50 protein-coding genes (2 of these 50 only partly in view) are annotated in these 57,671 nt (G+C 63.9%); 31 read left to right on the plus strand and 19 right to left on the minus strand.

Annotated features, from left to right (window positions below; all coding sequences use genetic code 11):
• Positions 1–1,117, minus strand: partial view of an ATP-binding protein gene (locus MesoLj_RS08195; protein ID WP_202325671.1) — the 5' portion only. The gene continues 971 nt to the left of window position 1, outside the view; only the first 1,117 of its 2,088 coding nucleotides appear in the window; the start codon lies at positions 1,115–1,117; its stop codon lies beyond the left edge, outside the window.
• Between the two features lie 94 nt (positions 1,118–1,211).
• The gene (locus tag MesoLj_RS08200; protein WP_181179873.1) at positions 1,212–1,985 is read right to left on the minus strand and encodes a response regulator; all 774 of its coding nucleotides are present in this window, start codon (positions 1,983–1,985) and stop codon (positions 1,212–1,214) included.
• 45 nt (positions 1,986–2,030) lie between these two features.
• Between MesoLj_RS08200 and MesoLj_RS08205 the strand changes: the two genes are divergently transcribed.
• The gene (locus tag MesoLj_RS08205; protein WP_140772642.1) at positions 2,031–2,732 is read left to right on the plus strand and encodes a response regulator transcription factor; all 702 of its coding nucleotides are present in this window, start codon (positions 2,031–2,033) and stop codon (positions 2,730–2,732) included.
• Positions 2,733–2,802: 70 nt separating this feature from the next.
• Here the strand turns inward: MesoLj_RS08205 and MesoLj_RS08210 are convergent, their stop codons facing one another.
• On the minus strand, positions 2,803–2,970 hold the full coding sequence (locus tag MesoLj_RS08210) for a hypothetical protein (protein WP_140772640.1): 168 nt from the start codon (positions 2,968–2,970) through the stop codon (positions 2,803–2,805).
• A gap of 188 nt (positions 2,971–3,158) precedes the next feature.
• On the opposite strand from MesoLj_RS08210, the gene MesoLj_RS08215 reads away from it, so the two are divergent.
• Together MesoLj_RS08215 and MesoLj_RS08220 are read left to right on the plus strand one after the other, a co-directional pair.
• Complete coding sequence (locus MesoLj_RS08215; protein ID WP_202325672.1) at positions 3,159–3,479, plus strand: hypothetical protein; 321 nt, start codon at positions 3,159–3,161, stop codon at positions 3,477–3,479.
• A gap of 218 nt (positions 3,480–3,697) precedes the next feature.
• On the plus strand, positions 3,698–4,153 hold the full coding sequence (locus MesoLj_RS08220) for a L,D-transpeptidase (protein WP_202325673.1): 456 nt from the start codon (positions 3,698–3,700) through the stop codon (positions 4,151–4,153).
• A gap of 129 nt (positions 4,154–4,282) precedes the next feature.
• On the opposite strand, the gene MesoLj_RS08225 is transcribed toward MesoLj_RS08220, so the two are convergent.
• Together MesoLj_RS08225 and MesoLj_RS08230 are read right to left on the minus strand one after the other, a co-directional pair.
• Positions 4,283–7,366, minus strand: coding sequence for an efflux RND transporter permease subunit (locus tag MesoLj_RS08225; RefSeq protein WP_202325674.1), 3,084 nt, complete (start codon positions 7,364–7,366; stop codon positions 4,283–4,285).
• Positions 7,363–8,712: an efflux RND transporter periplasmic adaptor subunit gene (locus tag MesoLj_RS08230; protein WP_202325675.1), complete on the minus strand. Its 1,350-nt coding sequence runs from the start codon at positions 8,710–8,712 to the stop codon at positions 7,363–7,365. The genes MesoLj_RS08225 and MesoLj_RS08230 overlap by 4 nt, the downstream gene beginning before the upstream one ends.
• 145 nt (positions 8,713–8,857) lie before the next feature.
• Between MesoLj_RS08230 and MesoLj_RS08235 the strand changes: the two genes are divergently transcribed.
• A complete protein-coding gene (locus MesoLj_RS08235) occupies positions 8,858–9,391 on the plus strand; it encodes a TetR/AcrR family transcriptional regulator (RefSeq protein WP_140772630.1) in 534 nt (177 codons plus the stop codon).
• Positions 9,392–9,444: 53 nt separating this feature from the next.
• Here MesoLj_RS08235 and MesoLj_RS08240 read toward each other — a convergent pair whose 3' ends face one another.
• Positions 9,445–9,885, minus strand: coding sequence for an Lrp/AsnC family transcriptional regulator (locus MesoLj_RS08240; RefSeq protein ID WP_202325676.1), 441 nt, complete (start codon positions 9,883–9,885; stop codon positions 9,445–9,447).
• A gap of 133 nt (positions 9,886–10,018) precedes the next feature.
• Between MesoLj_RS08240 and MesoLj_RS08245 the strand changes: the two genes are divergently transcribed.
• Together MesoLj_RS08245 and MesoLj_RS08250 are read left to right on the plus strand one after the other, a co-directional pair.
• A complete protein-coding gene (locus tag MesoLj_RS08245) occupies positions 10,019–13,075 on the plus strand; it encodes an aminotransferase class III-fold pyridoxal phosphate-dependent enzyme (protein ID WP_202325677.1) in 3,057 nt (1,018 codons plus the stop codon).
• Between the two features lie 121 nt (positions 13,076–13,196).
• On the plus strand, positions 13,197–14,210 hold the full coding sequence (locus tag MesoLj_RS08250) for an amino acid ABC transporter substrate-binding protein (protein WP_202325678.1): 1,014 nt from the start codon (positions 13,197–13,199) through the stop codon (positions 14,208–14,210).
• A 102-nt stretch (positions 14,211–14,312) separates the two neighbouring features.
• Here the strand turns inward: MesoLj_RS08250 and MesoLj_RS08255 are convergent, their stop codons facing one another.
• The 6 genes from MesoLj_RS08255 to MesoLj_RS08280 form a co-directional block, all read right to left on the minus strand.
• A complete protein-coding gene (locus tag MesoLj_RS08255) occupies positions 14,313–15,395 on the minus strand; it encodes an ABC transporter ATP-binding protein (RefSeq protein ID WP_202325679.1) in 1,083 nt (360 codons plus the stop codon).
• On the minus strand, positions 15,382–16,320 hold the full coding sequence (locus tag MesoLj_RS08260; protein ID WP_202325680.1) for a PfkB family carbohydrate kinase: 939 nt from the start codon (positions 16,318–16,320) through the stop codon (positions 15,382–15,384). The genes MesoLj_RS08255 and MesoLj_RS08260 overlap by 14 nt, the downstream gene beginning before the upstream one ends.
• Positions 16,320–17,342: an SIS domain-containing protein gene (locus MesoLj_RS08265; protein ID WP_202325681.1), complete on the minus strand. Its 1,023-nt coding sequence runs from the start codon at positions 17,340–17,342 to the stop codon at positions 16,320–16,322. The genes MesoLj_RS08260 and MesoLj_RS08265 overlap by 1 nt, the downstream gene beginning before the upstream one ends.
• A complete protein-coding gene (locus tag MesoLj_RS08270; protein WP_140772618.1) occupies positions 17,339–18,184 on the minus strand; it encodes a carbohydrate ABC transporter permease in 846 nt (281 codons plus the stop codon). Before MesoLj_RS08270 ends, MesoLj_RS08265 begins: the two co-directional genes overlap by 4 nt.
• Positions 18,184–19,068, minus strand: coding sequence for a carbohydrate ABC transporter permease (locus tag MesoLj_RS08275; protein WP_202325682.1), 885 nt, complete (start codon positions 19,066–19,068; stop codon positions 18,184–18,186). Before MesoLj_RS08275 ends, MesoLj_RS08270 begins: the two co-directional genes overlap by 1 nt.
• Positions 19,069–19,250: 182 nt before the next feature.
• Positions 19,251–20,489 carry an extracellular solute-binding protein gene (locus MesoLj_RS08280; RefSeq protein WP_202325683.1) on the minus strand — a complete coding sequence of 413 codons (1,239 nt, stop codon included), beginning with the start codon at positions 20,487–20,489 and terminating at the stop codon, positions 19,251–19,253.
• Positions 20,490–20,708: 219 nt separating this feature from the next.
• Between MesoLj_RS08280 and MesoLj_RS08285 the strand changes: the two genes are divergently transcribed.
• On the plus strand, positions 20,709–21,923 hold the full coding sequence (locus tag MesoLj_RS08285; protein WP_202325684.1) for an ROK family transcriptional regulator: 1,215 nt from the start codon (positions 20,709–20,711) through the stop codon (positions 21,921–21,923).
• Positions 21,924–22,029: 106 nt separating this feature from the next.
• Positions 22,030–23,631 (plus strand): inorganic phosphate transporter, encoded by a 1,602-nt coding sequence (locus tag MesoLj_RS08290; RefSeq protein WP_202325685.1) that lies wholly within the window; start codon positions 22,030–22,032, stop codon positions 23,629–23,631.
• A gap of 439 nt (positions 23,632–24,070) precedes the next feature.
• On the opposite strand, the gene MesoLj_RS08295 is transcribed toward MesoLj_RS08290, so the two are convergent.
• The gene (locus tag MesoLj_RS08295) at positions 24,071–25,231 is read right to left on the minus strand and encodes a patatin-like phospholipase family protein (RefSeq protein WP_202325686.1); all 1,161 of its coding nucleotides are present in this window, start codon (positions 25,229–25,231) and stop codon (positions 24,071–24,073) included.
• A complete protein-coding gene (locus MesoLj_RS08300; RefSeq protein WP_202325687.1) occupies positions 25,224–26,012 on the minus strand; it encodes an acetoacetate decarboxylase in 789 nt (262 codons plus the stop codon). The genes MesoLj_RS08295 and MesoLj_RS08300 overlap by 8 nt, the downstream gene beginning before the upstream one ends.
• Positions 26,013–26,255: 243 nt before the next feature.
• Between MesoLj_RS08300 and MesoLj_RS08305 the strand changes: the two genes are divergently transcribed.
• From MesoLj_RS08305 to MesoLj_RS08345, 9 genes are all read left to right on the plus strand, one after another.
• The gene (locus MesoLj_RS08305; RefSeq protein ID WP_202325688.1) at positions 26,256–27,044 is read left to right on the plus strand and encodes a 3-hydroxybutyrate dehydrogenase; all 789 of its coding nucleotides are present in this window, start codon (positions 26,256–26,258) and stop codon (positions 27,042–27,044) included.
• A 268-nt stretch (positions 27,045–27,312) separates the two neighbouring features.
• The gene (locus MesoLj_RS08310; protein ID WP_202325689.1) at positions 27,313–28,470 is read left to right on the plus strand and encodes an ABC transporter ATP-binding protein; all 1,158 of its coding nucleotides are present in this window, start codon (positions 27,313–27,315) and stop codon (positions 28,468–28,470) included.
• A 28-nt stretch (positions 28,471–28,498) separates the two neighbouring features.
• Entirely contained in the window at positions 28,499–29,635 is a 1,137-nt protein-coding gene (locus MesoLj_RS08315) for an ABC transporter substrate-binding protein (protein ID WP_202325690.1), read from the plus strand.
• Between the two features lie 84 nt (positions 29,636–29,719).
• A complete protein-coding gene (locus MesoLj_RS08320) occupies positions 29,720–30,541 on the plus strand; it encodes an ABC transporter permease (RefSeq protein ID WP_202325691.1) in 822 nt (273 codons plus the stop codon).
• Positions 30,542–30,561: 20 nt separating this feature from the next.
• Positions 30,562–31,380: an ABC transporter permease gene (locus tag MesoLj_RS08325; protein WP_202327212.1), complete on the plus strand. Its 819-nt coding sequence runs from the start codon at positions 30,562–30,564 to the stop codon at positions 31,378–31,380.
• Between the two features lie 19 nt (positions 31,381–31,399).
• Positions 31,400–32,470: a LacI family DNA-binding transcriptional regulator gene (locus tag MesoLj_RS08330; RefSeq protein WP_202325692.1), complete on the plus strand. Its 1,071-nt coding sequence runs from the start codon at positions 31,400–31,402 to the stop codon at positions 32,468–32,470.
• 24 nt (positions 32,471–32,494) lie between these two features.
• On the plus strand, positions 32,495–33,253 hold the full coding sequence (locus tag MesoLj_RS08335) for a phosphodiesterase (protein ID WP_202325693.1): 759 nt from the start codon (positions 32,495–32,497) through the stop codon (positions 33,251–33,253).
• A gap of 224 nt (positions 33,254–33,477) precedes the next feature.
• The gene (locus tag MesoLj_RS08340; protein WP_244735321.1) at positions 33,478–34,407 is read left to right on the plus strand and encodes a Bug family tripartite tricarboxylate transporter substrate binding protein; all 930 of its coding nucleotides are present in this window, start codon (positions 33,478–33,480) and stop codon (positions 34,405–34,407) included.
• A gap of 20 nt (positions 34,408–34,427) precedes the next feature.
• A complete protein-coding gene (locus tag MesoLj_RS08345) occupies positions 34,428–36,401 on the plus strand; it encodes a tripartite tricarboxylate transporter permease (protein ID WP_202325695.1) in 1,974 nt (657 codons plus the stop codon).
• Between the two features lies 1 nt (position 36,402).
• Here MesoLj_RS08345 and MesoLj_RS08350 read toward each other — a convergent pair whose 3' ends face one another.
• The 3 genes from MesoLj_RS08350 to MesoLj_RS08360 form a co-directional block, all read right to left on the minus strand.
• A complete protein-coding gene (locus tag MesoLj_RS08350) occupies positions 36,403–37,866 on the minus strand; it encodes a class I adenylate-forming enzyme family protein (protein WP_202325696.1) in 1,464 nt (487 codons plus the stop codon).
• A complete protein-coding gene (locus tag MesoLj_RS08355) occupies positions 37,863–38,912 on the minus strand; it encodes a thioesterase domain-containing protein (protein ID WP_202325697.1) in 1,050 nt (349 codons plus the stop codon). Before MesoLj_RS08355 ends, MesoLj_RS08350 begins: the two co-directional genes overlap by 4 nt.
• A 102-nt stretch (positions 38,913–39,014) precedes the next feature.
• Positions 39,015–40,010, minus strand: a complete 996-nt coding sequence (locus MesoLj_RS08360) for a sugar-binding transcriptional regulator (protein ID WP_140772585.1) — start codon at positions 40,008–40,010, stop codon at positions 39,015–39,017.
• A 204-nt stretch (positions 40,011–40,214) separates the two neighbouring features.
• On the opposite strand from MesoLj_RS08360, the gene MesoLj_RS08365 reads away from it, so the two are divergent.
• Positions 40,215–40,982: a 5'/3'-nucleotidase SurE gene (locus tag MesoLj_RS08365; protein WP_202325698.1), complete on the plus strand. Its 768-nt coding sequence runs from the start codon at positions 40,215–40,217 to the stop codon at positions 40,980–40,982.
• A gap of 98 nt (positions 40,983–41,080) precedes the next feature.
• Here the strand turns inward: MesoLj_RS08365 and MesoLj_RS08370 are convergent, their stop codons facing one another.
• Positions 41,081–41,926, minus strand: coding sequence for a metallophosphoesterase family protein (locus MesoLj_RS08370; protein WP_140772581.1), 846 nt, complete (start codon positions 41,924–41,926; stop codon positions 41,081–41,083).
• Between the two features lie 185 nt (positions 41,927–42,111).
• Between MesoLj_RS08370 and MesoLj_RS08375 the strand changes: the two genes are divergently transcribed.
• From MesoLj_RS08375 to MesoLj_RS08415, 9 genes are all read left to right on the plus strand, one after another.
• Entirely contained in the window at positions 42,112–43,212 is a 1,101-nt protein-coding gene (locus tag MesoLj_RS08375; protein WP_202325699.1) for an ABC transporter ATP-binding protein, read from the plus strand.
• A 79-nt stretch (positions 43,213–43,291) separates the two neighbouring features.
• Positions 43,292–44,581, plus strand: a complete 1,290-nt coding sequence (locus MesoLj_RS08380) for an ABC transporter substrate-binding protein (RefSeq protein ID WP_202325700.1) — start codon at positions 43,292–43,294, stop codon at positions 44,579–44,581.
• 71 nt (positions 44,582–44,652) lie between these two features.
• Positions 44,653–45,528 (plus strand): carbohydrate ABC transporter permease, encoded by an 876-nt coding sequence (locus tag MesoLj_RS08385; RefSeq protein WP_202325701.1) that lies wholly within the window; start codon positions 44,653–44,655, stop codon positions 45,526–45,528.
• Positions 45,525–46,373 (plus strand): carbohydrate ABC transporter permease, encoded by an 849-nt coding sequence (locus MesoLj_RS08390; RefSeq protein WP_140772574.1) that lies wholly within the window; start codon positions 45,525–45,527, stop codon positions 46,371–46,373. The genes MesoLj_RS08385 and MesoLj_RS08390 overlap by 4 nt, the downstream gene beginning before the upstream one ends.
• A 247-nt stretch (positions 46,374–46,620) precedes the next feature.
• Complete coding sequence (locus MesoLj_RS08395; protein ID WP_202325702.1) at positions 46,621–47,949, plus strand: NAD(P)H-dependent oxidoreductase; 1,329 nt, start codon at positions 46,621–46,623, stop codon at positions 47,947–47,949.
• Positions 47,950–47,951: 2 nt separating this feature from the next.
• Positions 47,952–48,980: a thiamine pyrophosphate-dependent dehydrogenase E1 component subunit alpha gene (locus tag MesoLj_RS08400; RefSeq protein ID WP_202325703.1), complete on the plus strand. Its 1,029-nt coding sequence runs from the start codon at positions 47,952–47,954 to the stop codon at positions 48,978–48,980.
• Positions 48,980–49,978, plus strand: coding sequence for an alpha-ketoacid dehydrogenase subunit beta (locus MesoLj_RS08405; RefSeq protein WP_140772568.1), 999 nt, complete (start codon positions 48,980–48,982; stop codon positions 49,976–49,978). The genes MesoLj_RS08400 and MesoLj_RS08405 overlap by 1 nt, the downstream gene beginning before the upstream one ends.
• 3 nt (positions 49,979–49,981) lie before the next feature.
• A complete protein-coding gene (locus MesoLj_RS08410; RefSeq protein WP_202325704.1) occupies positions 49,982–51,319 on the plus strand; it encodes a pyruvate dehydrogenase complex dihydrolipoamide acetyltransferase in 1,338 nt (445 codons plus the stop codon).
• A gap of 118 nt (positions 51,320–51,437) precedes the next feature.
• Entirely contained in the window at positions 51,438–51,806 is a 369-nt protein-coding gene (locus tag MesoLj_RS08415; RefSeq protein ID WP_140772564.1) for a hypothetical protein, read from the plus strand.
• 30 nt (positions 51,807–51,836) lie between these two features.
• Here MesoLj_RS08415 and MesoLj_RS08420 read toward each other — a convergent pair whose 3' ends face one another.
• Positions 51,837–52,808 carry a sugar-binding transcriptional regulator gene (locus MesoLj_RS08420; protein ID WP_202325705.1) on the minus strand — a complete coding sequence of 324 codons (972 nt, stop codon included), beginning with the start codon at positions 52,806–52,808 and terminating at the stop codon, positions 51,837–51,839.
• A gap of 263 nt (positions 52,809–53,071) precedes the next feature.
• Between MesoLj_RS08420 and MesoLj_RS08425 the strand changes: the two genes are divergently transcribed.
• The 4 genes from MesoLj_RS08425 to MesoLj_RS08440 form a co-directional block, all read left to right on the plus strand.
• Positions 53,072–54,058 (plus strand): ABC transporter substrate-binding protein, encoded by a 987-nt coding sequence (locus MesoLj_RS08425; protein WP_202325706.1) that lies wholly within the window; start codon positions 53,072–53,074, stop codon positions 54,056–54,058.
• A gap of 71 nt (positions 54,059–54,129) precedes the next feature.
• A complete protein-coding gene (locus MesoLj_RS08430; protein ID WP_202325707.1) occupies positions 54,130–55,833 on the plus strand; it encodes an ABC transporter permease in 1,704 nt (567 codons plus the stop codon).
• Positions 55,821–56,897, plus strand: a complete 1,077-nt coding sequence (locus MesoLj_RS08435) for an ABC transporter ATP-binding protein (protein WP_202325708.1) — start codon at positions 55,821–55,823, stop codon at positions 56,895–56,897. The genes MesoLj_RS08430 and MesoLj_RS08435 overlap by 13 nt, the downstream gene beginning before the upstream one ends.
• Positions 56,897–57,671, plus strand: the 5' portion of a protein-coding gene (locus tag MesoLj_RS08440) for an MBL fold metallo-hydrolase (protein WP_202327213.1). It continues 392 nt past the right edge of the window; 775 of the gene's 1,167 nt are visible here — the first part of the coding sequence; it begins with the start codon at positions 56,897–56,899; its stop codon lies beyond the right edge, outside the window. Before MesoLj_RS08435 ends, MesoLj_RS08440 begins: the two co-directional genes overlap by 1 nt.

The following is a 57,671-nucleotide window of genomic DNA, read 5'->3' on the forward strand; positions in this document are numbered from 1 at the left end:
TCTCGGCACGGACCTTGGTCTGCGGATCGGTGGCGAATTCATGCAGCAGCGTCGATTGCGCGACCACCACCGCCAACGGGTTGTTGAGCTCGTGCGAAACACCCGCGAGCAGCGAGCCCATCGCCGCCATCTTCTCGTTCTGATGCAGTTTCTCGCGCTGCCGGTTGATCTCTTCCTCGGCGCGTAGCCTGTCGCGCAAATCGCGGATCGAGCCGAAAATCAGGCGGCGGTCGGCCACCCGCATCTCGGTCGCCGTCAGTTCGATCGGAAAAACTTCGCCAGCGGCATTCTGCGTCACGGTCTCGAGCCGCTGGCCGACCATGGGCGCGCCGCGGCCCGACATGTAGTCGGCGCCCGAGGAATACCCCTTGCGGTAGTATACGGGCACGACGGTGTCGAGCAGGTCCTTGCCGAGGATGTCGCTGCGCCGGAAGCCGAACATCTTTTCGGCCGCAGGATTGAATTCGATGATCGATCCGGCCTCGTCGATGACGATGATGGCGTCGAGCGAGGCCTGCAGCATGGTTCGCCGGATGACTTCGCTGGCATGGGCGTCGGAGGGCGAGTGTTCGATGGCGTCGCCGATGGCGAGCGCGATGATGTGCAGCGTCGCCTCTTCCTCATCGGTCCACTCGCGCTCGCCGACGCAGTCATTGACGGCCAGCGTGCCCCACAGATGGCCATGCGCGAAGACCGACACCGACAGGAACGACTTGATGCTCTGCTTCTCGAAATCGGTTCTCAGGAAGCCTTCGAGATTGCGCGTGTGCCCGGCGAAGATCTTGCCTTGCCGTTCGTCCTCGGCCACGCGCTCCAACAGCGGATCGGAGTTGACGATCGACTGCATGATGACGGTCGGCGAGGCCAGTTCTCCACCGAAGTCGGGGTCGATCCAGTAGGCGGACACCGACTGGGCAAAGCCCTGGCCAGGCAGCTCACGCAAGCGGAACAGGATGCCGCGCTGGCACTCGATGGCCCGGCACAGCGTCTCCAATATCCCGTCCATTTCGCGCTGCCAGTCGCCGGCCTCGCGCAGCCGCCGAACGACGCGCACGGCCGCCATCGCCGCGCCCTGCCTGAAACCCTGCATATCCGTGCTTGTTGCTTCGCCCGTCATTGTCAGCCGTTATTCCAAGGTCATTGCCAATTCGATCGGCCCAAATTCGATCGGCGAGCAACGGCTGCGAACCTGAACCCTGTGGGCCTGGCGCTCAGTTGCCGTCGCCGGTCGGCAGCGAGAAGATATAGCCTTCGCCGCGCACCGTGCGGAGGAATTTCGGGTTGGCCGGGTCCATCTCGATCTTCTTCCTCAGGCGCATGATGCGGATGTCGACGGCGCGCGACGATTCCGGATCCTCGGTGAAGCCGATGGCCTCCGAGATCGCGGCTCGTGTCAGCAGCCGGTTGGCGCGGGTCAGGAAGACCTCCAGCACGTCGAATTCGCTCTTGGCCATGTCGATCACGGCGCCATTGGCACCGGTGACCAGCCTGCCGTCGAGATCGGCCTGGAACGGGCCGAAGGCGACCGAGCGGCGATCTGCCTTGGCTTTCCTGTCGAGCAGCTCCGTCGGCTGCGGAACGCGGCGCAGCACGCTGCGGACCCTCGCCAGCACTTCGCGCAATTCGTATGGCTTGACGATGTAGTCGTCGGCGCCGAGTTCCAGCCCGACGATGCGGTCGAGCGCGGTGCCGGCGGCGGTCGCGTAGATGATGCCGATCGGCATTTTCGAGCGCAGCCAGCGGCCAAGCGACAGCCCGTCCTCGCCCGGCATGGCAATGTCGAGGATGGCCAGATGGAAGGGTTGCGTCTCGATCAGGCTGCGTGCGGCGGCCGCGGTTTCCGCGGTCGCCACGTCATAGCCGGCAGCGCCGAGATATTCGGCAACCGCGTCCCTCAGGTCGGGCTCGTCCTCGACGATAACAATTCTTGCCCGCACGATGCACTCGCTCCCACTTTCAGTGGAAAGTAGATTGGGTATAAACATCATGTCCAGCACTCATATCCGGTTGCAAGGGAATGGTTGGAAAACATGGCCGCACGAGCCGTCATCGCGCTTGTTTCCGTCGCCGAGGTGGTCGCGACCGAACTTGCAGACCATCTCGAGCGGCGTGGCCATGACGTGCGCCAGGCGCGACAGCCCTGGGAGGCGGAATCGCTGCTGGCGGGCAGGGGCATCGATGTCGTTGTCGTCGGTGACAGTCTCAGCCAGGCGGAAGGGCGGGATCTGCTCAGGCGTTATGGCGGCCAAGGCGAGGGCGGCGGGGATGGACCCGACTTCATCCTGATCTGCCGGCCTAGCGATCTGGTCGACAAGGTGCTGGCGCTCGAACTGGGTGCGGCCGACGTTGTCGAAAGCCCGCTCAATGTCAGGGAACTCGCCGCCCGTGTCGGCGGCCTGCTGTCGCGGCGCGGCAGGGGCACCCAGGAACTGATCGTGCTGGAGAATGCGACCGTCGATTTGAGGTCGGCCATCGTCATGCACCGCTCCGGCACCGAGGAACAGCTTTCGCCCGGCCAGGTGGCGCTGCTCAGGCTGTTCCTGGCCAGCCCCCGCAAGGTGCTGACGCGTGACGACATCATCGCCGCGGCACCGGCCGAGAACGCCGATGCCTTCGATCGCTCGATCGATTCGCGGATCGTGCGGCTGCGCCGCAAGCTCGACACCGAGACCATCACCACCATACGCGGCGCCGGTTACCGGTTCGATCCGCCGCAGCAATTCGCTGACTGATGGCAGGGTGCCCGGAAGATCTTTCTGGCTGAGCATCGGATTTTCTCCCTCGCACCGATGCTCCCGAAGCTCAGCGTACCACCAGCAGCGACGGCCCTGATGGCATGTCGTTGCTCATGACGAGTTCATTGGCCTGGGCACGATCCCTCAGGAGCACGGTGGCAAGGGCGGCAAAGCCGAGCAGGCCCTGCGCATAAAGCAATGCGGAAAGCACCGAGGCCGCGAATTTCGTTTTCATCGTTCCAACTCCCCAGAAATGCCAATTCTTCAAAATCAATGTGTCGCGGGTCGCTTCAGGAAACTCCCGAAGTGCCCGCGCCGCCCACGGAGCCCCCCGTCGCGGCGCGGGCCTTCGGTCCTCTCGGCAGCAAGATGCCGGAGGGGCCGCGCAATGCCAGCAACCGAAGGCCAACCCGCCAGAGGGCCTTGAGCCGGGCGATGCGCAGGCTGGACACAATCCAGACCGTGGCGGAAAACAGGGCGGCGTGCAGTGTAGAGATCTCGTTCGAACTCATCGCCGCCAACCTTGCCACGGAACCGCCGGCAACCGTGCCGACACCGCCGATGACCGCCGCCGCGATGCTGATCCTGAAAAGCCAGGACCGCGTGTTCGTTTTCGTTCCCATGGTCGTTGCCGTCTGCTTTCGTTACGTCAACTTTGCTTCCGGCCCGTATCCGGATCATGCCGCCAGACCCGACGTTTTGTTGCAGATTGGTTTCGAGATAGGCCACAGACCTTTCATATAACGGAATACGAACTTTCGTTTCGAGGAAAATACCTATGTGCCGCATCCCGCTCCGGTTTACGCGAGCGAACGCAGGCGATGCGACCGCTTAATTTGTTAACCGGAGGAAACAGATTCGAAACACAAACGAGCATTTCGCGAAATCTGTCCGAAACATGCCGCAGCGATAAGCCGCTCATCGAATTGGAGCCGGCCGGACCGGCAGAGAGAGGGGATATCATGCACACCACCATTTCCGCCAAGCTCATCAACATCACCGCCGCCGCGCTCACGGGTGCCGCGCTTCTGTTCGGCGCCGACGCAGCGCACGCCGCCAACAAGATCGTGGCGCGGGTCTCGCTTTCACAGCAGATCATGGAAGTCTCGGTCGACGGCCGGCCGACCTTCGCCTGGAAGGTTTCCACCGGCGACCGGGCGCATGTGACGCCGACGGGCTCGTTCAAGCCGACGCGCATGCATGAGATGTGGTATTCGAGGAAGTACGACAACGCGCCGATGCCGCACTCGGTGTTCTTCAGCGGCGGCTACGCGGTGCACGCCACCTATGCGATCAAGCGCCTCGGCCAGCCGGCCTCGCATGGCTGCGTGCGGCTGCATCCCGACAATGCCGCCGATTTCTACCAGCTTGTCGAGACCTTCGGGCCGGCCAACACCAGCATCGTCATCGTCAAGTAGCAGGCTGTGAGCGGGCCGGCGGACCGCCGTGCCTGTTCAGGACTCCCGCAGGATCCTTCACGCGGTTGAGCGCAGCCAAAAAAAGAGGCCGGGAAATTCCCGGCCTCTTTTTTGTTCTTCGTCTTTCCATCAATCCGGCAGCGCCGGCATCAATTTCGGATCCGGCTTTTCCGCGTGATGCGGCAAGTCCTTGCTGGCGATGAAGGTGTAGAACATGGGCACGACGAAGAGCGTGAACATGGTGCCGACCAGGATGCCGGTGAAGATCACCAGGCCCATCGAATAGCGGGCCGCGGCACCCGCGCCGCTCGACGTGATCAGCGGCACAACGCCAAGCGCCATTGCCGCCGTCGTCATCAGGATCGGCCGCAGGCGCACCTTGGCCGAGGCGATGATGGCGTCGCGCCGCCGCATGCCATGGGCCTCGCGCTGCTGGTTGGCAAACTCGACCAGCAGGATGCCGTGCTTGGTGATCAGGCCGATCAGCGTGATCAGGCCGACCTGCGTGTAGATGTTGAGCGTGCCAAGGCCCAGATTGAGCGGCACGATAGCGCCGAAAATCGACAGCGGCACCGCCATCATGATGATCAGCGGGTCGCGGAAGCTCTCAAACTGCGCCGCCAGCACCAGGTAGATGACGATGACTGCCGCTCCGAAAGCGATCAGGATCGTGTTGCCCTGTTCCTTCTCCTGCCGGGACTGGCCGGAATAGTCGATGAAGAAGGTATCGGGCAGGCTCTCCTTGGCAATGTCCTCGAGGACCTTCAAACCGTCGCCGGTGGTGACGCCGGGCAGCGGCAGCGCGGAAATCGTCGACGAATTCAGCTGGTTGAACTGCTCGATTGCCGCCGGCGAGGCATTGTTCGAAATCTTTACCACGGCCGACAGCGGCACCATCTCGCCCGTCACGCTGCGCACGAAATACTCGCCGAGCCTTTCGGGGTTGTCGCGGAATTCCTGCGGCACCTGGGGGATGATGTCGTAACTGTTGGAGTCGCGGTCGAACTGCGCCACCTCGGCGCCGCCGACCAGCAAGGTGAGCGTGCGGCCGATATCGGCGATCGGCAGGTTAAGCGCCGCGGCGCGGTCTCGGTCGATGGTCACCGTCACCTGCGGTGCGTCATAGGCCATCGAATTCTGCACGACGATGAAGCGGCCGGAGGCCTGCGCCTTGTTCTTGATCTGCTCGGCCGCCTCGTACACTTCGGCGGAATCGCCGGTCGAGCGTACCACCAGGGAGATGGGCAAGCCGCCGCCGGACCCCGGCAGCGTCGGCGGAGCGAAGACGAAGGCCTGGACGCCCGCCACTTTGGCGATACGAGCGGTAATGTCGGCCTGCAGCTCTTTCGAATTGCGCTTGCGATCCGCCCAATCCTTGAAAGCAAAACCGACGAAGGCACTGTTCGTCGTACCGCCGAAGGCAACGGCGGAGAACTGCGCTCGTGTCTCCGGAATATCCCTCACCAGACCGAGAATCTGGTTGACGTAGGTCTCGGTGTAATCGGATGTCGCATAACGCGGCGCGGTCACCAGCGAGAGCAGGAAGCCCTGATCCTCTTCCGGTGCCAGCTCGCTCGAGGTCTTGGTGAACATGAAGCCGGTCACACCGACAAGCGCCAGCACGATCAGCAGCGTCAGCGGGCGGTAGTTCAACGAACCGGTGACGGCTCGCTCATAGACGTGCTCCACCCGCGCGAACGTGCCGTCGACAATGCGCTGGAAACGGCCTGGGTTGCCGGGCTTCAGGAGGCGTGCCGACATCATCGGGGTGATGGTGATGGCGATGATGCCCGACAGCACCACCGAGCCGGCGAGCGTCACCGCGAATTCACGGAACAGCGCGCCGGTCAGGCCACCCGTGAAGGCCAGCGGTGCGAACACGGCAGCCAGCGTCATGGTCATGGCGACGATGGCACTGGCGATTTCGCGCATGCCGTTGAAGGCGGCCTGCATGGGCGACATGTGGTCTTCTTCCATGTGGCGGTGGATGTTCTCCACCACCACGATGGCGTCGTCGACGACAAGGCCGATCGCCAGCACCATGGCCAGCAGCGACAGAAGATTGATCGAGTAGCCGACCGCGAACAAAAGGAAACAGACGCCGATCAGCGACAGCGGGATGGTGATGATCGGCATCATCACCGAACGGAAGGAGCCAAGGAACAAGAGGATGACCACGACGACGATGGCGACCGCCTCGGCGATGGTCTTGAACACTTCGTCGATCGAGGCGCTGATCTGTCCGGTCGCGTCGTAGACGACCTCGATCGTCATGCCTTTCGGCAGCGTCTCCTGGATCTGCGGTACGAGCTTGGTGAGCGCTGCCGCGGTGGTCAGCGGATTGGCCGCCGGGGTCGGGAAGATGGCGAGGAAGGTGCCGGGCTTGCCGTTGAAGCTCACTCTTGTATCGGTGTTCGCGGCAGCGAGTTCGACACGGGCCACGTCGCGCAGCCGCACGACATTGCCGTCGATCGAGCGCAGCGGCAGCTCGGCGAAGGCTTCCGGCGTCTGCAGCGTCGAGCGCACGGTGATCGACGAAACGACGTACTCGTTCTGGGTGTTACCGGGCGCCGACAGGAAGTTCGAGTTGTTGATCGCCGCCAGCACTTCCGCCGCCGTCACGCCACGCGCCGCGAGCCTGATCGGATCGATCCAGACGCGCATCGAGTATTCCTGGGCGCCGAAGATCTGCACGTCGGCGACGCCTTCGACCGTCGACATGCGAGGCCTGATGACGCGCTCGATATACTCCGTCAGCTGCTCCTTCGTCATGTTCGGATTCTGCATCGAGATGTACATCATCGCGAACTGCTGGCCGGTGCCCTTGACGATGACCGGATCCTTGGACGCGTCCGGCAAGGTGCCGCGCACGCCCTGGACCTTGGACAGCACTTCGGTGAGCGCGACGTCCGGGTCGGAGCCGAGCTTCATCTGCACCGTCACGGTGCTGGAGGACGGACGGCTGGACGAGGTGACGTAGTCGATGTTCTCGGTCGAGGCGACGGCGCGCGCGATCGGGGCTGAAATGAAGCCCTGGATCAGGTCGGCGCTGGCGCCCGGATAGGCCGTCGTGATCGTGATCGCGGTCTCGTCAACCTTCGGATACTGCCGGATCGACAGGTTGAAGATGCCCTGGAAACCGAGCAGCAGGATCATGCAGGCAAGAACCGTCGACAGGACGGGCCGGCGAATGAAGAGATCGGAAAAGCTCATTGGTCGTCGGCCTGCTTGTTCGCCGATTTGGTCGGGTCGATCGTGTTGTCGACGTTGACGGACATGCCGTTGAAGAGGCGGTTCTGACCCGCGGTGACGACCTCGTCGCCGGCATTCAGACCTTCGACGATCTCGACCATGCCTTGATTGCGGCGGCCGGGCTTGACGAAAACCTGTGACAGGACAAGCGCGGGCTTGTCGCCTTCCGCCGCCGGTTTGGCAGGGTCGGCAACCGCCGGTTTGGCGGCATCGGAAGCGGCCTTGTCCGCTGGCTTGGCGGCATCGGCGGCAGGCTTCATGGCATCAGCCGCCGGTTTCATCGCGTTGGCCGGCTTGGCGTCCGCCGGCTTGTCGGTGGCCGCCGCCGCGGGCTTCTCCTCCGGTTTGGCGGTCTGGGCCGGGGCCGCCCCGGCGGGCTTCGCCTGCTGCACCACGAAGACGTAGTCGCCATAAAGGCTGGTGGTCAGCGCCGTTTGCGGCAGCGCCAGCACGTTCTGCTCCTCGGGCAATTCGACACGCACCTGCACGAACTGGCCAGGAGTGAGCTTGCCTTCCGGATTGGCGACTTCCGCCCTGATGTTCACCAGCCGGCTGGACGAGTCGATCTTGGGGTCGATGCCGCGAATGGCGCCGGCGAACGGCATGTCCGCGCCGCTCAGGCCCAGCCGAACCGTCTGACCGATCTTGAGCAACGGCAATTGCTGTTCGGGAACCGAGAAGTCGACCCGCATCGTGTCGAGATCCTGCAGCGTCACCACCGAGGTGCCGGGTGCGATGTACTGGCCCAGGTCGATCCTCGGAATGCCGACCGTGCCGCCGAAGGGCGCCGTCAGTTGCTTCTGGTCGAGCACCGCCTGCAACCTGGTGACCTGGGATGCCGAAGCGGACGCCGCCGCTCGCGCGCTGTCCAGCGTCGAGTCGGAGCCGACGCCACGCCTGGTCAGTTCGATGGCGCGGGTCAGCGATACCTGATCGAGCGCGGCCTGCGCCTTCTGTGCGTCCAGATCGGCGCGTTCGACGGCGTCGTCGAGTTGCAGCAGCACCGCGTTGGCCGCCACCTTCTCGTTGGCATGGAAGGGGATCTCCTTGACGATGCCGGCGGTCTCGACCGTCAGGTCGACACCGCGCACGGCGCGCACCGTACCGATCGCCTCGACGCCCGGCGTCCAGTTCGACGGTTTGGCGATGGTCGTCGAAACGGTCGCCGCCGGCGGCTTCATCGTGGCGAAATACTGCTTGATGCCGTTGTCGCGCAGGAAGTTGAAGCCGACGATTCCGCCGACCACAATGACGAGCACAGCCAGGACGACAATGATGAGAAAGATACGAAGTATGCGCTTGAACAAGGAAGTCCCCTCAGTCGAAATCCGGCGCGAAGCTCGGACATCGGGACACATACCGACTGCGGGTCCCGATTTCAAATAGTGGCGGTCTTACTGTACCGTCTGGACGGTCTTGTCAATTGGGCCTAAGCTTGCGATGGGAGGCGCCATGAGAGCCCGACGACCGAACTCGCGCGAGAAGATTCTCGCAGCGGCGGCTGATGTTGCCCGGGAATCCGGGCCCGGCAGCCTATCGCTGGATGCCGTCGCCAGCCGCGCCGGCGTATCGAAAGGCGGGCTGCTCTACAATTTCCCGACCAAGGCAAAACTGATGCAGGGGCTGGTCGAGGGTTATCTGCGCGATTTCGAGCAAGCGCTGGAAGCCGCCAGCAGCGGCGACGATGGCGAAAACCCGCTCGCCGCCTATATCAGGCTGTCGGCCAGTGATTGCGAGGAAAAGCAGCCCTCGGCCTCTTGGATATTTTCGGCGATCGCCGAGGATCCCGATTTCATGACGCCGATAAAGACATTCAAGCAGCAGCTTTTCGAGCGGCTGAAGGGCGAGACATCAGACCTCAAATCGCTGCTGATCTGTTATCTCGCCATCGAGGGGCTGCGCAGCTTGAACCTCTTCGATTTCGACGTGCTGTCGAAGGACGAGCGCGATCTGCTGGTGGCGTCGTTGCTGGAGATCGCCAAATAGGTATGGCTGTGCGGACGTGGCCGTGCGCGAAGGACGCCGTTGTCGCGGAGCTCTCAATCGACGGCGCGTTCAATGTCCCGGCGCAAGACGATCGCGGTCGTCAGGTCCTCGACGCCGCCGAGCGTGGCAACGAGGTCGCGCACTGTGTTCAGCCTGTCGATCGACGGCACTTCGACCTCGACCACGAGATCCAGCTGGCCACTTACCGACGACACGCGCCGGACCTCCGGATAGCGTGCCAGCTGGTCGAGAATGCCGATTGACGGCGTGCGGACCAGCGTGACCAGCAGGAAGGCGCAAACCAGTCCTTTGTCCATCTGGCCGATATCGGCCCGGTAGCCTCTGATGACACCACGCTTTTCCAGCGAAGCCACCCGCTCGCTCGTGGCGCTGCGCGACAGGCCGATGCGCCCCGCGAGCGTCTTCAGGGGGATGCGGGCTTCCTTGGACAGAATGGCAAGAATGTCCCGGTCCTTGGCGTCCAGTTCCTTCATGACGTCACGCTCCCCCCGCGGTTCCGTTAATGTGCCGGCCGATGCAGTCATTGTGCCGGCGCAACCGACGCTTTGCCGGATGCCCGATTTCCAGGCCCATGCCAAGCTTTGACAAGGCAAATCCGGAATCCCGATGACCAACGTTTCACACCCAGCCCCTCAAGTCTCGCAGAACGAGGCCGTCGATATCGCGACGCGGTACTTCGGTATCTCCGGCAGCATCGCGCCGCTCGACAGCGAGCGCGACCGAAATTTCAAGCTGACCGCTCCAGACCATTCGCTGTGGATCCTGAAGATCGTCAACGCCAGCGAGCCCATCGTCGAGAGCGAATTCCAGACGGCATTGTTCGATCACCTCGAGCACAACAGCCCGGATCTGGCCGTGCCACGTCTGAGGAAGACGCTGCAGGGTGCTTCGCTCGCCCATGCCAAGGTGCCGGCCGGCGAGGATCATGCCGTGCGCCTGGTGTCGTGGCTTCCCGGCCGGCCGCTGGCCGAGAGCCAGACCACGCCGGCGCTGCTGGAAAGCCTGGGCGGCGCGCTCGGCAGGCTGGACCGCGCCCTGCAAGGCTTCATTCACCCCGGCGCATTGCGCTCATTCGATTGGGACATTCGCCGGGCAGGTGCAGCACGGCAACGCCTGCACCATATCGACGACGATCAGGACCGCGCCCTGCTGGAACGGTTCCTCGATCATTTCGATGCCGAGGTGGCACCCAACCTGCCGGCATTGCGGGCACAGGTCATCCACAACGACGCCAATGACTGGAATGTGCTCGTCGATCCCGAAAGGCCCGAGCGTGTCGCCGGGCTGATCGATTTCGGCGATGCGTTGCACAGCGTGCTGATCGCCGAAGTCGCGGTCGCTTGCGCCTATGCGATCCTGGATGCCGAGGATCCGATCGGTGCCGCTGCCCGCCTCGCCGCCGGCTTCCATGCCGAGTATCCGCTGCGCGAAGAGGAACTCGACCTGCTGTTCGACCTCATCGCCATGCGTCTCGTCACCTCGGTGACACTGTCGGCCGCGCGCAGGGACCGCACCGCCGACAATCCCTATCTGTCGATCTCGGAAGCGCCGGCCTGGCGATTGCTGCGTCGTCTGGACAGGATGAACCGGCGCTTCGCGACGGCGATCCTGCGCCATGCCTGCGGCTTCGAAGCCGCCTCCGGCGCCCGCGCCGTGACAGGCTGGATCGCGGCAAACCGGGCGCGGCTCGCGCCAATCCTCGACCGCCATCCGGCGACGCTTGCCAAGGCGCTGGTGCCTTATGGCGATCCGCAAAATCCGATGACGGTGACATCGGCCGCACAGCAGCCCGACAAGGCCACGGCGTGGTGGGATGCCTATTGCGCCGAGCACGGCATTGCGCTCGGGATCGGCCCATGGGGTGAGGCACGCACCGTCTACACCAGCGACATCTTCCAGTCGCGTTTCGTGGAAGGCGCTCGCCGTGCCAACCATCTCGGCCTCGACCTTTTCATGGCGGCGGGGACGCGGCTTTATACGCCGCTCGCCGCCATCGTCAGAAGCGTCGAGGTCGAGGAAGATCCACTCGGCTATGGCTGCCTGGTGGCGCTGGAGCACACGCCGCCGGGCTGCCCGCCCTTCGTGACGCTGTGGGGGCATATGGCGCATGAGGCGGGACGGAGGCTTAAGGCAGGTGATCGTCTGGAAGCGGGCGCGCTTGTCGGCGAGATGGGCACGCCAGCCGAAAACGGCGGTTGGGCGCCGCATCTGCATTTCCAGATATCGACGGATGCCAGCCTCGCCGCACGCGACATTCTCGGGGTCGGCGAGGGGCGCTATCTTGACGTCTGGAAGGAGCTTTTTCCCGATGCGGCCGATCTCGCCGGCATTCCGCCGGAAACCTTCCGGCAGAGCGGCAGGTCGCGGCCGCAGATCGTTGCCGCGCGCAAGGCGTCGCTGCTGCCCAATCTCTCCATTTCCTATTCCGAGCCGATCAAGTTCGTGCGCGGCGAGGGCGTCTGGCTGATCGACGATCGCGGCCGCGCCTATCTCGACTGTTTCAACAATGTCTGCCATCTCGGCCATGCCCATCCCGACGTGGTCGAGGCGATCGCCGGACAGGCCGCGAAGCTCAACACCAACACGCGCTATCTGCACGATGCCATCGTCACCTATGCGGAACGGCTGACGGCGACGCTGCCCGCCGGCCTGTCGGTGGCGTCCTTCGCCTGCTCGGGAAGCGAGGCCAACAGCCTGATGCTGCGCATGGCGCGGACCCATACCGGCCGCGGCGAGACGATCGTGCTCGACTGGGCTTATCACGGCACGACGCAGGAACTGATCGAACTCAGCCCCTACAAATACAAGCGCAAGGGCGGCAAGGGGCGCCCGGCGCATGTGTTCGAGGCAACCATACCCGACAGCTATCGCGCCCCGGCCGAATGGCCGGTGGACGAACATGCAAAGCGTTTCGCCGGGAGCGTCGCCGAGCAGATCGCCGATATGGCGAGACAAGGCCGCGCGCCGGGCCTGTTCCTGGCGGAATCGATCCCCAGCGTCGCCGGCCAGGTGTTCTTGCCGGACGGTTATCTCGCGGAGATCTATGCGATGGTGCGCGCCGCCGGCGGCATTTGCGCGGCCGACGAGGTGCAGGTCGGTTTCGGCCGCGTCGGCAGCCATTGGTGGGCTTTCGAGACGCAAGGCGTGACGCCCGACATCGTCACCATGGGCAAGCCGATCGGCAACGGCCATCCGATGGCGGCGCTGGTGACGACGTCAGAGATCGCCGCCTCGTTCAACAACGGCATGGAGTATTTCAACACCTTTGGCGGCAACCCGGTTTCCTGCGCTGCCGGGCTCGCGGTGCTCGACGTCATCGAGCGCGATGGCCTCAGGCGCAATGCGCTGGAGATCGGTGATTACCTCATGGCCCGCTTCAAGGCCTTGCAGGACCGCTACGACATCATCGGCGATGTGCGCGGCCAGGGCCTCTTCCTCGGCATCGAACTGGTCGAGGATCGCAAGAGCAAGGCGCCGGCCACACGCCTTGCCCGCCGCATCAATGATGGGGTGAGGGCACGTGGCGTGCTGATCGGCACCGAGGGGCCGCATGACAATGTCCTGAAGATGCGTCCGCCGATGATCTTCAGCCGGGCCAATGCCGATCATCTGGTCGGCGTTCTCGACGAGGCGATGGCGGCGGTTCTGGCGGAAGGGGCTTAGGACAGATCAACGCACCGCCCAGGCGGTGCGTGAGCAGACAGGACAACAGCGATTTTCACGAACGTCCGGCGCTTCAAGCGCCGGCGGCAGGCGAGGCTTTGCCTCATCAAGGGAGGAAACCATGAAACATGCATTGATCACCGCGCTCTTGCTCGCATCGGCCACGCTGGCCGCGCCGGCCAAGGCGGACACATTCGACATCGTCAAGCAGAGGGGCTCGATCATCTGCGGCGTCAGCCAGGGCGTGGCGGGTTTCTCAGCGCCCGACGACCAGGGCAAATGGAGCGGCTTCGACATCGATTTCTGCCGCGCGGTTTCGGCCGCCGTCTTCGGCGATCCGGACAAGGTGAGCTATGTGCCGCTGTCGACGAAGGAACGCTTCACGGCACTGCAAGCCGGCACCGTCGATATGCTGTCACGCCAGTCGACCTGGACCCTGTCTCGAGACACCGGCATGGGCATCCACTTCGTCGGCGCCGCATATTATGACGGCCAGGGCTTCATGGTGCGCAAGAACCTTGGCGTCGACAGCGCGCTCAAGCTCTCTGGCGCCACTGTCTGTGCGGAGCAGGGCACGACCACCGAGCAGAACGTCGCCGACTATTTCACCGCCCATCAGATGAAATACGAGGCGGTCGTCATCGATTCCGCCGACAGCATCATCAAGGCGTTCGACAGCGGCCGCTGCGATGTCTACACCACGGATGCCTCGGCGCTCTATGCGCAGCGCCTGAAGCTGACCGATCCCGCCGCCTTCACCGTGCTGCCCGAGATAATCTCGAAGGAACCGCTTGGGCCTGCCGTTCGCAAGGGTGACGACAAATGGTTCGATGTCGTGCGCTGGACGCTGTTCTCGCTGATCGAGGCGGAAGAAGACGGCATCACACAGGCCAATGCGGAAGCTTCGCTGAAGTCGCAGAACCCGACGATCCGACGGTTCCTCGGTGTCGAGGGCGACAATGGCAAGCAGATCGGGCTCGATCCAGCCTTCGCCTACAACATCGTCACCAAGGTCGGCAATTATGGCGAGATGTTCGAACGCAATCTCGGCCAGTCCAGCCAGCTGAAGATCGCGCGCGGCATCAATGCGCTCTGGAACGCCGGCGGCCTGATGTACGCGCCGCCGGCGCGCTGATGCCCGGATTTGTTTGACGCAAATTCCGGGTGGAAAACCGGTTGCCGCTTTTCCTGGAATTGCCCTGGGCCGCGCATGTCGTTGAGGCCTGCGCGGCCTCTCTCAAACCGTTGCCAGGGCCTTACCCGTCGAGGGGTCGAACAAGCGAAGCGCTGTCTCATCGAAGGTAAGGCTGCACTTCTCGCCCTTGGCGACGCGGGCCCTTGGCGGCAGACAGGCCGTCAGCCGCTGCGTGCCGATCCGAGCCGTGGTGACCAGTTCGGGGCCGGTCAGCTCGACGACTTCGATCTCCACGGGCAATGAAAAGTCCGTCGGAACGGTCGCCAGGCGAAGCGCTTCGGGCCTGATACCGACGACCACTTGCACACCTTCACCAGCCGCGCTGGCATAGCATGCCGGCAAGGGGATCCGCACATCGGACCCGGCGACGGCCAGCTTGCCGGCGGTGACGGTCGCCTGCAGCATGTTCATCGACGGCGCGCCGACGAAGCCGGCGACATAGAGCGTGGCCGGCTCGTTGTAGATCTCCTCGGGTGTGCCGAGCTGCTCGATCCTGCCGTCGCGCATGACAGCGATGCGGCTCGCCAGCGTCATCGCCTCGATCTGGTCATGGGTAACGTAGACGACGGTGGTCTGCAGCATCTGATGCAGGCGCTTCAACTCGGTACGCATCTCCAGCCGCAGCTTGGCATCGAGGTTGGACAACGGCTCGTCGAAGAGGAAGACCTGGGGCTTGCGCACCAGCGCCCTGCCGATGGCGACGCGCTGGCGCTGGCCCCCGGAAAGCTGGCTCGGCTTGCGGTCGAGCAGGGCCTCGATCTGCAGCAGCCTTGCCGCCTCGCTCACCGCCTTTTCGCGCTCATCGGCGGCGACCCCGCGCATCTCCAGGCCAAAGCCGATGTTGCGGCGGACAGTCAGGTTCGGATAGAGCGCGTAGGACTGGAAGACCATGGCGATGTCGCGGTTCTTGGGGTGAACGCCAAGGATCGAGCGGCCGCCGATCAGCACATCGCCGCTCGTCGCTTCGGCGAGGCCCGCGATGATGTTGAGGAGCGTCGATTTTCCACAGCCCGAGGAGCCGAGCAGCACCAGGAATTCCCCGCTCTGCAGCGCAATGTCGATGCCCTTGAGCGTTTCGACATTGCCGTAGTTCTTGCGAACGTTACGGATTTCAAGCGCGCTCATGCGTGGCGTCCTCGAGGTGCATCGGCCCGCCATAGTTGCGGGGCAAGGTGGAGATGGCGCGCGAGGCGACATGCGTCGCGGCGGAAAGGCATGCGGACAGTGGCTGCTCCTGGGCGAGGGCGGCGAGGAAAGCGGCGTTGAAGACATCGCCGGCGCCGATCGTGTCGACGACGCGGACATCAGGCGCCGCGGCTTCCACAAGCGTGCCGTCGGGACCGATGGCGATGGCGCCTCGCGGTCCGCGCTTGACGACAAAGGTCGCGCCGTGCCGCATGCTGGAGCGGATTTGGCGCGCGGCGTCCGTGGGGCTCGACATTCCCGCCAGGGTCACCGTCTCGACCTCATTGAACAGCGCCAGCGCGCAGCGCGAGAGCCATGCGCGTGTCGCGGCGCAATTGGCCTCGGTCCAGCCATCCATCGGCCAGCCGGTGTCGAGCGCGACGGCAATGCCGTAGCTGTCGGCCCAGTCGAAGAACGCATCGTATTCGCGGGTAAGGTCGTCGGTCAGGAAAGAGCCGCACAACAGCGCGTACCCGCCAGAGAGCGCGCTGCCGTCGAGAACAGACAGTACGTCGGCAAGGCTGAAACGCGGCAGGTGTCCACGCGTGGTGAAGAAGGTGCGTTCGCCGTCCGGGTGGGTCATGCCGACGGACAGCGTCGTGCCTTCGGGACGGACCGGCCAGGTCTCGGAGCGATGGCCAAAAGCCTCGCGGAGCCAGCGGCCGAACTGGTCGTCGCCGACATTGGCGGCAATGGTGAAGTCGACGCCCAGCGCTTCCCAGGCGAGCGCGCTGTTGCCGGCCTGGCCACCGACGCGCAATTCGTCATGGTCGACCACGGTTTCCGTTCCTGCCTTCGGCCACGGCGCGACCGGGCCGACGATCAGGTCGACATTGACGTTGCCGATCACCGCGAGCGGACGCATCATTCGCTCCTGGTGATCTTGGTGGAGCGCACGGGCGTGCCGGCATTGTCGACACGGCTATCGGCGAAGGCGATCATCAGGCGCTGGGCCACCGGCAGCATGGCGAAGACCGCGGCGAGACCCGAAGCCGGCTTGAAGGAAAACGTGACGGCACCCGCCACGGGCGATTGTCCTGATGCGTCGAAGATGATCAGCGGGGCGCCGGCCTCGACCACGGAGGTGGCCATGGCGGTCACCAGTTCCGCGGTTGGGTCGTTGCCGCGAAACAGGATGACGCCGACCCGCGGGCCAAGCATCTCCATCGGTCCATGCCGCAACTGGCCGCCTTCGAGCGAAAAGCAGGGCAGGCGCGACAGCTCGGTGAGGCCGAGCGCCAGCGCCTCGGCAACGCCTTGCAGCCGGCGTCCCGAGGTGACGATGGTGGTCACCTTGCCGAGGGCTGCCAGCGCCTGTGCAATGTCCGTGTCCTGCGGCTGATCCAGTGCGCCGAGTGCTGCAGCCGGATCCTCGCCAAGTGCGGCAAGAATGGCCAGATGCAAGGCGAAGGTCACGGTCAGGCTGCGCGTCGCGGCGAAGGCCAGTTCCGTCCCGCCGGCGCCGACCAGGCAAGGCGCGGTGCGGGCGAGGAAAGAGCCGCCTTCGAGCGTCAGGCCGAAAACATCGGCAGGGTTCCCGGCCTCCGCGAACCACCTGACGACCTCGGCGCTCTCGCCGGATTGCGAGGTGACGAGCACCGTCCGGCCCTTCAGCGGCAGCGGCTGGCCGAGCTGTTCGGACAGCGGCAAGGCCAGCGCATCGATGCCGAGCGCGCGATAGAGCGGTTCAACGGCACGTCCGACGGCATGCGAGCCGCCCATGCCAAGCAGGAGGAGACGACCGGTCTTCCTGATCGAGGCGGCGAGTTCCAGCGCCATCGCGGTGTTGTGCTCGAATGAAGCGCGCGCATCCGCGTTCTGGCGTGCCATTTCGCGGTCGATGGCGGCCAGTCCGGCCGGCCGAATTCTGGTTGCGGTCATCGTCATCCTTTCACACCACCACTGGTCAGGCCGGAGATCAGCGCGCGCTGCATGACCAGGCCGATCAGCACCGGCGGCAGCGCGGCCAGCACGCCGGCCGTCGCGATCAATCCGTAGTCGGAGACACGGCCGCCGGCCAGATCGGCGATGGCGACGGTCAAGGTCTTGGCCCGCTGGTCGGAGGTGAACAGCAGCGCATAGAAGAATTCATCCCAGGCCAGCAGCAAGGCGAACAATGCCGAGGTTGCCATCACCGGCGCTGCAAGCGGCAGCGTGATGATGCGCAAGGTCTGGAACAGGCCGGCGCCGTCGATCATCGCCGCCGCTTCGATCTCGCGCGGGATGGAATCGAAGCCCGACTTCATCAGCCAGGTGGTGAAAGGCGCCAGGATGGTCAGGTAGACAAGCGCCAAGCCGAAGACATTGTTGAGCAGGCCAAGATGCGACAGGCCCATATAGAGCGGCACGGCCAGCGCCACGGGCGGCAGCATGTAGGTGGCGATGACCATCGACAGCGACCAGCCGATCGTTGGCGTGCGCGAGACCGCCCAGCCGGCGGGGATGGCCAAGGCGAGTGCCGCCAGGGTTGCCATGCCCGCGATCTCCAGGCTGTTGCGCAGTGACGAGGTGAAGGCCGCGCCGGCACTGTTTTCCGCTGTCGACAGCAATTGCTGGTAGCGCGAGAAATCGACGGCCTGCGGCCACCAGCGCAGCGGCTTGGCGGCGAGGTCGGCGGCCGGCGAAATGCTCATGATGAACAGCCAGGCGATGGGCGCCAGGATGATGGCGGCAAGCAGCAGCGCGCAGGCATGGATGAAGACGGTGAAGGCGGGGCTCCTGCGTTCCATCAGGCGGCACTCCCTGCGGTCTTCCTGACCAATGCCGCATAGGCGGCGGCGAGCACGGTGACGAGCAAGGTGACGATCAGTGCCAGCGACGCACCGGAGCCGGCGCGCTGGAAGGAGAAGGCTTCCTGGTAGACAAGGATCGACAGCGTGCGCGTGCTGTTGGCCGGGCCGCCACGGGTCATCACCCAGATGATGTCGAAGACCTTGAAAGCCTCGATGGTGCGCAGCACCAGCGCGACCATCAGCGGGCCGGCGAGATAGGGCAGGATGACGAAGCGGAAGCGGTTGAAAGGGCCCGCGCCATCGACGAGCGAGGCGGCGGTGATGTCGCGCGGCACCGCCTGCAGGGCGGCGAGCGCGATCAGCGCCACCAGCGGAAAGTTCTTCCAGCAGTCGGCGACGATCAGGGCCGCCAGTGCCGTTCCCGGCTCACCCAGCCAGGAGCGGTAGGCGTCGATGAGATGCAATTGCGTCAAGGCGGCGTTCAGCGCGCCATATTCGGGATTGTAGATCAGCCGCCACAGGGTGGCGTTGACCACTGTCGGCAGCGCCCAGGGCAGGATCATCAGGGCGCGCAGGACGGCGCGGCCGTGGAACCGCTGATTGAGCAGGAGAGCGGCAAGAACGCCGATCACCATTTCGGCGGCAACGGAGATGACCGCGAACAACGTCGTGGTGACCAGCGTGCGCGAAAAATTCGAGCTCGACAGCATGTTGGTGTAATTTTCGAAGCCGACGTAATTGCCGCCCGTGCCGACCAGCTTGGCGTCGGTGAAGGAGAGGCTGACCGTATCGACCAGCGGCCAGCCGATGACCGCGACCATGACCACGAGCAGCGGCAGCATCAAGAGCCATGCACGGGTCGTCATCCAGGTGCCCGACATCAGAGCAGCCTCTCTTCACTCAACAGGATTTCAGACATAGCATGGGCGGCACTACAGCGCCGCGCGTCCTATTGGACGCGCCAAGGACGCTGTAGCGTTTTGGTTTTGGGGCATGATCCGTTCCAAAAAATCGATTCCGATTTTTGGGTCATGCCCCGGCCGCCCATGAAGGACAACGATGCTCAGAGGCCGCTGTTCTGCGCGGCGGTCTTCAGCGCATCCTCGGGCGAGGACTGGCCGAGCAGCGATTCCTGGATGGCCTGCTGCAGCGCGGTCGACAGCTCCTGATACTTCGGCGTGGTCGGGCGCGGATACATGGCGGCCAGGCCGAGCTTGGCGGCGGCGATCAGTTCTTCCTGGCCCTTGGTGACGGCCGGGTCGTCATAGGACGAGGCCCAGATCGGCAGCGAGAGCTTGGCATACTGGTTCTGTGTCGCCTGCGAGGTCATGAAGGTGATGTACTTCCAGGCCTCGTCCGGATGCTTGGAGACCGCGGTGACGCCAAGGCCCATCGAGCCGTTGACGGCCGACACCTCGCTGATGCCGGTGACGCCGGGCGCCGGCACGACGCCGACCTTGCCCGCCACCTTCGAGTCCTTCGGGTCGTTGGCCATGTTGTACATGTAGGTCCAGTTCAGCGCGAAGGCGGCATCACCGTTTTCGAAGACCTTGCGCACGTCCTCTTCCAGGAATTCCTTGGAATTCGGGTTGGTGAGGCCGGACTTGTAGCTGTCGACCATGTATTTCAGTGCCGAGAGGCCGCCGCCATTCTGGAAGTCGGGCTTGCCGTCCTTGAGGAAGTCGCCGCCATAGGCACTGACCAACGTGGTGTAGTCGCAGATCGCGGCTTCAGCCTGCGACCAGCTCCAGGCGATCGGCGTCTTCAGCAGGCCCTTGTCCTGGATCATCTTGGCCTGTGCGCCGAGCTCTTCCCAGGTCTTCGGGGGCGTCTTGATGCCGGCCTTTTCCAGGATGTCCTTGTTGTAGAACAGGTATTTGGTGTCGAGGATCCACGGCATGCCGTAATATTTGCCGTCATACTGGACGGTGGTCCAGGCGCCGGGCAGCACGCCCTTCTTCATGTCGTCGGTGATCTTCGGCGTCACGTCGACCAGCACCTTGTTGGTGGCGTATTCGGCCGGCCAGATGACGTCGAACAGCACGACGTCGTAGCCGCCGCCCGAGCCCTGCGCGAGCACGGTCTTGTCGTGCAGGCCTTCATAGGGAACGAATTCGAGATTGACCTTGACGTCCGGGTTGGCCTTGGTGAAGGCGTCCGTCATGGCGCGCACGTCGGCCTCGCTGTAGGCGGCCTGCGCCATGAACAGCGCATTGAGCGTCGTTTCGGCGAAAGCGTGGGGGACAAGCAGTCCTCCGGCGAAGACCGCGCCGACCAGTGTCTTGGTGATTGTCCTAAGCATTTTCTTCTCCCATTTCCGGCGTTGACGGGCCGGCAATGCGGGCATTTCGCATCGTCTTCCCGGATCCATGTCGCGTGACCTGATGGTTACCCGGCTCACCAGTGGCGGCAGGCGGAGGCCCTGGCCATCTTGTTTTGGGGCGTTCGGTTCGCATTAAGTCAACTCGCTTGACTTAATTAGTCGATCAATATTCTAATGGTGTCAAGAGGGGAAACGCCGATGGACGACATCAGCCCGATCCGCGCCAAAAGCGGCACCAATCAGGAAGGCACCAGCGCGCACAACCGCCGCGTCATGATCGAGGCGCTGCGCCTCAATGGCGCCCTGTCGCGGGCCGACCTGGCGCGGGCGACGCAGCTCACCAAACAGGCGGTGTCCAACATCATCGAGGATCTCGAAAGCGACGGCCTGGTCGCCGCGCTCGATGCGGTGCGCAAGGGCAGGGGACAACCCTCGACCCCCTACAGGCTGGTGCCCGAAGGCGCCTTCGCCATCGGCCTGCAGATCGACCGCCACCTGACGCGGGCGGTCGCGGTCAATTTGATGGGCAGCGTGCTGGCGCGCGCCGAGGCGAACCTGCCCTTCGATGAACCGTCGAAGGGCGTCGAGGTCATTCTCGGCCTGATCGATGGCGTGCGCCGCGACCTTGCCGGCATCTCCTCGCAGTCGGAGAAGCGGCTTGTCGGTCTCGGCGTTGCCATGCCTGGCCCTTTCGGCCTGAAGAACTCAGACGACAAATGGATGATGCCGGCCTGGCAGAAGTTTCCGCTGCTGGAAACGCTGGCTGCCAGGACAGGACTGAATGTCGGCCTGCAGAACGATTCCGCCGCCTGCGCCACGGCCGAGCGCATCGTCGGCGCGGCGCATGGCGTCGATCACGCGGTCTGCCTCTATGTCGGCTATGGCATCGGCACCGGACTGATCCTCAATGGCGAACTCTACAGCGGCGGCCATGGCAATGCCGGCGAAATCGGCATGGCGCTGCTGGCGCCCGCCGGTCCGGGGTCGACGCCGCTTGAACACCGCGCCTCGCTGGCCTCGCTCTATCAGCACCTCGACCTCAATCCGGCCGACAGTGATATCTACGAACAGATGAACGCCCTGGCGCTGGCCGAGGATGCGAAGATGATGGACTGGATCGATGGCGCGGCGCACGATCTGCGCTGGAGCGTGCATCTCATCGAAACGATCTTCGATCCGCAAACCGTCATCTTGACCAGCGGCGCGCCGGAAGCGCTGGCGCGCCGCCTTGTCGAGGCGATGCATCCGCTGTTGCCGTCGATCGCCGACCGGCCAAGCAGGACTTTGCCGCGCCTGCAGCTCGGCACCACGGACCCCTGGTCGATCGCGCTTGGCGCGGCCGCGGCGCCCATCAGCCGCGCCTTCGATCCCTTGTTCTCGGCGATCCTGAAGACAAGCCCCGGACTTGCGTGAAGGAGCGGACACCGGGGGGCAAACGCCCCTTTGGCGTCACACAGGGTTCATCGTCCGGACATAGCGTCCATCCCGGTTCTTTGCTGCGATGCAATAGGAGTGGGACATGGTGGACATAGTTTCTAGTGAGGCGGGCATTCCGAGGCCGGATCATCCGCTGGATAGTTCGGGTAGCGCGAAGTGGTTCCTGCCGGCTTTCGGCGTGCTGGTGCTGGTCGGCGTCGTCTATGTCGGATACGCGCTGAGCCAGGACCTGGCCGAAGCCAAGACCGTGCCGTGGATCCTGCTGGGCATCGCCTTGCTGATCGCGTTGGGCTTCGAGTTCGTCAATGGCTTCCACGACACCGCCAATGCGGTGGCGACGGTCATCTACACACGCTCCCTGCCGGCCGAGTTCGCCGTCATGTGGTCGGGCGTCTTCAATTTCCTCGGCGTTCTCACCTCCAGCGGCGCGGTCGCCTTCGGCATCCTGTCGCTGCTGCCGGTCGAGCTCATCCTGCAGGTCGGCTCCTCCTCCGGTTTTGCCATGGTGTACGCGTTGCTGGTCGCGGCGATCGTGTGGAATCTCGGCACTTGGTTCCTCGGCCTGCCTGCCTCCAGTTCGCACACGATGGTCGGCTCGATCATCGGCGTCGGCCTTGCCAACCAGTTCACGGCACCGGCAGGCAGCGCCACAAGCGGCGTCGACTGGTCGCAAGCAACCAATGTTGGCCTAACCTTGCTGGTGTCGCCGATCGTTGGCTTCTTCGCCGCCGCGATCCTGCTCTATGCAATGAAGCTGCTGGTGCGCAATCCGGCACTCTACGAGGCGCCGAAAGGCAACACGCCGCCGCCGTGGTGGATCCGCGGCCTGCTGATCTTCACCTGCACCGGCGTCAGCTTCGCGCATGGCTCCAATGATGGGCAGAAGGGCATGGGCCTGATCATGCTGATCCTGATCGGCGTCGTGCCGACGGCCTTTGCGCTGAACCGCACGCCCGACATCAACTATCTCGAGGCCTACAAGTCGGCTTCTGCCGGCGTTGAGCAGGCGCTGGGCAAATATGTGAAGCCCGGCATCACTGTCGCCGATGCCAAGGCCGCCGTCCAGGATGCCGTGCGCACCCGGACCTGGAGCGACCAGACGACGGTCGCGCTGCAGACCTACATCCACAACACCACGGCTTCGCTGCAGCCCTATGCCTCGGTGGATAATGTTCCGACCGACCTGGTCAGCAACGCCCGCAATGACATCTACCTGATCGGCGAGGCGCTCAAGCTGATCGACAAGAAGCAATTGCTGCCGATGCAGACCGCCGATCTCAAGGCGGTCACCGACTACCACAAGGCCGTCGACAACGCGACGAAGTTCATCCCGCTCTGGGTGAAGGTCGCGGTGGCGCTGGCGCTGGGCCTCGGCACCATGGTCGGCTGGAAGCGCATCGTCGTCACGGTCGGCGAGAAGATCGGCAAGAGCCATCTGACCTATGGCCAAGGTGCGGCGGCCGAACTCGTCGCCATGGTGACCATCGGCATGGCCGATCGGCTCGGCCTGCCGGTGTCGACAACCCATGTCCTGTCGTCGGGCGTCGCCGGAACGATGGCCGCCAACGGTTCGGGCCTGCAATGGGCGACTGTGCGCAACCTGCTGCTGGCCTGGGTGCTGACCCTGCCTTGCTCGATCGCGCTGGCCTTCGTGCTGTTCATCGTCTTCCGCCACGTGTTCTGAGCGGAGCGTATAAGCATCCAAACAAAAGGCAGCGCCGGCGACGGCGCTGCCTTTTTCTTTGAGCGAATTTCGAAGAGGCATTCGCGTTTGTATTGACGTGGAATATGCCTGCGAGACTGGCGCGAAACGCCCAACGCTTCGTCATCCACGGGCGGAGCAAGGAGCGCAGCGACGCGGCGCAGACCCCTGGAGCTGCTCCGCAGCCCAAGGGATCCATGCCGGGACTCCTGAGCGCCGCAACGGTGCAGAATTCTGCTCCGCTGCACTCCGTGGCATAGGTCACGGAATGGATCCCAGGGTCTCCGCAACGGAGCTTCGCTCTGGGATGACGAAGTTTGGAGGCTTCAGCCAATCTCGAACGTTGGCTACGGCCGCTCGACACGAGCAGCGCAATCCCGGTCAGGAAGGAAACCTTCGAGAGCCTTCGGCCCGCGAAGTCTCAGGTCGGGTCTTCGCGATGCAGGTCGTGGATGGCGACGCCATCGACATTGGTGGGCAAGGTCAGCCACTTTCGATGACGCAAGGTGCGCTGGGTGTCTTCCAGGCCTGTCTCCCAGTGCTCACGCATCGAGGTGCCGGAGAATTCATAATCCTTGGCGTGCCCCTCATAGCCTTTGTGCTGGTAGATCAGGTGCACGATGTTGACGATGCCGGCGTCCGAATAGTCCGCGATCAGCGCTTCCTCGGCCGGCGTCAGCTGCTCCTTGGGCACGCGCTTCAACGCATCGAGCAGGCGCATCTTCAGGCCATGGATGCGCTTGGCATTGTCGGTATTCTGGCGCGTGCGGCTGGAATACATGATGTCCTTATGGCGGGACAGCACGTCCGGCATGCTGCGCGGCAGCACGCCGCGGGCACTGAACAGGTCGACCTGAAACACCAGGGAAGACCGGTCCTCTTCCTGATCGAGCAGATATTGCAGCGGCGTGTTGGAAACGATGCCGCCGTCCCAGTAATATTCGCCTTCGATGCGGACCGACGGAAAGGCAGGCGGCAGCGCGCCGCTGGCCATGATGTGCTCGGGACCGATGCGCACCTTCTCGGTGTCGAAATAGACGAAATTGCCGGTGCGGACATTGACCGCGCCGACGCTCAGCCGCTTCTTGCCGTCGTTGAGGATATCGAAGTCGATCAGGCTCTCCAGCGTGTCCTTCAATTCGGCGGTGTCGTAGAAGCTGGTGGCACCCTCGGCGCCCGGATGCTCGAACCAGGGATTGGGATTGCGAGGCTTGAAGAAGCCGGGCTGACCCATGGTCATGGTCATCCATGAGGACGTGCGGTTGCGGATGTCGCGGTAGATGTCGCCTTCCGGCGTATAGGCCCAGATCTTGCGGCCGGAGATCGTCTGCCAGAACTGTTCGAGCCGCTGCAGGCGGCGGCTCGGCTCGTTGCCGGCGATGATCGAGGCATTGATGGCGCCGATCGAGACGCCGGACAGCCAAGTCGGCTCGCAACCGGCATCGGCCAGCGCCTGGTACACCCCGGCCTGGTAGGCACCGAGCGCGCCGCCGCCCTGGAACACCAGGGCGATGCGGTCATATTGGGCCGAGATTTCCTCGATGGTGGCGGCGGCTTCCTTGTTTCGGTTGCGTTCAAGCACGAATTTTCTCCGGCTGGGCTGTGCTGGTTGCGAGCCGGTCGTGATCGGCAAGATAGTCGTGGACGACCTCGCCCAGCCCAAGGGTAAGATCGGCCTTGAAGTGAACGGCGGAGACGATGTCGAGCACCGGCAGCTTCGCCACGTCGGCCATGACATGGGGCCGCAGGTCGAGTGCCGCGGGCGCCGTCCAGGCCTCCTTCAGGGTGATGTCCGTGAGGTAGTAGCGCACCAGCTCGCAAATGCGGGGCGTGCCGTCGACATGCGGAATGATCTTGATCAGGAAGTTGGGCGCGGCGAGCGCGGCGAGCACGGAATCGTGATCGGCTTCCCGGTGCTTGTAGCCCATCGTGCCGGTGGCGCACAGAACGCTGCCATAGTGCAGCGTGCCGACGATCACCTCGCCCTCATGGACGATCTTCGGGTTGGCCAGCTTCTTCGGAAAACCCCAGAGCTCACGGCCGCCGGCGATCGGCGCGTCGTCGTCGAGATACATCGAATGGACATAGCCGCCATGCTGGCCCTTGTATTTCACCGGAATGACCTGGCCGGTCTCGGTGTAGTCGCCGAAGCCCGTGGAATCAGGCATGCGGATGAATTCGTATTTGACCAGCGGCTCGTCGATTTCCAGCGGCGCCGGCACGACGGCCTCAAGCGCCTCGCGTGTCGTGCGATAGGTTATGATGATGTATTCGCGGTCGAAGAAACGGTAGGGCCCGGGCGGGAAAGACGGATTGGTCAGCGGCATCGCATAGGCGCGCTTCACGACATCGGCGATTTCCAAGCTGCACCCCAGGGTTCTGTCGGCGAATTTCGTTCAGGAATAACCGCGCGAATGCGCTGCCGATTATGTTGCACGGCACCATGACAGTGCCGTGTCAGCCAGACGACCATGGTCTGGAGCCGGTTGAGAGCCACGCCGAGGCTGTCGTCTGGCTGTAATCGCATCGACACATGGCTCTGTCATTGTCATGCTGCGACGCACAATTATATCCTCCTATTCCCTCCCACCTCTCGCGAGATCACCATGGGTTCCCTGTCTTCGAAGAATGCCCTCGTTACCGGCTCGACCAGCGGCATAGGCCTGGCCATCGCCCGCGCCTTTGCCGCCGAGGGCGCCAACGTCACCATCAACGGCCTTGGCGACGCCGCGGCAATAGAGCAGGAGCGCGCCGGCATCGAGAAGGATTTCGGCGTCAAGTGCCGCTATTCCGATGCCAACATGATGGACGGCGCTGCCGTCACGGCGATGGTTCGCGACGCCGAGGCGGCGTTTGGCAGCCTCGACATCCTCGTCAACAATGCCGGTATCCAGCATGTCGCGCCGATCGAGGAGTTCCCCGACGACAAGTGGGAAGCGATCATCCGCATCAATCTCCTGGCGGCCTTCTATGCCATCAAGGCGGTGGTGCCGGGCATGAAGGCACGCAAATGGGGCCGCATCATCAACACGGCTTCCGCGCATGCGCTGGTCGCCTCGCCGTTCAAGTCGGCCTATGTCTCGGCCAAGCATGGCATTGCGGGCCTCACCAAGACGGTCGCCCTGGAAGTCGCGCAGGACGGCATAACCGTCAACGCCATCGCGCCGGGCTATGTCTGGACGCCGCTGGTCGAGAAGCAGATTCCCGACACGATGAAGGCGCGCGGCATGACCGAGGAACAGGTCAAGCATGATGTGCTGCTCGCTGCACAGCCGACGAAGGAATTCGTCACCGTCGAAGAGCTTGCCGCGTTGGCGCTGTTCCTGTGCTCGGATTCAGCCAGGCAGATCACCGGCACGACCTTGCCGATGGATGGCGGCTGGACGGCGCAGTAACGCATGGGTCGCAACATTTCCGCTTTTACCGACCAGTACCGAAAAAGGCGGTTCCCTATCGCTGCGGGATGATTGTATCCTGATGGAGGCTGCGGAAGGATTGGGAGGTTTTCCGCAGCCATGAGCCGGGTCGACTGACCGGCTGACGAAGGGAAAGAGGCGAGGCTTTCCCTTCAAACCGTCATCAAGCCGTTACCTAGACCTCCTATTCGGGACCCGAGAACGGGCAGCTTGCACATAGCAATGCACAGCTGTGCAAAGGTGATAAATGACCAAAGCAAACTTCCTCGAACTTGGGCGTGTCAGCGCCGGATACGGCGCCTCGCGGGTTCTGGACGGCATAGAGCTGGGCATAGCGAAGGGCGAGTTCGTGGCCCTTCTGGGCGCTTCCGGCTGCGGCAAGACCACGCTGCTGCGAGCCATCGCCGGCTTTGTTTCGCCAAGCGCGGGTTCGATCAAGGTAGCCGGCCGCGATGTCACCCGCCTGCCCCCGGACAAGCGCGGCATGGCGCTGGTGTTCCAGTCCTATGCGCTGTGGCCGCACATGACGGTGGCGCAGAACATCGGCTACGGGCTGAAGCTCAAGCGGCATGCGCGCACCGAGATCGCGCGGCGCGTCGGCGAGATGGAAAAACTGCTGGGGCTCGATGGGCTTGGCGATCGTAAGCCGGCGCAGCTTTCGGGCGGCCAGCGCCAGCGCGTGGCGCTTGGCCGGGCGCTGGCCATCGATCCGGAAATCCTGCTTCTCGACGAACCGCTGTCCAATCTCGACGCGCGCATCAGGCTGACCGTGCGCCACGAAATCCGCGCCCTGCAGAAGCGGCTCGGCATCACCGCCGTGCATGTCACGCATGATCGCGAGGAAGCCATGGTGATGGCCGACCGCATCGTCATCCTCGATGCCGGGCGCATCGCGCAGCAGGGCACGCCCGAAGCCGTCTACAACCGCCCGGCTTCCGCCTTCGTCGCCGCCTTCATGGGCGCGGAGAACCGGGTGGAACTTTGGGGCCAGCCGTTGCGGGCCCGTTTCGAGATCGAAGCCGGGCCGGCGAACGCCGCCTGCGCGGTGCCGCTGGAGGGGCGCCCGCTGGCGCGCGGCTTCGTCGAGGCGCGATTCCGGGCCGAGGCGGCACAGCTTTTCGCGGGCACCGCCACGGACGCCGTTCCCGCCGGAACGCTCGAACTGTCGGGCCATGTCGAGACCGTCAGCTATCCCGGTGGCCTCTGGCGCCATGCGGTCAGGGTCGGCGACGACATGGTCCTGGTCGATGCCCACAAGGCGTTCGCTGTCGGCGAGGCGGTCAAGGTCCGCATCCCGTCCGATGTGCTTTTCCTGTTCAACGCGCCGGCGGTTTCGCCGTTGGCGCCAACCCGTTCCCGGTCGGGCGGCGCCAAAAGCCGCTCCCTGGAAGCATCCGAAGCTTGAATCTCTTCATCCAACTGGAGACCTTTCCGTGAAGACAATCCTGCAAGCCGCACTGGCTCTCGGCCTGATGGCATCACCCGCCACCGCCGCCGAACTCACCGTTCTCACCGCCGGCGACCAGAACATGGTCGACTACATCAACGACTATCTCGGGCCGCTGTTCGAGAAGCAGAATCCGGGCAACACCGTGCGCGTCGTCGGTACCGGCCCGGGCGATGCCGGATCGCAGAAGATCACCGAACGCTTCAAGGCGCAGGCCGATGCGGGTTCGCAGAAGTGGGACACGGACGTCGCCGTCGTGCACGAAAAGTTCGCCGGCCCGATGGTGACAGCCGGCTATCTCGAAGCCTATCGCCCGAAAATCGACACCGGCAAGATGGTGACGCGTTCCAATGCCGACATGGCGCTGGGCTCCAATGTCAGCGGCTATGTCATGCCGATGTTCAACAGCCAGACCGCGATTGCCTACAATCCGGCGATGGTGCCCAATCCGCCGAAGAGCTACGAGGAACTGGTCGCATGGGCCAAGGAGCATCCCAAGCAGTTCGGTTATAACGGCATCAAGGGCGGCGCCTCCGGTGTCAGCTTCGTCATGGGCTGGATCTATGCCTTCGGTGAGGGCGACGCCAACAAGCTGATGAACGGCCCCTTCGACGAGGCCGAGACTAAGAAGTGGGACAAGGCCTTCGCCAGCCTGAAGGAGTTCACCGCCAATGCGACGCTGACGCCCGGCAATGCCGGCACGCTCGACATGCTGTCCCGCGGCGAGATCGCCATGGGCCCGGTCTGGGTCGACATGTTCTACTCCTGGCAGGCCGACGGCCGGCTGCCGCCGGAGCTGAAACTGGTGCTGCCGGCGCCCGGCATGCCCGGCCAGCCGATGCACTACGTCATCCCCGCCAAGAGCCCGAACGAGGCACTGGCCGAGAAGTTCGTGGCGCTGGCCACCAGCCCGGAAGTGCAGGCCGACGGCATCGTCAAGAAGTTCAACTGGTATCCGGGCATCGACGCCGATTTCGTCAAGCCAAAGCTCGACGAGGCAACCTGGAACAAGCTGTTCGTCGACATCTCGCCGGCGGACCTGGCGAAATACGGCAAGCCGTTCCCGATCGCTCCCTATAACAACGCGATCCTCGAAGCCTATGAGCGCCAGACCGCGAATTGAGCGGGCTGACTGACCTTCGAACCCCGCACCGCCCGGCATTGCCGGGCGGTGCGGGCCTGTCCGCTATCCGGTGAAAGACCTACGATGTCGAAACGACTTTTCGGCCTGCTGCTCGTCCTGCCCGCGCTGGCGGTGATCGTGCTGTTGTTCATCGTCCCGCTTGCCGCTTCGGTCATCGGCGCGTTCGAAGTGGACGGCGGCTACGGAATGGGAAATTTCGTCAAGTCGTTCGAGCTCTACCGCAGCGATACGATCTTCACCGTTCTGATCGTCAGCCTGTCGACGCTGCTGATCGGCCTGTTTTCCATCGCTATCGGCGGCTATCTGACGCTGGGCGAAAATCCGCGCGCGGTGGCGATCCTGCGTTGGCTCTATCGCTGGCCGATGTTCATTCCCTTCATCGTCGTCGGTCAGATCCTGCGTACCTTCCTCGCCAAGAACGGCCTGATGAACAATCTTCTGATCAGCGCCGGCGTCATCACGCCGCTGCAGGCCACCGCTTTTCTCGACTGGCGCGGCATCGTCATCGCCTTCGTCTGGAAGCAGGTTCCTTTCGTTGCCTTGCTGGTCGCCGGCGCCATGGCGTCGATCGATCGCGGCACGATCGAGGCCGCGCGCAATCTCGGCGCCTCGCGGCTGCGCATCCTGATCGAGATCGTCGTGCCACAGGTCGCCACGACGCTGCTGGTCGGGCTCATCCTGTCCTTCGTCACGATGATGTCGGTGCTGTCGGTGCCGCTGATGGTCAATGCACAGTCGCCGACCATGCTCACCGCAGACATCGCCTTCCGCATCAATGCCTATGGCGACTACGGCGTTGCCAACGCGCTCGGCCTGATCTCGCTGGTCATCACCTCGGGCGTTGCATGGATCTATCTGCGCCACACGATGAAGGAGCGCGCATGAGCCTCGCACCATCATCCGTCATGGGACATAAAGTGCGGATCGACCTGTGGTGGCTGCCCAGGGCAGTGATCCTCGGCCTGCTCGCCTTCATCATTTTCGGTCCGTTGCTCAATCTGTTGCTGTGGACCGTGGCGGAGCGCTGGTATTTTCCGCATGTCCTGCCGCTCGACTACGGTTTCAGCGTCTGGAAGCGTGTCTTCTCGCCACGCGGCGGTGCGATGGATTCGCTGCAGAACAGCATCCTGGTGGCGGTGCTGACGGTCATCGTCTCGCTGGCGCTGGCCATACCCGCCGGCTACGCGCTGGCGCGGTTGAAACTGCCGCTGCGCAGCCTGATCCTGCTCGCCTTCCTCATTCCGCAGGCGTTTCCGAACCTGCCGGTCTATGTCAACATCGCGCGCGTCTTCTACCAGATCGGCCTCAACGGCACGATCACCGGCGTGGTTCTGGTGCATGCCGTGCATGGCCTGGTCTATGCCGTGTGGATCGCAACGGCGGCTTTTTCGGCCGTCGATGCCGAACTCGAGCAGGCCGCCCGATCAATTGGCGCCGGAGCGTTCCGCGCCTTCCGTGATGTGACCTTGCCGCTCGCCATGCCCGGCCTGATGGCCAGCGCCATCTTCGTCTTCCTGGAATCGCTCGACGAATTCACCGGCAGCTATTTCGTCGGCGCGCCGGATGTGAATATGTTGCCGCTGCTGCTTTATTCGGCGGGCGCCGGCGGCAATTATCAGATCGCCTCGATCACGGCACTTCTGCTGCTCATCCCATCGATCGGCTTCATGCTGATCGTCGAGCGGTTCCTGAAGGCCGATGTGCTGTCGCGGGTTGGCCATTGAAAAGCGTGAGCGTCGACCAATGACGGCAGACGAGAATTCGACCACGGGCGACAAGACCTCGGACAAGCTTCGCTCGGTCAGCGCCCTGCATGTCGCGCGCCAGGCGGGCGTGTCGCGCTCGGCGGTGTCGCGCGCCTTCACGCCGGGCGCCAGCGTCGCCACCGAAACGCGCGAAAAGATCATGCGCGCCGCCGAGGAACTCGGCTATCAGGTCAACGATCTGGCGCGCGGCCTGCTCGCCAACCAGAGCCGGCTGGTGGGGCTGGTGGTGACCAAGCCGGAAGTCGGCTTTCGTGCCCATCTCACCGCTGCGCTCACCAAGGCGCTGATCCATCGCGGCAATGTTCCGGTCATGATCAACACCGGCCAGACCGAGCAGGAGCTGATATCGGCCCAGAAGACGCTGCTTGGCCATCGCGCCGAGGCGACGATCATCCTGTCGGGCTCGCCGCCCTCGTCCTTCTTCGAGCTGGCGCGGCGCAACGGCCAGCCGCTGGTCGTCATCGGCCGCTCCGAACCGGAAGCCGATCATATCCAGACCGACGGCAGCGCGGCCGCCAAGCTCGCGGCGGCATTGTTCGTCGCACGCGGCATGACGAAGCTTGGTCTGGCGGGATCGCTGTCGGGTACACCCACCATCACCGAACGCGAGGATGCATTCTGCGCCGAGGCAGCGCGTCTTGGCGCCGAGGTTGTGATCGCGCGGGGCCGAGACACGGACTATGCGGGCGGGCTGCAGGCGGGCAATGCTCTCATTGATAGCCAGGATCGGCCGCAGGCGATCTTCTGCGTCAACGACCTCATCGCCTTCGGCGTCATGGACCACGCCCGGCAGGCCGGGCTCGACATCCCCGGCGATCTCTCGGTGATCGGCTTCGACGATGTTCCCGAAGCCGGCTGGCTTGCCTACCGGCTGACCACCTTCCGCCAGGATCCGGAGATGATGGCCGCCCGTGCCGTGGCATTGCTCGATATGCGCCAGCGGCAGCCGGATCTTGCGCCCATCCGCGAGCGCTTCAACGTGCCGCTTGTCGTGCGCGGCAGTTTTGTTCCGCATGACGCGGAGCGACTTCCAGACAGTTCCTCCTGAATCCTCAGCCACAGGTCGACGCCCATGAAAATCATCCAGCTCTCCGATCCGCATCTGATGACGCCGGGTGGCCTTCTCTATGGCTCCGATCCGCTCGCCAGGCTGGACGCCTGCTTGGCGGACATCGGCAAGAACCATGCCGATGCCGAACTGGTGGTGATATCCGGCGACCTCACCAATGATGGCGAGCGTGCCGCCTACGCGGCATTGCGGGAGAGGCTGGCGCAATTTTCTCCGCCTTGCCGGTTGATGCTCGGCAACCATGACGATCGCGCGCTTTTCCTTGAAATGTTTCCCGACGCCGCTGCCGAGCAAGGGTTCGCGCAGAGCGTTTTCGATGGCAGCGAGGGCCGGCTGATCCTGCTCGACACACTGGACAGCGGCCATGTCGAGGGCAGGCTGTGCGCGGAGCGTCTCGACTGGCTCGACGAACGGCTGCAAGAGGCGCGCGACAGGCCGGCCTTCGTCTTCATGCACCACCCGCCGTTTCGGATACACATACCGGTGCTCGACGAGGTCGGGCTCGCCGACGCCGATAGCTTCCACGCGGTGCTGTCGCGCCACGGCAATGTCCGCCACATCTTCGCGGGCCACGTCCATCGGCTGATCGCCGGCAGCTGGCGCGGCATACCGGTCAGCACGCTGCGCAGCACGAACCACCAGACCGCGCTCGATTTTTCGCAGAGCTGGGGCCTGGGCCACGAGCCGCCCGCCTATGCCGTGATCTTCATCGACGGGGATGGGGTGGTCGTGCATTTCCACGATTTTCCAGTCGCCGGATAATGCATATGCCGCCGACAGGATCAGGACGCTGACGCTCGCTGCACGTCACGGATTGGCTGTCGTAACTGTGATCCGATCCCGTATCACCCCCCGTGAAAATTATTACCGATTTGTAAAGTCATGGGTTAGAACCGCTTTGGGTTTGATGCGGGGTTGATACGTTGACTGTGATTTTCCGCGCTTTGCGCGTTCTCTCCTTTCTTGTGGCTGGCCTAGTCCTTGCAATGTGCGCGCAGGCACAGGCGGTCGAATTCAAGACCATCACGATCAAGGTCGGCTATGGCCCCGGCGGCGGCTACGACCAGACATCGCGGCTGATCGCTCGTCATTTTGCCCGGTTCCTGCCCGGCAACCCTGATATCGTCGTTCAGAATGTGCCGGGCGGCGGCAGCCTCAAGCTCACCAAGATGGTGCTGGGCAGCGAGCCGGCCGATGGAAGCGTCATCGCTTCGGTCAGCGAGGCGATGTCCTATGCTCCGGTGCTCGATCCCCAGAACGCGAATTTCGACCCGCTGGCCCTGCAATGGATCGGCTCGCTCGTCAACGAACCGGCCTATTGCCTGACCGCCAAAAGCTCCGGCATCGACACGATGGACAAGTTCCTGCAGTCCGATTTCCTGATTGGAGCGACCGGCAAGAGCAGCGTGACCTATATTTTCGCGGCGCTGGTCAAGAACGGGCTGAAGGCGAAATTCAAGATCGTCACGGGTTTTGAAGGCACCGCCGATATCGAACTGGCAATGCAACGCGGCGAAATCGCCGGAATGTGCGGTGTTTCCAGCTACAACATCTCCGGAAACCGCGACACGCTCAACCTCGTCGGAACGTTTGGCCCGGGCACGGTTGCAGGCCAGGAGAAGTTCACGGCCAGGATCGAAGACCCTGAGGTTCGGGAGGCGGCCGCGCTCATAGAGACGACCTTGCAGTTCCATCACCCGCTCGTTGTTCCGCCGGGAACACCCAAGGACACCGTCGAAGCGCTTCGCAAGGGCTATATGGAGATGGTCAAGGATCCGGCGTTTCTGGCCGATATCGGCAAGCTCAGCGAAATGACCGTCAACGCCACCAGCGGCGAAGACATAAGCCGGCTCGTGGCGCAGCAATTGAAGGTGGATCCGGACGTATTCGAAACCGCCAGAAATCTGGTGAAGTAGATTTCCGGCGAGGCTCAACGGTGGATCTGATCCTCACCGCCATTTTCGAGATGGCCCAGCCATTCCGTATGCTGATGCTGGTGACCGGTGTTTTCGCCGGCCTGATTGTCGGCGTCGTCCCCGGCATTGGCGGGCTGTTCGCGATGGCGCTGCTCATCCCCATGACCTACAACATGGACGCCTATGCCGCCTTCGCGCTGCTGCTTGGCATGGGATCGGTCAACACCACCTCCGACACCATACCCGCGATCCTGTTCGGCGTTCCGGGTTCGGTGGGCGCCGCGGCAACGGTGCTTGATGGCCATGCGATGGCCAAGAAGGGCGAAGCCGCGCGTGCCTTCGGCGCCTCCTATTCCGCGTCGATGATCGGCGGCGTGTTCGGCGCGCTGGTGCTTGCGGCGGCGATCCCGGTCATGCGGCCGCTTGTCCTCTACCTGAAGACGCCGGACTTCTTCGCGATATGCGCCTTTGGCCTCTCCATCGTCGCCATGCTGGCGGGGAGCCAGCCGCTCAAGGGGCTGGCGGCGGCCATGTTCGGCATGCTGGCCTCGTTCGTCGGCATCGACAAGATCGCCGGCATCGACCGATGGACCTTCGGCGAAATCTATCTCTGGGACGGTCTGCCGGTTGCCCTGGTGTTTCTCGGCCTGTTCGGTCTGCCGGAACTGGCGTCGCTTCTGTTGCGCGGCTCCATCCAGGGCAATGCGGAGAGGCCGACCTATGCCGGCATGTGGCAAGGCATCATGGACACGCTGCGGGAATGGCCGCTGGTCCTGCGATGCAGCACCATAGGTTCCTTGCTTGGTGCCGTTCCCGGTGTCGGCATCGCGGTGCTGGACTGGATCGCCTATGGCTATGCGTCACGCCGGCCAGGCTCCGGACCGAAGTTCGGCGAGGGCAACGTCAGGGGCGTCATCGCTCCTGAAAGCGCCAACAATGCCAAGGAAGGCGGCTCGCTCATTCCGACGATCGCCTTCGGCGTGCCGGGTTCGGCCTCGATGAGCATTCTGCTTGGCGCCTTTGTCGTGCACGGGCTCGTTCCCGGACCGGACATGCTCGGCAAGAATGCCGCGCTCACCATGTCGATGGTGTTCAGCATTGCCGTGGCCAACATAGTCGGCGCGGTGACCTGCCTCGTGCTGACCCGGCCGCTGGCGCGCGTGGCGCAGGTCTCGGCCGCGATATTGGTGCCGCTGGTGGTGACCTTCATCGTGGTTGGCGCTTACCAGACCAACATGAGCGCTTTCGATTTTGCGCTGGTCATCGGCGTCGGCGCCATCGGCATGGCGATGAAGGAACTCAACTGGCCGCGCTCGGCCTTCTCCTTGGGTTTCGTTCTTGGGCCGAGCCTCGAGAATTACTTCTTTCTCGCCTACCAGATTTCCGGCTGGTCGTGGCTCGCCCAGCCCTTGGTGCTGCTGCTGCTTGGACTGGCCGTGGTCGGCGTCATCAGGCAGACGCTGTCGTGGATCAGGGCCAGAAACCCAGGTGGCCCGCTGCCGCCCGCGCTGCCCGATATCATCGCCGGCGCCGCCATGACATTGCTGGCGCTGGCGGCATTGGTGACCGCCGCGACCGGTTTTCCCTTCGAGGCCGCCATCTTCCCGATCATCACGGCTGGATTGCTGATGGTGTTTTCGCTCACGACGACAGTGCGGACGACACTGCGATGGTGGACGCCCTCCACGCCCGTCCCGTCCGCGCCTGCCGGGGCTCCCGGCGAATGGTCGCCGGCCACGGAACCAACCATGAAGGGCAATCTTGCGGTGCTGGGCCTCTGCCTTGCCCTGGCAGTCCTCATCCTGTTGGTCGGACACCTGGCGGCGACTTTCATTTTCGTGGCCGGCAGCATCGCGGTGCTTGGCTCGAAGTCATGGCGGTCGCCGCTGACGATCGCCGCCGCCACGACGGTTTTTGTCTATTCGGTTTTCGATATGCTGGCGTCCCAGCCATGGCCGACGCCCTGGCTCGCCGGTATCTGGGGGATCTTTTAGTTTATTCGCGCGCCAGCGTTTCGATCAACTGGCGGCGCAGCAACTTGCCGTTGCTGCTGTAGGGCAATGATGGCACGATCCGTATCTCGCGCGGCCGTCGGTCGGGTGCGATGTTGGCGCGCAGGAATGCCTGGAATTCCTCAATCGTTCCCTGTTCGGAAACAATGAATACCGCGATTTCCTGCCCCATGGTCTCGTCCGCGAAACCGGCCACGGCGACGTCCTGCACCTTGGAATGGGCGCGGATCAGTTTTTCAAGCTCCTGGGGCGCGACGCTGACGCCGCCGCGAACGATCATATCGGCCTCGCGGTCGACGATCGTCACGAAGCCGTCGGCATCCAGGAAACCGATGTCGCCGGGAATGCCCCAGTCCGAGCCCATGATCTGTGGATCGACGAAGAGGCGGTTGCCGGGCATCAGGACGGCCGATGCCATGGTCGGGGTCCGGGCCTTGATCAGCCCCCTGTCCCCTTGTTGCAGCACGTGGCCGTCGGGACCGACAATCTCGATTTGAACACCCGCCACTGGGCGGCCCGCGCTTTCGGGCTTGGCCAGGATATCTGAACCCGACAGCGAGGATATTATGCCGGTGAGGCTCGATGAGTAGCTTATCCGGTAACCCGGCGAGATGTAGCGCCAGGCGGCGATCTTGTCTTCGCCCCTGGCCGGTCCGCCTATGCTGTAGAGGACGGAGAGTTTTGGGAGCAGATGGGTGGCGCGCTCACCGGTTTCCTTGACCATTCGGGCTATCACCGACGGTGCCAGCGCCGTACCGCTTGCCTGGAACGACAGCAGTGCCTCGATGAGTTCGGAGGGCGTGAACAGCGGCGGGAAGAACCGGACGACGCCGCCGTAAAGCAGATACCCGAAAGTCTGGTGGCGCATTGCCGAGTAGGACAGCGCCATCGGCGTCAGAAATCGCTTGGCGGTTCCCTCCACAACGCTCCGGCGCGCCGCGATACGCCGGGCAAGCGCTTCGTGCGACTGTGTATAGGCCTTTGGGTCGCCCGTGGTGCCGGACGAGAAGATCAGGAAGGCCGGATTGGCATCATCCATCGGGGCGCTGGCCTCGAATCCCGGCGCCGAGGCCGATTTCCAGCCGGTATCAAAGAGGGCGTTCGGATAGATTTCGTCGCCGGGCATGGCACGGCTTTCGAAAACCATCTTCAAGCCGAAGTCGCGCGCCTGTCTTGCACGCTGGCTTCTGGGCGTTCGAAAATCGATAACCACGGGGGTTGCGCTGTTTTTCCAACAGGCGAGGATGGACAGCACCACGTCGATGTTGTCGACCATGGCAAGGCCGACGCGGTCGCCGGGCCTGATGCCCGATGCGTTGAAGTTTGCCGTCAGATGTCCGATCTGCGTCAGCGCTTGCGCGTAGGTGATCTGCGAACGGTCATTGACCATCGCGACCTTGTCGCCATGGGCCGCGAAGGCTTTCAGTATCTGCCGGCCAAAACTCATCGCTGGTGCTGGACGCGTGTCGCCCCGGGTCTTTCGGAGAGGAAAGTGAGGATCTCCGCGTCGATCGCGTCCATGTTGGCCTTGCGGAATTTGTTGTGCGTGCCCGGCATGACGACCGTCTTCACGCTGGCCTTGTCGGATGCCCAGCCCTTGTAATCCTTCACCGTCGTGGCGCCCCATTCGGAACTGGCGAGGATGAGAACGTCGCAGGGATAGGAGGAAGGCACGAAACCGGCCGCGGCCTGCAACAACGCGCTCTTGTAGGCTTTCTTGCGCAGATGCCGCCCCAGGCGTGTCTGTCCCAGCCCCACCGCGCTCATCGCATCGCGCAGCAAGCGCCAATAGATCACCTTGCGGGTGATCTGGCGGCGCCGGCTGTCCGTCAGGCGGTCGTTGGGCATCGGTTTCAGCCAGGCGGAGCCGGGCGAGGGCGGATCGATGAGCACGATGGCGGGCCGCTTGCCGGTCGCCTCATGGCTCAGCCGGCCGACCTCGATCGCCAGGAGGCCACCCACGCAAATGCCACCAATCACGTCGGGATGCTGGCCGGTCACCGAAGTGAGGGCCTCGAAATAGCTGGAGCAGATTTCGGCCATGCTGGAATAAGGCGTCTCGCCGGGCTCGGTGCCCATGCCGCGCACGGCCATGATGGCGTATTTCTCTTTCAGCCGCTTGCCGAAGCGATTGGCGAACAAGGCCGAGCCGGTAATGCCATGGATCATGGCAATCGGCTCATGGCCGATGCTGCCCGCCACCGGCACGATCAGCTCGCGCGCCGGATGGACCGGCACCAGCGACGCGATCAGCCTGCCGAATTCGCGCGGTGTCTGCGCTTCGAGCAGAATGGAGGTCTGGAGCTTGACGCCGAATCGTTTCTGCACGGCAAGCACCAGGGTCTCGGCCATCAGCGAGTCGCCGCCGAGATCGAAGAAATTGTCGTCGAGACCGACCGAGGGAATCTGCAATTCCGCAGCGAAGATGCCGCCGATCGCATGTGCCGGTCCGTCGCCCGGTGATGCAGGCCGCAGCCTTTGTTGGACGTTCATCGGAAAGCCCCTACCGATGCATATTCCTGCCTTTTACGCACAGCTGTGTCCAGGGACAAGCCCATGATCCGCCTAAGTGACGGGTGCGCTGCCGCTGTCGTGTCAGGAGGCCTGTTCGAGCGGAGGAAGCTCGAGTAGCGCCTGGGCGGCGGCGACGTCGGTGATGAGAAGCTTGGCGTTGGTCGCCGCGATGCCGGCGCGGATGGCGTGGATCTTGCGCAGGCCCCCCGACGAGATGATCACCTTCGGCACCCTGCTGATGTCGGCGGGATTGATGGCCATGGCGCGATGGTTGACGGGATGGTCAAGCACATTGCCGTCGGCATCGACGAAATGGCAGAGCACATCGCCGACGGCACCGGCATCCTTGAGGCTCTTGGCGTCCGACCAGTTGAGAATGCCGCGGCGGAAGATCGAGGCCTGGGTGCCGACATCGCCGACGCTGAGCAGAGCGATGTCAACGGCACGTGCCCGCTCGTAGAGCTGTTTGAGATCATCCTGTTTCCACAGTGCGTCGGCCAGTTCGCGGTCGGGCACAAAGACAGGCGCGGTGATCTGATAGAGTTCCGTGCGGTAGAATTCGGCGAAGCGCCAGGCGACGGCCGAAGGATTGTGCGCTGTCGCATGAGTCAGGCCGCCGAGCAGTGAAATGACGGTCATGTCGTTGACCTCGCGCCAGATCAGCGACCGCATGCAGACCTGCAGCGTGGCGCCCCAGCCGACACCGATCGACAGTCCGTTGGTGACCTGTTCGGAAATGTAGCGTCCGGTGGCGTGGCCGACGACGGCCGCGACGCTCTCCTCGTCCTGGCTCGACGCGGGCACGACGATCGCCTCGGTCAAGCCGAGGTGCTTTTCCAGGTTCCGCTGCAGGCGGATCAGCGATTCGGCCTGCGAATTGATGGTGATCTGGACCGTACCGTCCTCACGCGTCGCCGCAAGCAGGCGCAGGGCCTTGATGCGGCTGATGTCGAGATGCTGGGCAACCTGTTCCTGGGTCAGGCCCTCGACATAATAGAGATAGGCGGCTCTCAGCTTGAGTTCGTCCTGGTCGGACTGGAATTTCGTCCGCCTCGGTCGCTTTTCCGAACCTGCCATGCCCACTTCCCTCAAGACGTACCCCCATTAGACGATTTGCCGACGGAGGGAAATCACGCGGCCGCTCGCGCGCCGGCCGCCCGTGGAAATCCAGCAAACCGAAAAGCCTGCCCGAGTTCATCTTACGGAATTGTACAATAATTCTCAATATGGCATAAATGTACGAATTATGAAGACGCTCGGGCGCAGCCAGAAGGATATGACATGCGAATACTGCTCTCCAATGACGACGGAATCGACGCGCCCGGTCTGGCGATCCTGGAAAGGGCAGCGGCGCTGCTGAGCGACGACATCTGGACCGTGGCGCCGAGCGGCAACCGCAGTGGCTTTGGTCATTCGATCACGCTGCGGCAGGCCTTTGCCGTTGAGCAGGTAGCGCCCCGGCGCTATTCGTGCACCGGCACCCCGGCCGACTGCGTCATCGGGGCGATGCACTGGGTGTTCCGCGACGGTGCGAAACCCGATCTGGTGCTGTCGGGCATCAATGAGGGGCGCAACGTCGCCGAGGATGTCTCCTACTCCGGCACCATGGCGGTGGCGCGCGAGGCGGCGCTGTGCGGCATTGCCGGCGTGGCCTTCTCCATGCCGCGCGACAGCCAGGCCTATGGCGATGACGAGGTCGCATGGCTGGCGGCGCGCATCGAGGGTTTTTGGAACACCCGCCAGGAATGGGCCCAGGAGGGACATTGGCTGAGTGTCAACCTGCCGCGCACTGTGCCGGCGCCCATGCGTTCGGCGCGCATCGGCCGTGACAAATGCGCGACGCGGGTGATCATTCATGCCGAGGATGGGCGCAGCGCCCGCATCGAGCCGCTGGCCGACCGCAACTACGCCACGACGCCGGGTGACGAAAACAGCCTGATCGATTCCGGCATTGCCTCGGTCACCTGCCTGAACTGGATGGGCCATGCCCTCGTGCCGGCGGGCGCCTTGTCGGAACTCGACGGGGCTCTTGAACAGGCGGTCGCCTGAGACTTGATCCCGAAAGGATCGGACGAACCGGATTCGAAGTTAAAAAAGGGCGCCCGGATCACCGGCGCGCCCTTCTTGCGTTCTCGAGCATGGGGCGATCAGTATTTCGGGTAGACCTCGAGCAGGCAGTCGTCGAGATAGCTGTTGACGAAGCCCGGGATCGTCACCGCGCGGGTTTCGATGCCGCCGTCATCATGCAGCACGTGCTCGAGATAGCCGACCTCGCGGTTGCCGCCCATTTCGGGCACCAGCTCCTCGCGGGTGGTGAAGGCGATCGACGAGCACCATTCGAGCCTCACGCCATCGTGGCCGCGCGAGCGCTGCTGGTGCAGATGCCCGCTGGCGATCATCTTCAGCTGCTTGTGCGCCATCAATTCGTGCAGGTTCTCACGACCGATCGGATCGACTGTCCAGTAGGTCAGCTCGGTGCTTTCCGGCGTGTCGACATAGAGCGGCTGATGCGAGAACAGCGCCAGGTGCCGCTCGCCAAGCGTCGCCAGCTGTTCGCCGATCCAGTCATATTGCTGCTGCTCGCCGTCCAGTCCCGAACCGACACGCAGCGAATTGATGCCGAGCAGCCGCCAGTTGCCGCGGTCGATCGACCATCTGTCGGCGCCATAATAGCGCTCGTAACGGTCAAGCCTGGTCGGGCTGATGGCGCTGCCCATGGCGGTTTCGGGCTGCGACAGGCGTGGATTGTCGCCGACATCGTGATTGCCGGGGATATAGCGGATGTCCTTGCCGGCGCGCTCCAGGAACGAGCGGCAGAAGGGATAGTCTTCCTCGAAGCGGATGCCGTCGAGCGTGATGTCGCCGGTATGGACGATCAGGTCGTGATCGGCGGTCTTCAGCACGTCGATCATGAGTTCATTGTTCTCGTGAAACCGGTGGGTTCGCGGCGACAGGTGGGTGTCGGATATCTGCATAATTCGAATCGAGGCCATGGATCTCTCTTTGCCGGTGGGCGTGGTCTGACGCGTCGCTGCTTCAGAATTGTACAATTGTATTGACTTGAGAAAGATAGTTCAATATTCGATTTTAGCGATCAACGGATCGCCAGCCCGAGCGCGTCTTCGCTGCGCGGATTCCGGAGGGATCGGGCGGGAGGTTACCGGAACAGGGAGGCACCATGTCCGGCATCGAGATCAGGAACCTCAACAAGAGGTGGGCGACCTTTGACGCCGTGAAGGATGTCAGCTTCGAGGTGAAGCCCGGCACCCTGACGGTGCTGCTTGGACCGTCAGGCTGCGGCAAGTCGACGACGCTGCGGTTGATTGCCGGCCTCGATTCGGTCACTTCCGGCCAGATCTTCATCGGCGGCAAGGACGTCACCGTGCAGCCGCCGGCCAAGCGCGGCCTGGCCATGGTGTTCCAGTCCTATGCGCTCTTCCCGCACCTCAGCGTTGCGGAAAACATCATATTCGGTCTCAAGGTACGGCGGGTGCCGGCCGGGGAGCGGACGCGCCGCCTCAAGAAGGCAGCCGACATTCTCGGGCTGGGGGCGCTTCTTGACCGCAAGCCTTCCCAGCTTTCGGGCGGTCAGCAGCAGCGCGTCGCCCTCGGCCGGGCGATCGTCGCGGAGGCGTCGGTGTGCCTGATGGACGAGCCGCTGTCCAACCTCGACGCGCAGCTTCGTCACGAGATGCGCAAGGAAATACGCACCATCCAGCAGGCGCTGGGCATGACCATGGTCTATGTCACGCATGATCAGATCGAGGCGATGAGCCTTGCCGATCAGGTCATCCTCATGCGCGGCGGCCGCATCGAGCAGAAGGCGGAGCCGGCAGGGCTTTATCTCAGGCCGGCGACGTCGTTCGCGGCAAGGTTCATCGGCACGCCGCCGATGAACCTCGTCTCGCTGGCCGATGGGCCGGCCGGCGCCGTAATCAAGGGATCGGCGGGGCCGGCACTGGTCGAAGGCAAGGGCGATGGGCTGTCGCTCGGGCTGCGGCCGGAGGAGATCCGGATCGAGCCGGATGGCGTCGTTCCCGCCATCATCCGCGGCATCGAATATCACGGCGCCGACAGCATTCTGGAGTGCGTCGTCGGCGACCAGCTTCTGCAGGTGCGCGTGGACGGCATCCGTCGGCAGTCCGTTGGCGACCAGGTGCGGCTGGGCTGGCTGCCCGACGCCATGCACGTCTTCGACGAGGCGGACGGCAACAGGGCCGAGCGCAAGGTATTGGTCGGTCAGGCGGTCGGCGAGCGCGTGCTGCGCGCGGTGCCCTGACCTGCCGGGAACGGCCCGCGGTCTCGAAGCAGGCCGATTGGCGACGACAACGAGAAAACATCACAAACCGGAGGAAACGATGTTTGCAAGAAGTGGCAAGTGGCTTGGCGCCGCGCTGTTGGGAGCAGGCCTGAGCCTTGGCGCGGCGCAGGCCGAGCCGGTCGAAGTCAGTTTCTATTATCCCGTGGCCATCGGCGGTCCGGTGACCAAGATCGTCGATGACCTGATCACTCGGTTCGAGGCGGCCAATCCCGACATCAAGGTCAAGGCGATCTACTCAGGCACCTATTCCGAGACGATCAGCAAGTCGCTGACCGCGTTCAAGGCCGGCCAGCCGCCGGAACTGGCGGTCATGCTGTCGGCCGATCTCTTCACGCTGATCGACGAAGGCGCGATCGCGCCGATCGACGACTTGGTCAAGACCGACGACGACAAGGCCTGGCTCGCCGGATTTTCGCCGGTGTTCATGACCAACAGCAAGAGCGAGGACAAGACCTGGGGCATCCCCTTCCAGCGCGGTACGACCGTGTTCTTCTGGAACAAGGATGCCTTCAAGGCGGCCGGCCTCAACCCGGATGTCGGCCCGCAAAACTGGGAAGAAGTCGTCGATTTCGCCACCAAGCTGACCAAACGCGACGCCAGCGGCAACGTCACGCAATGGGGCATGCAGGTGCCGTCGTCGCTGACCTCCTACTGGTTGCTGCAGGGCTATGTCGCCCAGAATGGCGGCACGATCGCCGATGTTTCGGGGGACAAGACCTATTTCGATTCCCCCGAGGTCGTCGAAGGACTGCAGTACTGGACGGACCTGGCGCTCAAGCACAAGGTGATGAAGCCCGGCGTGATCGAGTGGGCGACCAACCCGAAGGACTTCTTCGAGGGCCGTGCCGCCATGATCACCACGACCAGCGGCAATTTGACCAATGTCAAGACCAACGCGCCGTTCCCGTTCGGCGTGCAGATGCTGCCGGAGCACAAGAAGCGCGGCGCGCCGACCAGCGGCGGCAACATCTTCATCTTCAACGGCACGGCGCCCGAGAAGCAGCAGGCGGCCTTCCAGTTCGCGAAATGGCTGACCTCGGCCGACCAGGCCGCCGAATGGAGCATCAAGACCGGCTATATCGCGCCGCGCGACGATGCCTGGAACACGCCGGCGATGCAGGCCTATGTCAAGGAATTCCCGGGTGCCGCCGTCCCGCACGACCAGATCCCCTACATGGTGCCGGAGCTTTCGACGCATGAGAACCAGCGTGTCGCCCGCGTCATCGATGACGGCATCGAGGCCGCGCTGACCGGCACCAAGACGCCGGCGCAGGCGATGGGCGATGCGCAGCAGGAAGCCGACCGCATCCTGAAGCAGTATCGCTGACCGATACGAAGGGCGGTGGATCGAAGCCGATCCGCCGCCCTTTCCGCCACAGCGACAGGAAAGGGTGTCTCGTGACACAGGGACGAAATCAGATCACCGCATGGCTGCTGCTGTTGCCGGCCGTCGTGCTGCTGGCGGCGTTCACTCACATTCCGGCGGTGATGACGCTGGTCAACAGCTTCTACAACACGCCGCGCGGCGTACGTCCGGCAAAGTTCGTCGGGCTCGGCCACTACAGCGACATGCTGAGCGACCCGGTGTTGCTGGCCGCGCTGAAAAACAATGCCATCTATGCCATCGGCACGGTGCCGGTGGCGATCGGCCTCGCCATGCTGATGGCGCTGATCGTCAACTCGTCCATCCGCGGCAAGGCCCTGCTGCGCATGTCGTTCTTCCTGCCCACCATCCTGCCGATGATCGCGGTGGCCAACATCTGGCTGTTCTTCTACACGCCCGGCTACGGTCTCATCGACCGCTTCCTTGGCCTGTTCGGCTTTGCCGAGCGCAACTGGCTGGGTGATGGCTCGACGGCGCTGGGCAGCCTCATGGTGCTGGCGGTCTGGAAGGAAGCCGGCTTCTTCATGATCTTCTACCTGGCCGCGCTGCAGCAGATCAGCCCGTCGCTGTCGGAGGCCGCGGCTCTCGAGGGCGCCGGGCGCTGGTACTTCTTTCGCCGCGTCACCTTCCCGCTGCTGATGCCGACAACTTTGTTCGTGCTGATCAACGCCATCATCAATTCGTTCCGGCTGATCGACCACGTCATCGTCATGACCCGTGGCGGCCCCGACAATGCCAGCACGCTGCTCCTCTACTACATCTACCAGACGGCGTTCCGCTTCTGGGATACCGGCTATGCCGCCGCGCTGACCATGGTGCTCTTGGCACTGCTCGCTGCGCTCGCCTTCGTGCAGTTCGGCATTCTCGACCGGAGGGTCCACTACAAATGACCGTCACCGCTCTCCCCCAGCCGGTCCAGTCGCGCGAACAAGGCTTCTGGCACGCCATCGAGGTGATCGGCTGCTATCTGCTCGGCGCGCTGTGGATCCTGCCGCTGCTCTATGCGGTGTGGATGGCGTTCCATCCCGCCGAATACGAAGTGCGCTTCGACCTGACGGCGCCCCTGACATTCGGCAATTTCATCCAGGCCTGGAACGCGGCTCCGTTCGCGCGCTATTTCCTCAACACCTTCGTGCTGATCACGGTCATCCTGGCCTCGCAATTCGTCATCTGCACGCTCGCCGCCTATGCCTTCGCCCGCTACGATTTCCGCGGCAAGACGCTGGTTTTCATGCTGGTGCTGATCCAGCTGATGATCATGCCCGAGGTGCTGCTGGTCGAGAATTACCGCACCATGGTCAAGCTAGGCCTCGTCGATACAGTGCTGGCGATGGGCCTGCCCTACATGGCCTCGGCCTTCGGCATCTTCCTTCTGCGTCAAGCCTTCCTGACCGTGCCCAAGGAACTTGACGACGCCGCACGCGTCGAAGGGGCCGGGCCGCTTGGCATCCTGCTCAAGGTCTACGTCCCGCTGTCGCGCCCGATCTATGTCGCCTATGGGCTGGTCTCGGTCAGCTACCACTGGAACAATCTCCTGTGGCCGCTGGTGATCACCAACTCGGTCTCGACCCGGCCGCTGACGGTCGGCCTGCAGGTCTTCGCCTCGCCCGACCAGGGCGTACAGTGGAGCATCATCTCGGCAGCCGCCTTGATGACCTCGGCGCCGCTGCTGATCGGCTTCCTGCTGTTCCAGCGCCAGTTCGTGCAGAGTTTCATGCGGGCCGGCATCAAGTAGCCGCCTTTACCGGAACATCGCGGCGTCCGCCGCGCGGCTTCGCGGCTCGACGGCTGTTCGGCATCCCGGACAGCCTGCCGCAACGCGTGGCTTCCGGCTTTTGCCGGTGGCCATTCCGCGCCTCCCGGAAGCCTCCGGAAAGGGCACGAAAGTGCGGTAATTTTGGACATTAGTCTTGACAGAAATACAGATGTTCAATACCCGTCAAGCACTTGAACAAGCCTGCAATGTGGGAGGAATAAGCGGTATGGCTTCCAATATTTCGTTGACGGGCCTTGCCCGCGATCTCGATGAGCGTGGCAAGTCGGGCAAGCCCATCCGCATCGGCCTGATCGGCTCCGGCGAGATGGGAACCGACATCGTCACCCGCGTCGCCCATATGTCCGGCATCGAGATCGGCGCGATCTCGGAGCTGAACCTGCCGGCCGCCAGCAAGGCGGTGGATATCGCCTTCCAGGAAACCGGCCATGCGCGCGAAGTGTCGAGCGCTTCGGCGATGACGGCGGCCATGGAAGCCGGCAAGGTGGCGGTCACCAACGACGCCAACCTGGTCATCAACAATGATCTCATCGATGTGGTCATCGACGCGACCGGCGTTCCCGCCGTCGGTGCCGAGATCGGCTTGCGCGCCATGGAGCACGGCAAGCATCTGGTGATGATGAATGTCGAGGCCGACGTCACCATCGGCGCCTATCTGAAGAGCGAGGCAGACCGGCTCGGCGTCACCTATTCGCTGGGCGCCGGCGACGAGCCCTCCTCCTGCATGGAACTGATCGAGTTCGTTTCGGCCATGGGCCATCCGATCGTCGCCGCCGGCAAGGGCAAGAACAACCCGCTCAACATCGACGCCACGCCGCCCGCCTACGAGGAAGAGGCCAAGCGCCGGCACATGAATGTGCGCATGCTGGTCGAATTCGTCGATGGCTCCAAGACCATGGTCGAAATGGCGGCGATCGCCAATGCCACCGGCCTGGTGCCGGACAAGGCCGGCATGCACGGCCCCGCGGCGACACTCGGCGAACTCTCGAAAGTCCTGGTGCCTGAAAAGGATGGCGGCGTGCTGTCCAGGGTCGGCGTCGTCGACTACTCGATCGGCAAGGGCGTGGCGCCCGGTGTCTTCGTCGTCGCCGACATGTCGCATCCGCGCATTTCGGAGCGCATGGAAGACCTGAAGATGGGCAAGGGCCCGTATTTCACCTTCCATCGCCCCTATCACCTGACCTCGCTCGAAGTGCCGCTGACCTGCGCCCGCGTCGTCCTTTACGGCAAGGCCGACATGGTGCCGCTGGCAAGGCCGGTGGCTGAAGTTGCCGCGGTCGCAAAGAAGGACATGCAGCCGGGCGAGAAGCTCGATGCGATCGGCGAATATTGCTACCGGGCCTGGATCATGACGGCGCCGGAAGCGCATGCGGCGCGGGCCATTCCTTGCGGCCTGCTGCAGGGCGGTTCCGTGACGGCGCCGATCAAGAAGGGCGAGCTCATCACCTATGCCAATGCGGCCCCTGCGCCGGGCTCCAAGATCGCGGAGCTGCGCGCTCGCCAGGACAAACTCGTCTACGGAACCGTGGGAGCCTGATCATGGCCACAGCCAGCAAAGCCGTCGCGGACAGCCGCGCCAACCTGCCTTTCGTCTATCGCCAGTACAGCGCCGAGCAGCTCAAGCAGGTGCTCTACAAGATGTACCTCATCCGCCGCTTCGAAGAGGGCGCGGAGGAAAGCTACACGCGCGGCCTGATCCACGGCACCATGCACCTGTCGATCGGCCAGGAAGCCAGCGCCATGGGCATCTGCATGCCGCTTGGCGAGGATGACCAGATCACCTCGACGCATCGCGGCCATGGCCACTGCATCGCCAAGGGTGCGGAGGTGAAGCGCATGTTCGCCGAGTTCTTCGGCAAGACCACCGGCTACTGCAAGGGCCGTGGCGGTTCGATGCACATCGCCGATGTCGCCAAGGGCAATCTCGGTGCCAACGGCATTGTCGGCGGCGGCATTCCGATCGCCGTCGGTGCTGCGCTCTCCTCCAAGATGATGAAGACCGGCAAGGTCGTCGTCTCCTTCTTCGGCGACGGCGCCAACAATGAGGGGGCCTTCCACGAAGCGCTGAACATGGCGGCGGTCTGGAAGCTGCCTGTCATCTTCGTCTGCGAGAACAACGGCTACGGCATGTCGACATCGACGGCCCGTTCGACCGCGGTGAAGAACATCGCCGATCGTGCCGCCGCCTATTCGATGCCCGGCGTCATCGTCAACGGCAACATCTTCTCCGAAGTCGCCGAGGCTTCGTACAAGGCCGTCGAGCGGGCGCGCGCGGGCGAGGGGCCGACGCTCATCGAATCCAAGACCTACCGCCATCGCGGCCATTCCAAGAGCGACCGCAATCGCTATCGCACCAAGGAAGAGATCGAGGACTGGATGTCGAACCGCGACCCGATCACGCTGTTCGAGAACGAATTGCGGGAATTCGGCTTCATCGACGACAAGGGCATCGAGACCATTCGCGACGCCGTGGCGCAGGAGATTGCCGACGGCATCGAGTTCGCCAAGGCGAGCCCTTCGCCCGATGTGAGCGAGACTGGAAACTATGTGTATACGGAGCAGGCGTGATGGACGCGATGGTGCGTGAACTGAGCTACGCCCAGGCGATCCAGGAAGCCATGGCGATCGCCATGGACATGGACGAGCGCGTCTTCCTGATGGGCGAGGATATCGGCGTCTATGGCGGCGCCTTCCAGGTGACCGGCGACCTGGTCGACCGTTACGGCGCCGACCGGGTGATGGACACGCCGATCTCGGAACTGGGCGGCGCGGGCGTCGCTGTCGGCGCCGCCGTCACCGGCATGCGACCGATCTTCGAATTCCAGTTCTCCGACTTCGCCACGCTCGCCATGGAGCAGATCGTCAACCAGGCGGCCAAGATGCGTTTCATGCTGGGCGGCGAGGTTTCCGTTCCCGTGGTGATGCGCTTTCCGGCCGGCTCCGGCACGGGTGCCGCCGCGCAGCACAGCCAGAGCCTGGAGGCCTGGCTCGGCCATGTGCCGGGTCTGAAGGTCATCCAGCCGGCGACGCCCTACGATGCCAAGGGCATGCTTTTGGCCGCCGTCGCCGATCCCGATCCGGTGATGATCTTCGAGCACAAGCTGCTCTACAAGGTGAAGGGCCCGGTGCCTGAAGGCTACTACACGGTGCCGATCGGCAAGGCCGATATCCGCCGCGAAGGCCGGGATCTCACCATCGTCGCCACCTCGATCATGGTGCAGAAGGCACTCGAAGCCGCCGCAACACTGGAAGCCGAGGGCATCGACGTCGAAGTCGTCGATCTCCGGACCATCCGGCCGATGGACAAGCAGACCGTCATCGACAGCGTTAAGAAGACGTCGCGGCTGATGTGCGTCTACGAAGCGGTCAAGACATTGGGCATCGGCGCCGAAGTCAGCGCCATGATCGCCGAGAGCGAGGCGTTCGACTATCTCGACGCACCGATCGTGCGGCTGGGCGGCGCCGAGACGCCGATCCCCTACAATCCGGAACTCGAAAAGGCCACCGTGCCGCAGGTTCCCGACATCATCACCGCCGCGCGCGACCTCGTGAAAGGGGTTCGCTGAGACATGCCGACAGAAGTCATTCTTCCCAAGGTCGACATGGACATGGCGACCGGACAGATTTCGCGCTGGTTCGCCACCGAAGGCCAGCAGGTCAAGAAGGGCGACGTGCTGTTCGAGATCGAGACCGACAAGGCGGCGATGGAGATCGACGCGCCGGCCAGCGGCGTGCTGCGCGACGTGACCGGCAAGGAAGGCATCGACATTCCGGTCGGCGCGCCCGTCGCCTGGATCTATGCCGATGGCGAGGCTTATGGGGCCAAGCAAGACGCGGCGCCAATCTCCCTCCCTGTGGAGTCGACAGAGGGGGGCGCTGTCCCGCCAACGTCGCATTCTGTCACGCCCCCCTCTGCCCTGCCGGGCCCCACAAGCGGGGAGATCGTCCAATCTCCGTCGGGCGCACGCGCGACACCTTTGGCTCGTCGTCTGGCGCGTGAGGCGGGCCTTGCCCTTGCCAGCGTCACCGGCACCGGTCCTTACGGTCGCGTGGTCAAGGCGGATATCGACGCGGCGATTGCCAAGGGCGGTGCCAAAGAGGCCCCGGCGGCTCCTGAAGCTCCCGCCGCTGCTGCTTCCGCTCCCGCCGTGAAGGCGATGTCGGACGACCAGGTGCTGAAGCTGTTCGAGGAGGGTTCCTACGACCTCGTCCCGCACGACAATATGCGCAAGACCATCGCGCGGCGCCTGGTCGAGGCCAAGACCACCATCCCGCATTTCTACCTGACGCTCGACTGCGAGCTCGATGCGCTGCTGGCGCTGCGCACGCAGATCAATGCGGCGGCGCCAATGAAGAAGACCGACAAGGGCGAGGCTCCCGCCTACAAGCTGTCGGTCAACGACATGGTGATCAAGGCGATGGCGATGGCGCTGAAGGGGGTGCCGGATGCCAATGCGTCATGGACCGAAACCGCCATGGTCAAGCACAAGCATGCCGATGTCGGCGTCGCCGTCTCGATCCCCGGCGGCCTGATCACGCCGATCATTCGGCATGCCGACGAGAAGTCGCTGTCCACCATCTCCAACGAGATGAAAGATCTGGCGAGCCGTGCGCGCGGCCGCAAGCTGAAGCCGGAAGAGTATCAGGGCGGCACCACGGCGGTGTCGAACCTCGGCATGTTCGGCATCAAGGACTTCGCCGCCGTGATCAACCCGCCGCATGCGACGATCCTGGCGGTGGGCGCCGGCGAGGAGCGGGCCGTGGTCAAGAACGGCGAGATCAGAATAGCCACCGTGATGTCGGTGACGCTGTCGACGGACCATCGTGCCGTCGACGGGGCACTTGGCGCCGAACTGCTGGTCGCCTTCAAGCGGTTGATCGAAAACCCGATGGGCATGATGGTCTAGGCCGTGTTGACAGTTGGGTGAGGCCGGCCTGCGAAGCCGGCTCACATTCAGAAACGACTTGTCAGGCGTCGACCCTTGACCCATGTTCTCCAGTGGATTGCGTTCAAGGGAGGCCAGCATGCCTGCATTCGACCCATCTGACGTCAAAACCTTGTTCGGTAAGGTCATGGGTGCCTCGCCGTCCGATATCAAGCTTGTGGCGCAGCGCCTGCACGATCACGCTTTCGAGCCGCGCATGTCGGCGGACGAGACGAAGCAGCTTGTCGCCGGCCTTGGTTATGACAGCCTGGACGCGTTCTGCGCCGATATCGGCCTGCCCGCGCATATTGCCGAGCGCTGGAGCCGTTTCGGCGTTTCCGGCGAGATGAAGCAGGTGTTCACGTTGCTCGCGGCCCAGCGCAGGCGGGTTGCCGAGGCGATCGCCGAATTCGAATCCATGACGCATGTCGGCGTCGAGGATTTTTTGCGCGAGCGCGGACTTATCTAGCTCGAACCGATGGCCGGAGCGAAAGCTGTCTTAGCCGCCCTTGGCCAGCAGCGCGGTGGCCGTGTCGCTGTCGGTGATCAGCACATTGGTGCTGACGGCTTTCAGCGCGGCCAGGATCGCCGCCACCTTGCGTCTTCCGCCAGCGGCCAGCACGACATTCGGCACCTGGCCGACCATTTCGAGATCGATGGCCATGACGCGCCCGTTGACTTCGTGATCGACCAGCCTGCCGGCGGCATCGACGAAGTAGCACAACATATTGGCGACCGCGCCTTTCGCCTTCAATGGCGCGATCAGCGATGACGGCACGATGCCATGGCGGAAGATGGTGGCGTCCGGCGACATGTCGCCGACGGTGAGCAGGGCAATATCGGCGGCCGCGGCGCGGCGGCGCACGTCTTGCAGGGTCGGTTGTGCCCACAGGAGATCGCGAAGCGAAGGATTGTCCACCATCACCGGCGCGGTGATCTGGTAGCTGTCGACCTCGAAGACATCGGCGACCTTGGCCGCGACGATCGACGGGTTGATCCATTGCGAATGCGGCAGGCTGCCGACAAGTGCCACCACCGAAGCGCGCTTCAGCTGCCGGCGGGCGAGGAAACCCAGGCTGGCATGCAGCGTCGCGCCGCCGCCGATCGCCAGCGTCATGCCGTCCCGCATCTGCTCGCCGAGATAGGCCGCGACGGCATGGCCGATCGCCTTCTCCAGATGCTCGTGCGCCGAGGGTGTCGGGATGACGACGGCGGCGTTGAGGCCCCAGCGCTTTTCCAGCTGCCGCTCGAGCGCCACCTGCTCGGCGGTCGGCGCGTTGATCATGGTGACGACGATGCCTTCCGCGGTGCAGGCGGCTAGCGTGCGCATGACCTTCACCCGGGAGACATCGAGCTTCTCGGCGATCTGCTCCTGCGTGAAGCCCTCGACATAGTAGAGCCAGGCCGTCTTGACGTTGAGGTCCGACGAGACCATCGGCAGACGGGCCGGTCCGGGTTTTTCGGCGGGCATCGGTTCTGGTCCCTCATGAGCCATGGTCTGGCGGCGTTGCCCTCATCGGAGCAACACCGACCGGATGTCAACTGGATGCCGGCTTGCGGCATGCCGATTGTCGCACATCTCTGTTCATTTGTAATTGACATTGTACATATGAACATATTTTGTGAGTTCCACGCGCTGTGTCATCCACCAGTCATATGCGCCGTGCAGGGAGGAAGAGACGGGGAGCCGGCCAGGGGCCGGACCGGTCATGCACAGACAAGACAGGAGGTCTCATGAAGACGCTATTCATCAAGCTGCTGGCCAGCCAGCTGGCGCTCGCCGCAACTTTGTTTGCCGGCGTGGCAAATGCCGAAACACTCACGCTCTACACATCGCAGCCGGAGGCCGACGCGGCCAAGACAGTGGACGCTTTCAAGAAGGCTCAGCCCGGCATCGACGTGACCATCTATCGTTCCGGAACCAGCGACATCCTGACCAAGATGGCGGCCGAGTTCGCTGCCGGAAGCCCGCAGGCCGACGTGCTGTTGATCGCCGACGCGGTCTCGATGGAGCTGCTGAAGAAAGATGACAGGCTGATGGCCTATCCCGAGGCCAAGCTCGACGGCATCGAGGCCGACGCCTATGACGCCGACAAGACCTATTTCGGCAGCAAGCTGATCACCACCGGGATCGTCTACAACACCGCCGCGGCCGAGAAGCCGGAGCATTGGGCCGACCTAGCCAAGCCGGCCTACGCCGATGGGTTGGTCATGCCGAGCCCGCTCTATTCGGGTGCGGCCGCCTATCTGCTCTCGGGCTTCGCCGGCGATACGAACTATGGCTGGGACTTCTTCCAGAAGCTCAAGACCAACAACACCGTCAGCGTGCGCGGCAACGGCGCGGTGCTGAAGTCCGTGGCATCAGGCGAGAAGCCCTACGGCATCCTCGTCGACTTCATGGCGATGAACGCCAAGAAGAAGGGGTCGCCGGTCGAGTTCGTGTTCCCTGCGGAAGGCGTACCGGCGGTGACCGAGCCGGTGGCCATCATGAAGACCGCGAAGAACGTCGATGGCGCCAAGAAGTTCGTCGACTTCATTCTGTCGGATGAAGGCCAGAAGCTGGCGCTGTCCATGGGCTATCTGCCGGCACGGGCCTCGGTCGGCCGCCCCGACTGGCTGCCGGAAGGCGTCAAGGTCAAGGTGATGCCGTTCGACACCAAGGCAATCGTCGCCAAGACCGACGCCGACAAGGCGAAGTTCCAGGAACTGTTCGGCGGCTGAGCCCGGCACACGAGGGGGATGCCGGTCAGACGGCATCCCCCTTCGACGGATCGATCCCAGGAAACACAATCATGTCAACACGCATCAGGGAAAGCCGGGGTCAGGAAATGGCCCTGACGGCGGCGGTGGCCGTCGTCATCGTGCTGCTTTCGCTGCTGCCCATGCTGCGCCTCGTCGAGGAGATCGTGGCACCCGGCGGAACCCTGTCGACCGTGGCCGTGCAGGCCGGACTGAGAAGCCCGGCGACCTGGATCGCGACATGGCACACACTGGTCGTCGGCATCGGTGGGACATTGCTTGCCGTGCTGTCGGGAACACTGGTGGCGGTCCTGGTCTCGCTGACCAACATACGTGGCCGCGGCGCCCTGGTGCTGTGCTATGTCATGCCGCTGATGATCGCGCCGCAGGTGACGGCGCTGGCCTGGCTGCAACTGTTCGGTCCGGCAAGCCCGTTCCTCAAGCTGTTCGGCGCCGCACCGCCACTCGGCACCAAGAACCCGCTCTATTCGACCTCGGGCATCATCCTCCTGCTCGGCGTGCAATACGGCCCGCTGGTCTTCCTGCTGGTGCGGGCCGGCCTGCGCAAGCTGCCGCGTGAACTGGTCGAGGCCGCACGCGCCGGTGGCGCCGGCTGGTTCACCGTGCTTATTACCATCGTGCTGCCCTTGATGACGCCGTCGATCATGGCGGCCGCGGCGCTGGCCTTCGTCTCCTGTGTCGGTAATTTCGGCATTCCGGCCTTTCTCGGCATTCCCGCTAATTATCTGGTGCTGCCGACGCTCATCTATCAGAAGCTGGCCGGCGGCGGTCCGGCGGTGCTCGGCGAAACCGCGTTCCTCTCGGTGCTGATCGGGGTCATCGCCATGGCCGGCATCCTTGCCCAGGAGGTGATGAGCCGCCGCCGCGACTACCGTATTTCCTCGACATCGCTGCCGGCTGAACCCTACGAGCTCGGCCGCTGGCGGCCCGCCGTCCAGGCCGGCATGTGGCTGCTCATCGTGCTGGTGCTGTTCCTGCCGCTGTTCGGGCTGGTGCTGACCTCGCTGGTGCCCGGCTATGGCATCGCATTGACCGCCAAGACGGCGACGCTCGACAACTACCGTTTCGTGCTGTTTGAGCATGATGCCGCAAAGCGCGCCTTCTTCAACAGTTTCTGGCTATCGATAGCGGCAGCTTTCTTCGCGGTCATCGTGGCCGTGCCTGTCGGCTATCTCATCGCCTGGGGCAAGCAACGCTGGGTGCGGCTGCTCAACCTGTCTGTCGAACTGCCCTATGCCTTGCCCGGCGTGGTGCTGGCGATCGCCTCGCTGCTCTTGTTCCTGCGGCCGATCCCGTTCACCGGCATCCAGCTCTACAACACGGTCTGGATCATCCTCTACGCTTATCTCGCCCGCTTCCTGGTGTTGGCGCTGCGGCCGACCATCAGCGGCTATCACCAGATCGACCGGGCGCTGGAAGAGGCCGCGCAGGTGGCCGGCGCCGGCCTGTTCACGCGCATGCGCAGCATTGTCTTTCCGCTGGTCGCTCCGGCGGCGATCGCAGGCGGCCTGTTGATCTTCATGACGGCGCTCAGCGAACTTACCGTCTCGGCGCTGCTGTGGTCCTCGGGCTCCGAGACGATCGGCGTGGTGATGTTTTCCTTCGAGCAAGGCGGCGATTCCAACTATGCGGCGGCGATGTCGGTCATCACGGTCGCGGTCACCTTCGCGCTCATGCTGGTGACTAACCTGCTTGCCCCTCATCTTCCGAGCGGAGTTCTGCCATGGCGCGATTGATCCTGGACCATGTGACCAAGAGCTTCGCCGATTTCGACGCGGTGAAGGATGTCTCGATCGACGTTGCCGACGGCGAGTTTCTCGCCGTGCTCGGGCCTTCCGGCTGCGGCAAGACGACATTGCTGCGGCTCGTCGCCGGCTTCGAGAAAGTGACATCGGGCGAAATCCGCATCGGCGGCGAGGTCGTGTCGGCCAAGGATGGCAGCGTCGCGCCGGAAAAGCGGCGCGTCGGCATTGTTTTCCAGAATTATGCGCTGTGGCCGCACATGACGGTTGCCGAAAACATCGGCTATTCGCTGAAGGTGGCGAAGCTCGACAAGTCGGTTGCGCGCCAGAAGGTCGAGGACGCGCTCGCCTTGGTCAATCTGCAGGGGCTGGGCGAGCGCCGACCCGCCAATCTCTCCGGCGGCCAGCGCCAGCGCGTGGCATTGGCGCGATGCCTTGTCGCCGCGCCCTCGCTGGTGCTGTTCGACGAGCCGCTCGCCAATCTCGACGTTCATCTCAGAGCCTCGATGGAGGACGAGTTCGCAGCCTTCCACAAGCGCACCGGCACGACCATCGTCTACATCACCCATGATCAGGCCGAGGCAATGGCGCTGGCTGATCGCATCGCGGTGATGGATCGCGGCAGCCTGGTGCAGCTGGCCACGCCGCGCGAGCTCTATCATGAGCCGGCAAATGAAATGGTGGCGTCCTTCATCTCGCAAGGCATATTGCTGCCGGCGGATGTCCTGACGGGCGAAGACGGCGGCCATTGCAAGGTCAGGGTTCTCGGAGCCGAGCTGGTGGTCCGCTGCCGCCTCGGCGAGCGGCCGCGTGCCGGCGCGAAGATCTGCTGTCGGTCCGCGGATCTCGACGCATCACCGGATGGTCCGGGCTTCGACGGCCTCGTCAAGCGGGTGATCTATCAGGGCGGGGCGGCGCGCGTCGAATTCACGCCCGCCGCCGGTCCCGGGCTTACCTTGCATTTCGAGCAACCCGATCCGGTCACGCTTGAGAGCGGGGCCCAGGCGCGGCTGCGGATAAGATCAGGATGGCTCATTCCGGCGGAGGCGGCATCGTGATGATGCTGGACCTGCTCGGCGGCTTTGGGGAAAAGGGCCGCACCAGCCTCGCTGTCACCAGCGGCGAAGACCGCATCCTGCTCGATGTCGGCATCAAGGTCGGCGCTTCCGGGGCGGAGTATTATCCGGCGCTCAACGGATCGGTCGGCGACATCGATGCGCTTTTTGTCTCGCACGCCCACGAGGATCATGTCGGCGCGCTGAGCTGGCTGCTGTCGCGCGGCTATGCCGGCCCGATCTTCATGACGGCCGAAACGCGCGACGAGGCGCCTGCCACGCTCGCCGCCTATGCCGAGCCGGAGGATTTCAGGCGCTTTCCGGTTCCGCACGATCGGGTCGAAATCTTCGAACCCGGCGATACGTTGAAGACTGGCAATCTCACGGTCCGTACCGGGCGGTCGGGACATGTCGTGGGCGGCGTCTGGTTCGCCGTCGACAACGGGAAAAGCCGCATCGCCTATTCGGCCGATGTCGTGCCGGATAGCCATGTGTTCGTGATGGACACGATCCCGCATTGCGATCTTCTGGTCTTCGATGCCTCCTACGGCGCCGATCCCGTATCGGGCGCGGCGCGGGCGCGGGAAATTTCCGAATGGGTGGCAAGGCATCCGCAGGGGTGCCTCCTGCCGACGCCGCTGTCGGGGCGGTCGCTGGAATTGATCGCGGCTCTGCCGGGCCCGTTTGCCATCCATGCCGGCATGCGTTCCTCCCTGGAGGCGCAGATTGGCGCCACGGCGGCCTTGTTGCCTGGGGTTTCCGAGCTTCTGCTTGTCC

The organism is Mesorhizobium sp. 113-3-9 (assembly GCF_016756515.1).
Taxonomy (GTDB): Bacteria; Pseudomonadota; Alphaproteobacteria; order Rhizobiales; family Rhizobiaceae; genus Mesorhizobium.

Excerpts from the sequence above, each read along its gene's own strand:
- MesoLj_RS08360 (WP_140772585.1), bottom strand. The coding sequence starts at position 40,010 with ATGGCAGGTTCGGAAAAGCGACCGAGGCGGACGAAATTCCAGTCCGAC.
- MesoLj_RS08325 (WP_202327212.1), top strand. The coding sequence starts at position 30,562 with ATGGGACATAAAGTGCGGATCGACCTGTGGTGGCTGCCCAGGGCAGTG.
- MesoLj_RS08370 (WP_140772581.1), bottom strand. The coding sequence starts at position 41,926 with ATGGCCTCGATTCGAATTATGCAGATATCCGACACCCACCTGTCGCCG.
- MesoLj_RS08390 (WP_140772574.1), top strand. The coding sequence starts at position 45,525 with ATGACCGTCACCGCTCTCCCCCAGCCGGTCCAGTCGCGCGAACAAGGC.
- MesoLj_RS08235 (WP_140772630.1), top strand. The coding sequence starts at position 8,858 with ATGAGAGCCCGACGACCGAACTCGCGCGAGAAGATTCTCGCAGCGGCG.
- MesoLj_RS08255 (WP_202325679.1), bottom strand. The coding sequence starts at position 15,395 with ATGAGCGCGCTTGAAATCCGTAACGTTCGCAAGAACTACGGCAATGTC.
- MesoLj_RS08365 (WP_202325698.1), top strand. The coding sequence starts at position 40,215 with ATGCGAATACTGCTCTCCAATGACGACGGAATCGACGCGCCCGGTCTG.
- MesoLj_RS08210 (WP_140772640.1), bottom strand. The coding sequence starts at position 2,970 with ATGAAAACGAAATTCGCGGCCTCGGTGCTTTCCGCATTGCTTTATGCG.
- MesoLj_RS08395 (WP_202325702.1), top strand. The coding sequence starts at position 46,621 with ATGGCTTCCAATATTTCGTTGACGGGCCTTGCCCGCGATCTCGATGAG.
- MesoLj_RS08320 (WP_202325691.1), top strand. The coding sequence starts at position 29,720 with ATGTCGAAACGACTTTTCGGCCTGCTGCTCGTCCTGCCCGCGCTGGCG.
- MesoLj_RS08260 (WP_202325680.1), bottom strand. The coding sequence starts at position 16,320 with ATGCGTCCGCTCGCGGTGATCGGCAACGTCAATGTCGACCTGATCGTC.
- MesoLj_RS08250 (WP_202325678.1), top strand. The coding sequence starts at position 13,197 with ATGAAACATGCATTGATCACCGCGCTCTTGCTCGCATCGGCCACGCTG.
- MesoLj_RS08240 (WP_202325676.1), bottom strand. The coding sequence starts at position 9,885 with ATGAAGGAACTGGACGCCAAGGACCGGGACATTCTTGCCATTCTGTCC.
- MesoLj_RS08435 (WP_202325708.1), top strand. The coding sequence starts at position 55,821 with ATGGCGCGATTGATCCTGGACCATGTGACCAAGAGCTTCGCCGATTTC.
- MesoLj_RS08415 (WP_140772564.1), top strand. The coding sequence starts at position 51,438 with ATGCCTGCATTCGACCCATCTGACGTCAAAACCTTGTTCGGTAAGGTC.
- MesoLj_RS08280 (WP_202325683.1), bottom strand. The coding sequence starts at position 20,489 with ATGCTTAGGACAATCACCAAGACACTGGTCGGCGCGGTCTTCGCCGGA.
- MesoLj_RS08275 (WP_202325682.1), bottom strand. The coding sequence starts at position 19,068 with ATGTCGGGCACCTGGATGACGACCCGTGCATGGCTCTTGATGCTGCCG.
- MesoLj_RS08245 (WP_202325677.1), top strand. The coding sequence starts at position 10,019 with ATGACCAACGTTTCACACCCAGCCCCTCAAGTCTCGCAGAACGAGGCC.
- MesoLj_RS08400 (WP_202325703.1), top strand. The coding sequence starts at position 47,952 with ATGGCCACAGCCAGCAAAGCCGTCGCGGACAGCCGCGCCAACCTGCCT.
- MesoLj_RS08265 (WP_202325681.1), bottom strand. The coding sequence starts at position 17,342 with ATGACGATGACCGCAACCAGAATTCGGCCGGCCGGACTGGCCGCCATC.
- MesoLj_RS08305 (WP_202325688.1), top strand. The coding sequence starts at position 26,256 with ATGGGTTCCCTGTCTTCGAAGAATGCCCTCGTTACCGGCTCGACCAGC.
- MesoLj_RS08405 (WP_140772568.1), top strand. The coding sequence starts at position 48,980 with ATGGACGCGATGGTGCGTGAACTGAGCTACGCCCAGGCGATCCAGGAA.
- MesoLj_RS08290 (WP_202325685.1), top strand. The coding sequence starts at position 22,030 with ATGGTGGACATAGTTTCTAGTGAGGCGGGCATTCCGAGGCCGGATCAT.
- MesoLj_RS08330 (WP_202325692.1), top strand. The coding sequence starts at position 31,400 with ATGACGGCAGACGAGAATTCGACCACGGGCGACAAGACCTCGGACAAG.
- MesoLj_RS08340 (WP_244735321.1), top strand. The coding sequence starts at position 33,478 with ATGTGCGCGCAGGCACAGGCGGTCGAATTCAAGACCATCACGATCAAG.
- MesoLj_RS08410 (WP_202325704.1), top strand. The coding sequence starts at position 49,982 with ATGCCGACAGAAGTCATTCTTCCCAAGGTCGACATGGACATGGCGACC.
- MesoLj_RS08270 (WP_140772618.1), bottom strand. The coding sequence starts at position 18,184 with ATGGAACGCAGGAGCCCCGCCTTCACCGTCTTCATCCATGCCTGCGCG.
- MesoLj_RS08380 (WP_202325700.1), top strand. The coding sequence starts at position 43,292 with ATGTTTGCAAGAAGTGGCAAGTGGCTTGGCGCCGCGCTGTTGGGAGCA.
- MesoLj_RS08350 (WP_202325696.1), bottom strand. The coding sequence starts at position 37,866 with ATGAGTTTTGGCCGGCAGATACTGAAAGCCTTCGCGGCCCATGGCGAC.
- MesoLj_RS08200 (WP_181179873.1), bottom strand. The coding sequence starts at position 1,985 with ATGTTTATACCCAATCTACTTTCCACTGAAAGTGGGAGCGAGTGCATC.
- MesoLj_RS08425 (WP_202325706.1), top strand. The coding sequence starts at position 53,072 with ATGAAGACGCTATTCATCAAGCTGCTGGCCAGCCAGCTGGCGCTCGCC.
- MesoLj_RS08205 (WP_140772642.1), top strand. The coding sequence starts at position 2,031 with ATGGCCGCACGAGCCGTCATCGCGCTTGTTTCCGTCGCCGAGGTGGTC.
- MesoLj_RS08285 (WP_202325684.1), top strand. The coding sequence starts at position 20,709 with ATGGACGACATCAGCCCGATCCGCGCCAAAAGCGGCACCAATCAGGAA.
- MesoLj_RS08375 (WP_202325699.1), top strand. The coding sequence starts at position 42,112 with ATGTCCGGCATCGAGATCAGGAACCTCAACAAGAGGTGGGCGACCTTT.
- MesoLj_RS08220 (WP_202325673.1), top strand. The coding sequence starts at position 3,698 with ATGCACACCACCATTTCCGCCAAGCTCATCAACATCACCGCCGCCGCG.
- MesoLj_RS08430 (WP_202325707.1), top strand. The coding sequence starts at position 54,130 with ATGTCAACACGCATCAGGGAAAGCCGGGGTCAGGAAATGGCCCTGACG.
- MesoLj_RS08225 (WP_202325674.1), bottom strand. The coding sequence starts at position 7,366 with ATGAGCTTTTCCGATCTCTTCATTCGCCGGCCCGTCCTGTCGACGGTT.
- MesoLj_RS08420 (WP_202325705.1), bottom strand. The coding sequence starts at position 52,808 with ATGCCCGCCGAAAAACCCGGACCGGCCCGTCTGCCGATGGTCTCGTCG.
- MesoLj_RS08335 (WP_202325693.1), top strand. The coding sequence starts at position 32,495 with ATGAAAATCATCCAGCTCTCCGATCCGCATCTGATGACGCCGGGTGGC.
- MesoLj_RS08310 (WP_202325689.1), top strand. The coding sequence starts at position 27,313 with ATGACCAAAGCAAACTTCCTCGAACTTGGGCGTGTCAGCGCCGGATAC.
- MesoLj_RS08355 (WP_202325697.1), bottom strand. The coding sequence starts at position 38,912 with ATGAACGTCCAACAAAGGCTGCGGCCTGCATCACCGGGCGACGGACCG.